The 57,671-nt window shown below is 58.8% G+C and carries 58 protein-coding genes, 1 tRNA gene and 1 pseudogene (1 of these 60 running past the window's edge); 43 read left to right on the top strand and 17 right to left on the bottom strand.

Features of this window, described 5'->3' with window-relative positions; all coding sequences use genetic code 11:
* Positions 1–798, bottom strand: the 5' portion of a protein-coding gene (locus tag IPM27_00300; GenBank protein ID MBK9160008.1) for a pyridoxal phosphate-dependent aminotransferase. It extends 432 nt beyond the left edge of the window; the window shows 798 of its 1,230 coding nt (coding positions 1–798); the start codon lies at positions 796–798; its stop codon lies beyond the left edge, outside the window.
* Positions 799–929: 131 nt separating this feature from the next.
* On the opposite strand from IPM27_00300, the gene IPM27_00295 reads away from it, so the two are divergent.
* The 14 genes from IPM27_00295 to IPM27_00230 all read left to right on the top strand — a co-directional run bounded on the left by IPM27_00295 (position 930) and on the right by IPM27_00230 (position 14,035).
* Positions 930–1,298: an Mth938-like domain-containing protein gene (locus IPM27_00295; protein ID MBK9160007.1), complete on the top strand. Its 369-nt coding sequence runs from the start codon at positions 930–932 to the stop codon at positions 1,296–1,298.
* A gap of 93 nt (positions 1,299–1,391) precedes the next feature.
* Complete coding sequence (locus IPM27_00290; protein ID MBK9160006.1) at positions 1,392–2,309, top strand: AAA family ATPase; 918 nt, start codon at positions 1,392–1,394, stop codon at positions 2,307–2,309.
* Positions 2,310–2,320: 11 nt separating this feature from the next.
* Complete coding sequence (locus tag IPM27_00285; protein ID MBK9160005.1) at positions 2,321–3,277, top strand: DUF58 domain-containing protein; 957 nt, start codon at positions 2,321–2,323, stop codon at positions 3,275–3,277.
* Between the two features lie 154 nt (positions 3,278–3,431).
* Positions 3,432–5,387, top strand: a complete 1,956-nt coding sequence (locus tag IPM27_00280) for a DUF3488 domain-containing transglutaminase family protein (GenBank protein MBK9160004.1) — start codon at positions 3,432–3,434, stop codon at positions 5,385–5,387.
* 276 nt (positions 5,388–5,663) lie between these two features.
* A complete protein-coding gene (gene queD / locus IPM27_00275; GenBank protein ID MBK9160003.1) occupies positions 5,664–6,107 on the top strand; it encodes a 6-carboxytetrahydropterin synthase QueD in 444 nt (147 codons plus the stop codon).
* A gap of 188 nt (positions 6,108–6,295) precedes the next feature.
* Positions 6,296–6,385: transfer RNA gene (locus IPM27_00270), tRNA-Ser, on the top strand.
* Between the two features lie 177 nt (positions 6,386–6,562).
* Positions 6,563–7,807, top strand: a complete 1,245-nt coding sequence (locus tag IPM27_00265; GenBank protein ID MBK9160002.1) for an integrase arm-type DNA-binding domain-containing protein — start codon at positions 6,563–6,565, stop codon at positions 7,805–7,807.
* Positions 7,808–8,107: 300 nt separating this feature from the next.
* A complete protein-coding gene (locus IPM27_00260) occupies positions 8,108–9,376 on the top strand; it encodes an ATP-binding protein (protein MBK9160001.1) in 1,269 nt (422 codons plus the stop codon).
* Between the two features lie 8 nt (positions 9,377–9,384).
* On the top strand, positions 9,385–10,014 hold the full coding sequence (locus IPM27_00255; protein ID MBK9160000.1) for an RloB domain-containing protein: 630 nt from the start codon (positions 9,385–9,387) through the stop codon (positions 10,012–10,014).
* A 141-nt stretch (positions 10,015–10,155) separates the two neighbouring features.
* On the top strand, positions 10,156–10,998 hold the full coding sequence (locus IPM27_00250; GenBank protein MBK9159999.1) for a hypothetical protein: 843 nt from the start codon (positions 10,156–10,158) through the stop codon (positions 10,996–10,998).
* 115 nt (positions 10,999–11,113) lie between these two features.
* Positions 11,114–12,484, top strand: a complete 1,371-nt coding sequence (locus IPM27_00245) for a replication initiation factor (GenBank protein MBK9159998.1) — start codon at positions 11,114–11,116, stop codon at positions 12,482–12,484.
* Entirely contained in the window at positions 12,484–12,699 is a 216-nt protein-coding gene (locus IPM27_00240; GenBank protein ID MBK9159997.1) for an AlpA family phage regulatory protein, read from the top strand. The genes IPM27_00245 and IPM27_00240 overlap by 1 nt, the downstream gene beginning before the upstream one ends.
* Positions 12,700–12,922: 223 nt before the next feature.
* Positions 12,923–13,612, top strand: coding sequence for a Bax inhibitor-1/YccA family protein (locus IPM27_00235; GenBank protein MBK9159996.1), 690 nt, complete (start codon positions 12,923–12,925; stop codon positions 13,610–13,612).
* A gap of 72 nt (positions 13,613–13,684) precedes the next feature.
* Positions 13,685–14,035, top strand: a complete 351-nt coding sequence (locus tag IPM27_00230) for a HopJ type III effector protein (protein ID MBK9159995.1) — start codon at positions 13,685–13,687, stop codon at positions 14,033–14,035.
* Here the strand turns inward: IPM27_00230 and IPM27_00225 are convergent, their stop codons facing one another.
* From IPM27_00225 to IPM27_00195, 7 genes are all read right to left on the bottom strand, one after another.
* Positions 14,036–14,500 carry a rhodanese-like domain-containing protein gene (locus IPM27_00225; GenBank protein ID MBK9159994.1) on the bottom strand — a complete coding sequence of 155 codons (465 nt, stop codon included), beginning with the start codon at positions 14,498–14,500 and terminating at the stop codon, positions 14,036–14,038.
* Complete coding sequence (gene rlmD, locus IPM27_00220; GenBank protein ID MBK9159993.1) at positions 14,497–15,840, bottom strand: 23S rRNA (uracil(1939)-C(5))-methyltransferase RlmD; 1,344 nt, start codon at positions 15,838–15,840, stop codon at positions 14,497–14,499. Before rlmD ends, IPM27_00225 begins: the two co-directional genes overlap by 4 nt.
* A gap of 92 nt (positions 15,841–15,932) precedes the next feature.
* A complete protein-coding gene (locus tag IPM27_00215) occupies positions 15,933–16,721 on the bottom strand; it encodes a 3'-5' exonuclease (GenBank protein MBK9159992.1) in 789 nt (262 codons plus the stop codon).
* A 91-nt stretch (positions 16,722–16,812) separates the two neighbouring features.
* On the bottom strand, positions 16,813–17,226 hold the full coding sequence (locus IPM27_00210) for a YdbL family protein (GenBank protein MBK9159991.1): 414 nt from the start codon (positions 17,224–17,226) through the stop codon (positions 16,813–16,815).
* On the bottom strand, positions 17,226–17,399 hold the full coding sequence (locus IPM27_00205) for a hypothetical protein (protein ID MBK9159990.1): 174 nt from the start codon (positions 17,397–17,399) through the stop codon (positions 17,226–17,228). Before IPM27_00205 ends, IPM27_00210 begins: the two co-directional genes overlap by 1 nt.
* 12 nt (positions 17,400–17,411) lie before the next feature.
* Entirely contained in the window at positions 17,412–19,439 is a 2,028-nt protein-coding gene (locus IPM27_00200; GenBank protein ID MBK9159989.1) for a hypothetical protein, read from the bottom strand.
* Positions 19,440–19,558: 119 nt separating this feature from the next.
* Complete coding sequence (locus IPM27_00195) at positions 19,559–20,143, bottom strand: superoxide dismutase [Fe] (protein MBK9159988.1); 585 nt, start codon at positions 20,141–20,143, stop codon at positions 19,559–19,561.
* A gap of 1,275 nt (positions 20,144–21,418) precedes the next feature.
* Here IPM27_00195 and IPM27_00190 point away from each other — a divergent pair.
* Positions 21,419–23,944, top strand: coding sequence for a PAS domain S-box protein (locus IPM27_00190; GenBank protein ID MBK9159987.1), 2,526 nt, complete (start codon positions 21,419–21,421; stop codon positions 23,942–23,944).
* Positions 23,945–23,951: 7 nt separating this feature from the next.
* Here IPM27_00190 and IPM27_00185 read toward each other — a convergent pair whose 3' ends face one another.
* The 4 genes from IPM27_00185 to IPM27_00170 are packed head-to-tail and all read right to left on the bottom strand — an operon-like array spanning position 23,952 to position 30,918.
* The gene (locus IPM27_00185) at positions 23,952–24,191 is read right to left on the bottom strand and encodes a (2Fe-2S)-binding protein (protein MBK9159986.1); all 240 of its coding nucleotides are present in this window, start codon (positions 24,189–24,191) and stop codon (positions 23,952–23,954) included.
* Positions 24,181–27,780: a UvrD-helicase domain-containing protein gene (locus IPM27_00180; protein MBK9159985.1), complete on the bottom strand. Its 3,600-nt coding sequence runs from the start codon at positions 27,778–27,780 to the stop codon at positions 24,181–24,183. Before IPM27_00180 ends, IPM27_00185 begins: the two co-directional genes overlap by 11 nt.
* Positions 27,773–30,598 (bottom strand): PD-(D/E)XK nuclease family protein, encoded by a 2,826-nt coding sequence (locus IPM27_00175; protein ID MBK9159984.1) that lies wholly within the window; start codon positions 30,596–30,598, stop codon positions 27,773–27,775. The genes IPM27_00180 and IPM27_00175 overlap by 8 nt, the downstream gene beginning before the upstream one ends.
* A complete protein-coding gene (locus tag IPM27_00170; GenBank protein MBK9159983.1) occupies positions 30,595–30,918 on the bottom strand; it encodes a ferredoxin family protein in 324 nt (107 codons plus the stop codon). The genes IPM27_00175 and IPM27_00170 overlap by 4 nt, the downstream gene beginning before the upstream one ends.
* Positions 30,919–31,125: 207 nt before the next feature.
* Between IPM27_00170 and trxA the strand changes: the two genes are divergently transcribed.
* The 7 genes from trxA to IPM27_00135 all read left to right on the top strand — a co-directional run bounded on the left by trxA (position 31,126) and on the right by IPM27_00135 (position 36,530).
* Positions 31,126–31,452, top strand: coding sequence for a thioredoxin TrxA (trxA, locus tag IPM27_00165; protein MBK9159982.1), 327 nt, complete (start codon positions 31,126–31,128; stop codon positions 31,450–31,452).
* Between the two features lie 164 nt (positions 31,453–31,616).
* The gene (rho, locus tag IPM27_00160; protein ID MBK9159981.1) at positions 31,617–32,873 is read left to right on the top strand and encodes a transcription termination factor Rho; all 1,257 of its coding nucleotides are present in this window, start codon (positions 31,617–31,619) and stop codon (positions 32,871–32,873) included.
* Positions 32,874–33,023: 150 nt separating this feature from the next.
* Complete coding sequence (gene rplU, locus IPM27_00155; GenBank protein ID MBK9159980.1) at positions 33,024–33,335, top strand: 50S ribosomal protein L21; 312 nt, start codon at positions 33,024–33,026, stop codon at positions 33,333–33,335.
* A 26-nt stretch (positions 33,336–33,361) separates the two neighbouring features.
* On the top strand, positions 33,362–33,619 hold the full coding sequence (gene rpmA, locus IPM27_00150) for a 50S ribosomal protein L27 (protein ID MBK9159979.1): 258 nt from the start codon (positions 33,362–33,364) through the stop codon (positions 33,617–33,619).
* A gap of 246 nt (positions 33,620–33,865) precedes the next feature.
* Entirely contained in the window at positions 33,866–34,930 is a 1,065-nt protein-coding gene (gene obgE / locus IPM27_00145) for a GTPase ObgE (GenBank protein ID MBK9159978.1), read from the top strand.
* An 8-nt stretch (positions 34,931–34,938) separates the two neighbouring features.
* Positions 34,939–36,057 (top strand): glutamate 5-kinase, encoded by a 1,119-nt coding sequence (locus IPM27_00140; GenBank protein MBK9159977.1) that lies wholly within the window; start codon positions 34,939–34,941, stop codon positions 36,055–36,057.
* Between the two features lie 32 nt (positions 36,058–36,089).
* Entirely contained in the window at positions 36,090–36,530 is a 441-nt protein-coding gene (locus tag IPM27_00135) for a hypothetical protein (GenBank protein ID MBK9159976.1), read from the top strand.
* Between the two features lie 60 nt (positions 36,531–36,590).
* Here the strand turns inward: IPM27_00135 and IPM27_00130 are convergent, their stop codons facing one another.
* On the bottom strand, positions 36,591–38,033 hold the full coding sequence (locus IPM27_00130; GenBank protein ID MBK9159975.1) for a DEAD/DEAH box helicase: 1,443 nt from the start codon (positions 38,031–38,033) through the stop codon (positions 36,591–36,593).
* 242 nt (positions 38,034–38,275) lie between these two features.
* Here IPM27_00130 and IPM27_00125 point away from each other — a divergent pair, with 242 nt between their 5' ends.
* From IPM27_00125 to nadA (IPM27_00095), 7 genes are all read left to right on the top strand, one after another.
* Positions 38,276–38,524, top strand: a complete 249-nt coding sequence (locus IPM27_00125) for a zinc ribbon domain-containing protein (protein ID MBK9159974.1) — start codon at positions 38,276–38,278, stop codon at positions 38,522–38,524.
* Positions 38,525–38,527: 3 nt separating this feature from the next.
* A complete protein-coding gene (locus tag IPM27_00120; GenBank protein ID MBK9159973.1) occupies positions 38,528–39,151 on the top strand; it encodes a DUF502 domain-containing protein in 624 nt (207 codons plus the stop codon).
* 26 nt (positions 39,152–39,177) lie between these two features.
* Complete coding sequence (gene aspS, locus IPM27_00115; GenBank protein MBK9159972.1) at positions 39,178–40,989, top strand: aspartate--tRNA ligase; 1,812 nt, start codon at positions 39,178–39,180, stop codon at positions 40,987–40,989.
* Entirely contained in the window at positions 40,986–41,513 is a 528-nt protein-coding gene (locus IPM27_00110; protein ID MBK9159971.1) for a hypothetical protein, read from the top strand. The genes aspS and IPM27_00110 overlap by 4 nt, the downstream gene beginning before the upstream one ends.
* Entirely contained in the window at positions 41,510–41,908 is a 399-nt protein-coding gene (locus IPM27_00105) for a barstar family protein (GenBank protein MBK9159970.1), read from the top strand. Before IPM27_00110 ends, IPM27_00105 begins: the two co-directional genes overlap by 4 nt.
* A 119-nt stretch (positions 41,909–42,027) precedes the next feature.
* Complete coding sequence (nudB, locus tag IPM27_00100; GenBank protein MBK9159969.1) at positions 42,028–42,480, top strand: dihydroneopterin triphosphate diphosphatase; 453 nt, start codon at positions 42,028–42,030, stop codon at positions 42,478–42,480.
* A 155-nt stretch (positions 42,481–42,635) separates the two neighbouring features.
* Positions 42,636–43,718 carry a quinolinate synthase NadA gene (nadA, locus tag IPM27_00095; GenBank protein ID MBK9159968.1) on the top strand — a complete coding sequence of 361 codons (1,083 nt, stop codon included), beginning with the start codon at positions 42,636–42,638 and terminating at the stop codon, positions 43,716–43,718.
* 64 nt (positions 43,719–43,782) lie between these two features.
* Here the strand turns inward: nadA (IPM27_00095) and IPM27_00090 are convergent, their stop codons facing one another.
* Together IPM27_00090 and IPM27_00085 are read right to left on the bottom strand one after the other, a co-directional pair.
* On the bottom strand, positions 43,783–44,667 hold the full coding sequence (locus tag IPM27_00090) for a universal stress protein (protein ID MBK9159967.1): 885 nt from the start codon (positions 44,665–44,667) through the stop codon (positions 43,783–43,785).
* 165 nt (positions 44,668–44,832) lie between these two features.
* The gene (locus IPM27_00085; protein MBK9159966.1) at positions 44,833–45,372 is read right to left on the bottom strand and encodes a hypothetical protein; all 540 of its coding nucleotides are present in this window, start codon (positions 45,370–45,372) and stop codon (positions 44,833–44,835) included.
* Between the two features lie 85 nt (positions 45,373–45,457).
* On the opposite strand from IPM27_00085, the gene nadA (IPM27_00080) reads away from it, so the two are divergent.
* Positions 45,458–45,706 carry a quinolinate synthase NadA gene (gene nadA / locus IPM27_00080; protein ID MBK9159965.1) on the top strand — a complete coding sequence of 83 codons (249 nt, stop codon included), beginning with the start codon at positions 45,458–45,460 and terminating at the stop codon, positions 45,704–45,706.
* 200 nt (positions 45,707–45,906) lie between these two features.
* Here nadA (IPM27_00080) and IPM27_00075 read toward each other — a convergent pair whose 3' ends face one another.
* Positions 45,907–46,626 carry a hypothetical protein gene (locus tag IPM27_00075; GenBank protein ID MBK9159964.1) on the bottom strand — a complete coding sequence of 240 codons (720 nt, stop codon included), beginning with the start codon at positions 46,624–46,626 and terminating at the stop codon, positions 45,907–45,909.
* A 224-nt stretch (positions 46,627–46,850) separates the two neighbouring features.
* Between IPM27_00075 and IPM27_00070 the strand changes: the two genes are divergently transcribed.
* The 9 genes from IPM27_00070 to IPM27_00030 all read left to right on the top strand — a co-directional run bounded on the left by IPM27_00070 (position 46,851) and on the right by IPM27_00030 (position 53,626).
* Positions 46,851–47,465 carry a tyrosine-type recombinase/integrase gene (locus IPM27_00070; protein ID MBK9159963.1) on the top strand — a complete coding sequence of 205 codons (615 nt, stop codon included), beginning with the start codon at positions 46,851–46,853 and terminating at the stop codon, positions 47,463–47,465.
* Positions 47,466–47,768: 303 nt separating this feature from the next.
* Positions 47,769–48,932, top strand: a complete 1,164-nt coding sequence (locus tag IPM27_00065) for an efflux RND transporter periplasmic adaptor subunit (protein MBK9159962.1) — start codon at positions 47,769–47,771, stop codon at positions 48,930–48,932.
* Positions 48,933–48,935: 3 nt separating this feature from the next.
* Complete coding sequence (locus tag IPM27_00060) at positions 48,936–50,126, top strand: ABC transporter permease (protein ID MBK9159961.1); 1,191 nt, start codon at positions 48,936–48,938, stop codon at positions 50,124–50,126.
* 1 nt (position 50,127) lies between these two features.
* Positions 50,128–50,835 (top strand): ABC transporter ATP-binding protein, encoded by a 708-nt coding sequence (locus tag IPM27_00055; protein MBK9159960.1) that lies wholly within the window; start codon positions 50,128–50,130, stop codon positions 50,833–50,835.
* Positions 50,836–50,859: 24 nt separating this feature from the next.
* Positions 50,860–51,474, top strand: a complete 615-nt coding sequence (locus IPM27_00050; GenBank protein MBK9159959.1) for a TetR/AcrR family transcriptional regulator — start codon at positions 50,860–50,862, stop codon at positions 51,472–51,474.
* 25 nt (positions 51,475–51,499) lie between these two features.
* Positions 51,500–51,937 carry a cytochrome c gene (locus tag IPM27_00045; protein MBK9159958.1) on the top strand — a complete coding sequence of 146 codons (438 nt, stop codon included), beginning with the start codon at positions 51,500–51,502 and terminating at the stop codon, positions 51,935–51,937.
* Positions 51,938–51,976: 39 nt separating this feature from the next.
* Positions 51,977–52,444 carry a hypothetical protein gene (locus IPM27_00040; GenBank protein ID MBK9159957.1) on the top strand — a complete coding sequence of 156 codons (468 nt, stop codon included), beginning with the start codon at positions 51,977–51,979 and terminating at the stop codon, positions 52,442–52,444.
* 54 nt (positions 52,445–52,498) lie between these two features.
* Positions 52,499–52,906, top strand: coding sequence for a hypothetical protein (locus IPM27_00035; protein MBK9159956.1), 408 nt, complete (start codon positions 52,499–52,501; stop codon positions 52,904–52,906).
* A 402-nt stretch (positions 52,907–53,308) separates the two neighbouring features.
* Entirely contained in the window at positions 53,309–53,626 is a 318-nt protein-coding gene (locus IPM27_00030) for a hypothetical protein (protein MBK9159955.1), read from the top strand.
* Between the two features lie 594 nt (positions 53,627–54,220).
* Here the strand turns inward: IPM27_00030 and IPM27_00025 are convergent.
* Positions 54,221–55,003, bottom strand: coding sequence for a dioxygenase (locus IPM27_00025; protein MBK9159954.1), 783 nt, complete (start codon positions 55,001–55,003; stop codon positions 54,221–54,223).
* 73 nt (positions 55,004–55,076) lie between these two features.
* On the opposite strand from IPM27_00025, the pseudogene IPM27_00020 reads away from it, so the two are divergent.
* The 4 genes and pseudogenes from IPM27_00020 to IPM27_00005 form a co-directional block, all read left to right on the top strand.
* Positions 55,077–56,108: pseudogene (locus IPM27_00020) on the top strand (aldo/keto reductase).
* Position 56,109: 1 nt separating this feature from the next.
* A complete protein-coding gene (locus tag IPM27_00015) occupies positions 56,110–56,898 on the top strand; it encodes an arylesterase (protein ID MBK9159953.1) in 789 nt (262 codons plus the stop codon).
* Between the two features lie 140 nt (positions 56,899–57,038).
* The gene (locus IPM27_00010) at positions 57,039–57,308 is read left to right on the top strand and encodes a hypothetical protein (protein MBK9159952.1); all 270 of its coding nucleotides are present in this window, start codon (positions 57,039–57,041) and stop codon (positions 57,306–57,308) included.
* Between the two features lie 122 nt (positions 57,309–57,430).
* The coding region (locus tag IPM27_00005; protein MBK9159951.1) for a serine/threonine protein kinase at positions 57,431–57,671 on the top strand (241 nt) is incomplete at its 3' end.

Genomic DNA, 57,671 nt, shown 5'->3' with positions numbered 1-57,671 from the left:
GTTGATGTAGTCCTGCGCGTGCTTCTTCTCACCGGATAGCACCATCCAGCCGGAACGGTAGCCACAGGCACGGTAGTTCTTGGACAGGCCGTTCAGCGTGACGAACAGCACGTCTTCCGCCAGCGAGGCGATGGACGTGTGCTTCGCGCCGTCGTAGAGCATCTTGTCGTAGATCTCGTCGGCGAAGATCACCAGATGGTGCTCGCGCGCGATCGCGATGATCTCTTTCAGGATGTCGTCCGAATACAGCGCACCGGTCGGATTGTTCGGGTTGATGACGACGATGGCGCGCGTCCTGTCGGTGATCTTGCTGCGCATATCCTCGAGATCGGGATTCCACTCGTTGGCCTCGTCGCACAGGTAATGGCGCGACGTACCGCCGGCCAGCGTCACCGCGGCCGTCCACAACGGATAGTCCGGTGTCGGCACCAGCACTTCGTCGCCGGTGTTGAGCAGGCCCTGCATCGCCATCACGATCAGTTCGGACGCACCGTTGCCGATGTAGATGTCCTCCAGTCCGACGCCCTTGATCTTCTTCGACTGGCAGTAATGCATCACCGCCTTGCGCGCCGCGAACATGCCCTTGGAATCGGAATAGCCGGACGCATTCGGCAGGTTGAGGATCACATCCTGCTGGATCTCCTCGGGCGCTTCGAAGCCGAACGGCGCGAGGTTGCCGATGTTCAGCTTGACGATGCGCTGCCCTTCCTCTTCCATCTGCTTGGCGCGTTCCATCACCGGGCCGCGGATGTCGTAGCACACGTTGGCAAGCTTGGTGGATTTTAAGAGTGGTTTCACAGTCATACGCCCAAATTATTTGAAATGCCGTCCGGGGCCGGAATGATAGAATCGGCACAGAGCAGCGAAGGGCGCGATTTTACCCGCGCAGCCCCCCTGCGGCAAATGCCATACGGCCAAGGAGCAAGCCCGTGAAACTATATCTCGCCGATCCGGGCGACACCAAACTGTTCACCGCACACGGCGACGACCATGTCATGGTCAACGGCGAGCGCTTCGGCAGCAGCGTGGTGGTGCTCGCGGATGCCGTGCACAGCGACTGGGAGGCCCGCAGCTTCGACGATCTGGACGAGGCACATTTCGCCTGCCTCCTTGCGTACGATCCCGACGTGGTACTGCTCGGCACCGGCGCCCGGCAACGCTTCCCGCACCCGCGCCTGTACCGCGCGCTGACCGACGCGCGCATCGGCGTGGAGTGCATGGACACGCCCGCCGCATGCCGCACCTACAATATACTGGTAGCCGAGGGTCGCAGAGTGGTTGCGGCGATATTGATTTAACAAACCGGGAAGTGGTGAGTGGTAAGTGGATAGTGGGAAAACCTGCACTTCCTACCTCCCACTTCCTACTTCCCACTCCCCCAGAAAGGAACCATGACCCAAGCTCTGCACACCGCCATCCGCCAGGTCGAGAGCGCCATCCTCGGCAAGCCGCAGCAGATCCGCTTCGCGCTGGTCTGCCTGCTGGCGCGCGGGCACCTGCTGATCGAGGACCTGCCGGGCGTCGGCAAGACCACGCTGGCCCATGTGCTGGCGCGCACGCTCGGGTTGCAGTTCCAGCGCATCCAGTTCACCAGCGACCTGCTGCCCGCCGACATCCTCGGTTCGTCGGTGTTCCAGCGCGACGCGGGCAAGTTCGAATTCCATGCCGGCCCGATCTTCGCGCAGATGATCCTGGCAGACGAGGTGAACCGCGCCACACCCAAGGCGCAGAGCGCGTTGCTGGAAGCGATGGAAGAACACCAGGTGACCATCGAGGGCGTGACGCGCGCGCTGCCGGCGCCGTTCTTCGTCATCGCGACGCAGAACCCGTCCCACCAGGTCGGCACCTTCCCGCTGCCGGAATCGCAACTCGACCGTTTTCTGATGCGCATCCAGATGGGCTATCCCGACGCCCATGCCGAGCGTGGCCTGCTGTCCGGCGTGGACCGGCGCGAGATCATCGCCAACCTCACCCCGCAAATGGAAAGCGCGGAACTACTGGATTTGCAGAAACGCGTGCGCGGGATATTCGTTTCGCCCGCGCTGCTCGATTATGCGCAGGCCATCCTGCGTCACACGCGCGAGACGGCGCGCTATACGCACGGCCTGTCGCCGCGCGCCGGACTCGCCCTGCTGGCGGCGGCACGTGCCTGGGCGCTGCTGGACGAACGCGACGCGGTCGTTCCGGAAGACGTGCAGGCGATCCTGCCCGGCGTGGTCAGCCATCGCCTGCAACCGGTCGGCGAGCACCGGCAACATGACAGCGACACGCTGGCGCGCGAACTGATCGGGGCGGTGGCGATCCCCTAGGTTTGCCGACCATGCTGGCCGCGCTCCGACAACGCTTCAACACCTGGCTGTTCCGTCCCAGGGTCGAGCACGGCGCCATCCTGCTCACGCAGCGCCGCATCTTCATCCTGCCCACCCGGCAGGGACTGGCGCTCGGTTTCGTGCTGGTGTTGATGCTGCTCGGCGACATCAACTACAACCTCAGCCTCGGTTACGTGCTGACCTTCCTGCTGGCGATGGTGGCGGTCCTGTCCATGCTGCACGCCTTCCGCAACCTGGCGCATCTGGAAGTGCGCGCCGGGCGTGCCGAACCCGTATTCTGCGGCGGGACCGCGCATTTCATCCTGCATTTCCATAATCCCGGCACGCTGGCGCGCCACCAGTTGTGCCTGCGCCACGCCGGTGGCACGACGACCGGCTTCGACGTCCCTGCCGGCGAAGATCGCGAGGTGGCCCTCCCGCTGCCCGCGACGCGGCGCGGCTGGCTGCAGGCCGGGCGACTGACGCTGTATACCGAATTCCCGCTCGGCCTGTTCCATGCCTGGTCGTACCTGCATTTCGACACGCGCTGCCTGGTCTATCCCAGACCGCTGTCCGACGCGCCGCTACCGCCGGGCAACTCGCCGGACGGCGCGGGCAAGCGCACCGTCGCGGGCGACGACGATTTTTCCGGGCTGCGCAACTATGTGCCGGGCGATGCCCTGCCGCGCATCGCGTGGAAAGCCTATGCGCGCGAGCAGGGATTGCAGGTGAAGCAGTTCTCCACGCAACTCGGCGAGGAATTATGGCTGGACCTCGCCGACGCGCCGGATGCCGACATCGAGAACCGGCTGGCGCGCATGACCCGCTGGGTGCTGGATGCCGAGGCGCAGGGACTGCGCTACGGACTGCGCCTGCCTGACGGCGAATTGCCCGCCAACAACGGCTTCGCCCACCGGGATGCATGCCTGGGCCGCATCGCGCTGTTCGGAGTGATTGAAACCAAATGAACCGCTACGCCATGTTATTTCCGTCATTCCCGCGCAGGCGGGAATCCAGCAAGAAAACAAATTCCGGCAAGGCCGGCAATTGTTTGATTTGTCCCGCTACGCGGGGGGCTTGTTCTACCATCTGGATTCCCGCCTACGCGGGAATGACAAACCAATGAACAGGATGTCGACCTACGGGCTGTTGCTGTCCATCCTGATGGTCATCGCGCCGCATGCCGAACACCTGCCGCCGTGGGTCACGGCGCTGTGCGCCAGCCTGCTGGCGTGGCGCGGCTATCTGGCCTGGAGCGGCAACCCGCTGCCGAAACGCTGGCTGCTGCTGACGATCACCCTTGCCTGCACGGGTGGCATCGCCATCGATTTCCACACGCTGTTCGGACGCGAGGTCGGCGTCACGCTGCTGATGCTGCTCGCCACGCTCAAGCTGATGGAACTGCGCACGGCGCGCGATGCGGTGGCACTGGTCTATCTCGCCTGCTTCATCATCATCACCAACTTCTTCTACTCGCAGAGCATCCCCACCGCGCTGTACATGCTCGCCACGCTGGTCGTCATCCTGACCAGCTGGGTACACCTGCATGCGCCGGACATCGCGCTGGGGCCGCGTCTGCGCGTCGCCTCCACCCTGCTGCTGCAGGCCATCCCGCTGACGCTGATCCTGTTCGTGCTGTTCCCGCGCGTGCAGGGACCGCTGTGGGGATTGCCGCAGGACGCCTATGCCAGTAGCGGGCTGTCCGACACCATGTCGCCGGGCAGCCTGAGCAAACTATCCCTGTCGGACGCCGTCGCGTTCCGTGTGACCTTCGACGGCCCGGTGCCGCCGCGCGAGCAGATGTACTGGCGCGGCCCGGTGCTGTGGGACTTCGACGGCACTACCTGGACGCGTGGCCGGAATGCGACCTTGCGCGCGCCCACGCTGGCAGACACGGGTTCGCCGGCGAGCTATACCGTCACGCTGGAACCGCACAACAAGCACTGGCTGTTCGCGCTGGACATGCCGGACAGGCTCTCCATCCCGTCCCTTCTCGCGCCCGACTTTCAGTCGTTGAGCCACAAACCGGTGAATGCGCGTATCCGCTATCGGGCCAGTTCCCTCCTGAGCTATCGCGCCAATCCCGACGAGCCGCCGCAACAGATAAAGCGCGCCCTTGCACTACCGCGCGGGCTGAATCCGGAGTCGCGCCTGCTTGCGAAAAGCTGGCGTGAGCAGTTCCCGCAAGACGATGCCGCCATCGTGCGCGCCGCATTGGCCCACTTCAACCGCGGCGGCTACGAATACACGCTGGAACCGCCGTTGCTCGGCGCCAACAGCGTGGACGATTTCCTGTTCCGCACCCGGCAGGGGTTCTGCGAACACTATGCGGGCAGTTTCGTGTTCCTGATGCGCGCGGCCGGCATCCCGGCGCGCGTGGTCACCGGCTACCAGGGCAGCGAATACAACGAACTGGGCGACTACCACATCCTGCGCCAATCGGATGCGCATGCCTGGGCCGAAGTATGGCTGGGCGAACGCGGCTGGGTGCGCCACGACCCGACCGCCGCCATCGCCCCCGGGCGCATCCAGCGGGGGCTCTCTTCGGCGGTCGCGGACAACGCCGCATTGCCCTTCATGGCGCGCAACCCGCCGCAATGGCTGCTCAAGCTGCGCATGAACTGGGACACGCTCGCCAACCAGTGGAACCAGTGGGTGCTGGGCTACGACAACGAACGCCAGTTCGCCTTCCTGACCCGGCTCGGCATGGAATCGGTCACCTGGCAGAAACTGGCCATGAACCTGGCGGTCGGCCTCGGCCTGGCGATCGCGCTGTTCGCGCTGTTCATGCTGCGCCACCTGTTCACGCGCCGGCACGACGAGGTGCAGGCGGCCTGGCTGAAACTGTGCGGCAGACTGGCAAAAGCCGGCCTGCCGCGCGCGCCACACGAAGGCCCGCAGGACTATGCCGCGCGTATCGCATCGGCACGGCCGGACATCGCGGAAGACATCGCAGACCTCGCCGCGCGCTACAGCGGGCTGCGCTACGGAAAGTCCCAAGACGAACAGGCGCGGCACGAATTCCTGCAACGCGCCACCGCGTTGAAAATCCGGCGCGGTATAATCCGCGCCGCATAGGCTAGGGAATGAATGTGGGCACTCCGGGAAATTCATTATTCGGGATGCAGCGCAAGGCGCACGGCGCGGAGCACACAAGACATATCAACTAGGGATGCGCTGAACAAGTATGGTTTTGTCGTTCCCGCGAAAGCGGGAACCCAGTTAAATCAACAAGCTGGATTCCCGCTTTCGCGGGAATGACGACTTGATCAGCGCATCCCTAGATAGCCGCAGTGGGCGAGCACCGTGCAACACCGCGATGCGCCCGAATAATGAATTTACTGGAGTGTCTGTATGCTCATCACCCGTCGCCTGGAATTCGATGCCGGACATCGCATCCCCAACCACAGCAGCCAGTGCAAACACCTGCACGGGCATCGCTATGCCATCGAGATCACGCTGTCCGGCGACCCGATCACCACCGAAGGCGTGTCCGAACAGGGCATGGTGATGGACTTCTCCGACGTGAAGCGCATCGCAAAGGAAAAACTGGTGGACGCGTGGGACCACGCTTTCCTCGTGTATCGCGGCGACGCGGCGATCTGCGATTTCCTCGCCACCCTGCCGGGCCATAAGACCGTCATCCTCGAGGTCGTGCCGACCGCCGAACACCTCGCGCAAATCGCGTTCGACATCCTGTCCCCGGCCTACCGGGACATCTACGGCAACAACCTGCGGCTGGAACGGGTGCGCCTCTACGAAACGCCGAACAACTGGTCGGATTGCGTGCGCGGCTGACGCCTCCGGGCTGGACACATACCCCCTCTTCGTTCAGAATGCGCGCCTTCCGGAAGCGTGGCCGAGCGGTTGAAGGCACTGGTCTTGACCACACGCCGCGCAGCGGCTTGTGGCGGCGCAGACTAACCTTCAGGTTATGTCGTAGCCAAAACCGCCGTTCGTTGCAGTTCCGGCACTTTATTAAGAATGGAAGCGTGGCCGAGTGGTTGAAGGCACTGGTCTTGAAAACCAGCGAGGGCTTAACCCCTCCGTGAGTTCGAATCTCACCGCTTCCGCCAAGACACTGTAGCACCGAGTCTCACAAAGACTCATAAACCCGCACTGCGCATAGCTTTAGCGGGTTTTTTATTGCCTATCGCGCTCACCCATTCTCACGCAAGCTTGCATCATTTGGGGGCACAAAATACACTTATGCCCCCAGACGTAATAATTTATGCCCCCAGTGAGGTGCAATCATGAGCAAACTAACCGAAGTCGCCATCAAGAAGGCCAAGCCCGAAGTTAAGCCCTACAAAATGTCGGACGGCGGGGGCATGTATCTTGAGGTAATGCCGAACGGTTCAAAATACTGGCGACTCAAGTATCGTTTTGGCGGCAAGGAAAAGCGACTTGCCTTGGGTGTCTATCCTGACACCGGCCTAGCCGATGCCCGCACCCGCCGTGAAGATGCCCGCAGGCTATTGGCTAACGATGCCGACCCCAGCGCTATCAAACAAGCGACGAAACAAGAAAAGCAGAAAGTATTGGAGATTGCCGAAAACAGCTTCCGAAACCTCGCCACCGAATTTCACAAAGTAAAATCCCCGATATGGACAGAAGGCCACGCAAAGCAATGGCTAGGTAATTTGGAAAAATACGCGATGGCAACCATAGGCGACAAACCGATTACCGAAATTGAGCCGATGGACATTATGAAAATAATGCGCGACATGGAGAAACTGGGTATCCATGAAACACGCGACCGCCTATTACAAACGATTAGCACGACATTCAAATACGCAATAGCAACCGGGCGCGCTCGAATCAATCCCGCCGATGTTCGCATCGCTCTGGCAGATCGCCCCAAGACTGAAAGCTTTGCCTGTATCTCCACCGATAAACTGCCTGATTTTTTGAGGGCGGTAACCGCCTATCAAAACTTGGACAAAGTTTCTCCGATTGCCATATCCGCCTTCCGCTTGCTGATGCTGACCGCCACTCGAACCAGTGAGGTGCGCTATTCCAAGTGGGAGGATTTCGATCTCGATGCTGGCTGCTGGATTATTCCGGCGGAACAGGTCGGGCGCAAAGGCAAAGGCGACAAACGCAAAGATCATGCAGTCCCACTATGCGCGCAAGCCGTGAAAATACTGCGTGACCTATACCCCCTTACCGGCCACGGCGAATATGTATTTCCCAACCGAAACCAACAGGGCAAGGTAATCAGCGAAAACACCATATTGAAAATCATCGAAACCATCGGCTACAAAGGCCAGATGACAGGGCACGGCTTTAGAAGTCTGGCTCGTTCAATACTTGGTGAAATGGGCCACCGATGGGAGGTGCTAGAAGCGATGCTATCTCATGCGCTAGTTAATCAAACGGCGGCGGCTTATGTGCGCACTTCGTACTTTGAGGAACGCAAAGGGGTCATGCAGCAGTGGGCCAACTATCTCGACCAAGCTGAAGCGGGTGCGAAAGTGATACCTTTACGCGCATGACAACCCCTACTTATATCTGACATCTATAGACCAGCGCCCCCACTTGCCGCGCCGAACGATTGACTCATAGTTACTTCAGAATTTTCAAAATGCTCTTTTAGTAATATTTATATTCAGCATCCAGTACATATTTCGCACAGCTCTGTCAGATAGCAATCTCTCTGGTTCCCATAAGATGACCATTAACATCTCCGCTGACGCTCGCCGCCTCAAGCTCCCCCAGTTGCAAAAAAAATGCACCAAGATAAAAATATGCGCTATATTTAGCGACATTCCCACAAACAACTGCATTTTTTTTACATGTTAATAGAGTTCTCAGTCAGTAACTATCGCTCAATTCGCGAAAAACAGACCTTTTCAATGGTCGCGGCACCCAGACTGGGCAAAAAAGGAAATGTAATAAAGCCCAAAGTCAAAGGCGAGAAGATTCCAAATCTGCTAAAAGTTGCTGCTATTTATGGCCCTAATGCATCTGGAAAAAGTAATCTAATTAAAGCGTTTGGTATCTTTAAAGCGCTCGAAACGCTTGAAACCTCCGAGCCATTACCTGTCAGTCCATTCCGCTTTGATCCTAAACTGGCATCTGAGCCAAGTCGGTTTGAATTTCATTTTATAGCCCAGAATCAACGTTACGAATTTCGCTTAGCTGCAACTTCTGATCGGATTATTGAGGAAACGCTTATCTCATATCCACTAGGAGTGGAAACGCTATTATTTAGCCGACATTTCACACCATCTTCAGGAGATCGGTATCAATTCGGAGATGCATTAGAAGGCGGAGAGGTCGTACATACAGCATGGAAAAATCTTACTAGCTCAAGACAGTTATTTATCATTCAAGCTACAAACAACAGTAGCGAAGAGCTACAGCAACTAAGAATTCCATTCTCATACCTGAGCAATGGAGTTCGTGTTGTTTCTCGTGATTTAAACCGCTTATCGAGTATTGCTTTAGCTCTAGCAAGAGATGTACCTGCACTAAAGTTTGAAAGTTATATATCGAGTCTTTTAAACGAGCTTGACGTACCTATATCCGATGTAAAGATCGAAAAAATTGGTGATTCCATAGATAGCTTGGACTCCTTGCTCAAGGCGAAGGATAGTGCCGCTGACAGACAAAAGGTTCATTCCTCCATTTTCAAGGACACAAAAACCACTCTCACTCATAAAACCGCTTTGGGCGAAGCTACGTTTGATGTATTTGATGAATCCGACGGCACGGTAAATCTAATTGGTTTCGCTCTCCCTTGGATGCTCATGACAGGAACTGAACTTCTTAAGACTTTAATCGTAGATGAACTCGACAGCAGTCTGCACCCAAAAATCGTGGCTCGTCTTATAGAGAAAATCCTTCGTGAAGATAAGGCCTCCCAGTTGATATTTTCAACACATGACACACATCTAATGGAGACGAAACTGCTCCGCAGAGACCAACTCTGGATCACAGAGCGCAACATGAACGGAGCAACTCGACTTCGCTCTGTGCATGACTTTGAAGGCAGAGAAAGTGAAGATGTAGAAAAACGATATTACGAAGGTAAATATCGCGGCCTTCCATCTCTGCTTTAAGGACTGACATGGCGCGCAACTCAGATTCATTTTTCCGTTCAAAATCACGCTACAAACCTCAGCCATTGGTATTAGCTATTTGCGAAGATAGCAAATCAGGTTTGCAATATTTGAGAGAAGCTGCTCGTCATTTTCGAGCGGATGTAAAAGTAGAAATCTCACACTGCGGTCGAACCGACCCCAAAGGAATAGTTGAGGAAGCATTGTCGCGTCAGAAAAAATTTGATCATGTTTATTGCGTCATTGACCGCGATTCACATGAAAATTTTGATGAGGCTATTGCGTTAGCGAAAGAGTCCGACAAGATTACAGTGATTGACTCCCACCCCTGTTTCGAATTTTGGCTGGTGTTGCACCACAAAAAAACCCGGAGACCTTACGCATCTTCTGGCAAAAATTCATCCGCAGACAACCTAATCAAAGATCTTCGCAGAGAGCCCGAGTTCAATAACTATTGCAAGGGGGCCGCTGAAAATATTTTCAACTCACTTATTGGTGATAAGTTTGCCTTCGCCCGCAAGACCAGTCCCCAGGTACTAAAAGAGGCAGTTGATGATAACAATTTGAATCCCAGCACAAAGGTTCACCTATTAATTGATGCGTTTGAAGAGATGACAGAGCCAAAGCCTCTCGAATGATTCCATATACTCGCTCGTAGAACTATTGTGTGTTGCTCATCTAATTTTTCCGCAACACTTTAATGATGAATTGTTGATAGACAAGTGCTAGCTAAATATCAGTCGGACAGTAGATATACTCCTGCCTCCTAGTAATTTGCTATGAAAATCCCTATCACCCCCAAACTCGCTACTGAGTTGCTAAAGCAGATGGTTCCTCAATATGAGGCATTCATTGCTGATTTGCAGGCAGATAGTGGAATCCTGCCCAGAATTGCCGAGTTTGCGCAGAAGACAGGTTTAAGTGGCTACCCTCAACTCTACCTCGACAAGCAGAACATCATAAAACTGGTGTTAGCTACCCTAATGCCTGTTGAGCAAATCAACGCCCTAAATGATTCTGTTACAACTCTCAGCCTAGAAGATCAGATCGAGTTTGCCAATCAGTCCATCGAGAACTTGGTTAATGAACCTGAGAAACTAGACGCGATTCTCGATCCGCTTATTCCAGATACTCCCGACGGACTAGATTCATCGCAGCTTTCCGATCAGGAAAAAATCGCCCTCACCGCATTCCTTCTGTGCATTCACGACATCATTTCGTTCTTGGTACATGGGCGAAGAATTACCGACCTTGTTCAATGCGCAATAAATGGAGATGACGAAGCATTTTGTCTCGCAGTTCAGACTGATCGCTTGGTTTTATCCATTCCCTCTTTCCGCGAACGTCTACTCAAATCTCTCGATCTCAAGACAGATGATGATGCGCGATTTCTCTACAATCTTTCTTACCGCATTCAAAGTCCCGTGCTGCGGGGAAAGATAAAACATCGGAGCGCTTGGATCGCATTGCTGATGCTCGACATCATGAATCTATTGGACGGCTCGTTAACCCGCACAGAGATTCTCTCAATGTTCGATGAAGCGGGAATCGAAGGCATCAGCAGCGAGGATAATCTTTCTCGAATGCTGCGCACATTTCGCGCCTATCAAAACCAAGTCTGAAAATCAAGGAAGTGAAGTGCGCATTTCACTTCTTCGACCTGCTTTAACTGTGTGATTAGTGTTCGTGTCCGTTGCGGAAAGCATTTGCATGTCCGCCAATGGATAGGAAATTATCATGCAGAAAAAATCATCCGTTGATTGCTCACCTCTTACTGAAAGCAGTGATTCACATTTAGCCGCCGCAGCCGCGTTCACGGATACCGGCGGGGATGCGCGCGCTTGCGCGGGCACCGACGGGAGCCGTGAATGCGGCGAGGGGGACAAGGGTTCGTTGCCTACTAACAGAGAACCCTATAACAGCAATCCTGACTACTTCAAGCTCTTACGGTTTGGGATTGATAGCCTGTATCTCTCCTATCAGGGCGATCTATTCCCAGAGGTTCAGGATCGTTTAACCAAGCTCAAGCAGTTCGCACAACACCCCGAAGCAGACCAACAGGCGTTGGCCCAATACTCCATTGCGGGACATATCTTCGAGGTGAAGGATAAAGGCTCTTCAGTCTTCCCCTTCGTTCTGGAGGATGGCGCATTCCGCATACAACTATCCAGAGCCTCCAAGCGGCTTCCTATGGCCTATGTGAAGCTATCCTCTCGCTATCTGACCAGCACCAGCCCCAAGGATGCAGAAGCCCACCTGCGCGCCATCCTGAACGAGCTTGGAATATTGACGGATTCGGCCCACGTCAGCCGCCTCGATTTGTGCGCAGATTTTGTCTCCAACGAGAACATGGAATCTTGGAGGCGTGAGGCATGGGTAACACGCGGCAAAAATATTGCCGCATACGCCGTTGCCGAGCAGTTCACGGGCTGGACTGTTGGACTGGGTGGGATCGTCGCTTGTCGTCTGTATAACAAGCTGCTGGAAATATTTGAAAGCGGCCGCGCTGACCTCCTCCCCCTATGGGCGGCAGCCGGATGGACATCGAATCAATCCATCTGGCGCGTAGAGTTCCAATTCCGCCGTGAAGCATTAGCCCAGCATGACCTTATCCGACTGGATAGCGTGCTAGCTAACCTGAATGGATTGTGGAGCTATGCCGCCACCGAATGGCTCCGCCTGACCATCCCCAACCCAGACGACAAGACACGCTCCCGCTGGCCCATTCATCCGCTCTGGGCATACCTATCCTCGATTGATTGGGAAACTGACGGTGGCCCCCTTTCAAGGTCATTCAAGGCCACGCGATTACCAGAGGACAAACGGATATTCGCGCTTGGTGCCAGCTCAATTGCTTCCTACATGGCAAAGAATGGCATCACCGATTACGCCGAGGGGATTGATGGCTTCTTGTTCCATCTCTATGGTCATCTGCAAACCAGCGGGGAGTTTTTGGGGCTATCTGCGGAAGATGCTCTCCTTGAGAAAGTCCGGCTGCGTGCAAAGGAGTTCAACACGATCTTGAATATCGACGAGGAAGCGCAAAAACGCATCGCATCGAAACAAACCACTGCCGCATATATCAAGGCATCGAAAGGAGGTCTGTGATGGATAAGCTCGCTCCCAAAAACCAAGAGGTTGACTACCTACTGCCGCGCAAGACTGTTGAACAATTATCGGGCTTAAGCAGAGCGACGATCTACCGGCTAATAAAAGCAGGGAAATTTCCCCGCCCGCTATCCATCAGCACAGGCTCAGTCCGGTGGAGACAATCCGATGTAGTTGCTTGGCAGCAGTCTCTTTGCGCTACCCCGACAAGCTGACAGTTGTGAGGGTAAGCGGTAAATATTCGGGGGCACAATTGGGGGCATCGCCCAATTCTCGAACTGCCAGAACCCAATGATAATGCCGCTTACATGAGGCTTTTCGACTGCCACCGCGCCACCGAATACCCCTGCTGTCCGTACGATTGAAACTTTTCCCGGACTTCGCTAGTCTCATCCCTCAGCTTTACGTGCATCACCCTTAAACTTCAGGAGAGTACACATGCAATACCAGACACAGGCCATCACGCAGACCGGCAGCATCGCGGCAGAGCAGAACAAGGTCCTGCGCAACACCTACATGATGCTGGCGCTGACCATGATCCCGACGGTCATCGGCGCATTCTTCGGCACTTCCATCGAATTCTCGTTCATGGCGGAAAGCCCGATCATGTCCTCGCTGCTGATGTTCGGCGCGATGATAGGCATGATGTTCGCCGTCACCGCTTTGCGCAACAGCGTGTGGGGCATCGTCGCGCTACTCGGCTTCACCTTCGTCGCGGGCGTACTGCTCGGCCCGATCCTGCAATTCGCGCTGCACCTCAAGAACGGCACCGAACTGATCGGACTGGCGGCTGGCGGAACCGGCGTCATCTTCTTCTCGCTGGCGATCGTCGCCACGGTGACGAAGAAGGATTTCAGCTTCATGGGCAAATTCCTGTTCATCGGACTGATCCTGCTGATCGTCGCATCGCTGGCCAATCTGTTCTTCCAGATCCCCGCGCTGTCACTGGCCCTCTCCGCGATCGCCGTGCTGATCTTCTCCGCCTACATCCTGTTCGATGTCAGCCGCATCGTGCATGGCGGCGAGACCAACTACATCATGGCAACGCTGGGCATCTACATGAGCATCTACAACCTGTTCATCAACCTGTTGCAACTGCTGATGGCATTCGCGGGCGATCGCGACTGACATCCCTGATGCGACATGCAAAAAGGCGGCTCAAGCCGCCTTTTTCTTGCACTTTGTTTACCCGGAGCGGATATGGAACCGAGATCATTCCTGCAACACCTGGACGACGCGCCGGAAAGCGTCGCATTCAATGAGACCATTGCGGTCATCGACGCGCTGTACGATTTCGTCCCGAGCGCCTTCGACAACGGCACATTGCGCAACGAAGCCGGGCAGAACAACGGCTCGTGCAAGATATTTTCGTTCGCGAAACTGCAACGACTGACACCGCAGCAGACGCTGCACTGCTTCGGCGACTACTACCGCAAGGACGTGCTCGGCAACCCGGACGGCAGCGACCACCAGAACATCCGCAACTTCTTGCGATCCGGCTGGGAAGGGATTTCTTTCGAGGGCAACGCGCTGACGCCGAAGCGCGCCTGATCACTTCGGTTTGCGCTGCTCCGGTCGCAGCCGCGACACCAGCAGCTCATCACCACGATCGGCATCGACCTCCTCGCCGCGTGCGTTCTCCATCGGCAGCTCCGCGTCGTTCCAGCCGCGGATGCCGAGCTTGAGCGACACCACGTTGGAGAAACCCATCAGCTGCATCACATCCGCCGCCAGCACCGAGCGCTTGCCGGACCGGCAGATCAGCACGATCTCCCGGTCCCGTCCGCGCACCAGTTCCGGCACCGTCTCGTCGTAATCCCACTCGCAGGATTGTTCCAGCACGCCGCGCGGCACGTTGACCGAACCGGGGATGCGCAACAGCGCGAACTCGCCCGGCTCGCGGATGTCGAGCAACAGCGGCACGTCGCCCGCCCTGAAACGCCGCCCGAGATCCCACGGCGTGACCTCTTTCACGCGGACCAACGCCTCATCGATCAGATCGTCGTAGCGTTTCATGGCAGTTCGAACACCGCGATGGATTCGACGTGCGAGGTCTGCGGGAACATGTTCATCACGCCTGCCGCTTTCAGCGCATAACCCTTCACCTGCACCAGCACTTCGGCATCGCGCGCCAGCGTGGCCGGGTTGCAGGATACATAGACGATGCGCGCCGGCGCGGTCTCCGGCGTGATGGATTTCACCAGTTCGATCGCCCCGTCGCGCGGCGGATCGACCAGCCACTTGTCGAAGCGGCCCAACTTCACGAGTTCGGCATCACTCATTTCAAACAAGTTCATTGCCATGAATTCGACGGCCCTCTCCCCCGGCCCCTCTCCCGCAAGCGGGCGAGGGGAGTCCGAGGCCAGGCCGTTATATGCGGCGTTCTGTGCGGCGCGCTTCACCAGCGCGTCGCTGCCCTCGATGCCCAGCACCTGCGCGCCGCTGCGCGCGATCGGCAGCGTGAAGTTGCCCAGACCGCAGAAGAAATCGGCGATGCGCTCGCCCGCCTGCGGATCCAACAGACGCACGGCGCGGCTGACCATCAGGCGGTTCAAATCGCTGTTCACCTGGGTGAACTCGGCCGGCGCGAACGGCATGGTGATGCCGAACTCGGGCAGACTGTAACTCAGCGCCGGCGCGTCCGGCGGGTAGAACGGCTTGACGGTTTCCGGCCCCTTGGTCTGGGTCCAGAACTGCACCTGGTGCGTGTCGGCGAATTCCCGGATCAGTGTTTCATCCGACGGGGTGAGCGCCGCAAGGATGCGCAGCACCAGCACATCGACATGCTCGCCCACCGCGACTTCGATCTGCGGCAGGATGTCGCGGCGGGTGAACTTCTCGTTCAGCTCGCCCAGCAAGGGCAGCAACGCGGCGATCTTCGGCGTCAGTATCTCGCAATGCTGCATGTCGGCCACATACTTGCCGTTCTGCTCGCGGAAGCCGACCAGGGTCTTTTCCTTCTTCAGCACATGGCGCACCGACAGGCGTGCGCGCTGGCGGTAAGCCCAGGGTTGTCCGAAGATCGGCGGCAGCACGACCTCGGGTTTGACCTTGCCGATGCGCTGCAGGTTGTCTTCCAGCACGCGCTGCTTGACAGCCACCTGCGCTTGCGAATCGAGATGCTGCATGGAACAGCCGCCGCATACGCCGAACACCGGGCACTTCGGCTGCACACGCATGAAAGATCGTTCGAGTATCTGCCCGACCTTGGCCTGTTCGTAATTGCTCTTCTTGCGGTACGAGGAATAGGTCACCCGTTCGCCGGTGAGCGCGCCTTCGATGAAGATGACCTTGCCGTCGGCATGCGCGATGCCGCGACCTTCCTGGTCGATGGATTCAACAGTTACTGTATTCATTCAACATCCCGCATCCTAACCGCGAAGAGCACGAAGGCCGCGAAGGTTCTTCGTGCGCTCCGTGCCCTTCGTGGTGATATGTTTGTCCGGATTTATACCGTTTTATCGTCGGGCCACTGCGCGAGGAATTCCTTCCAGTGCGCCCCGTCGGATTTACTCAAAACGGCGCGCACCAGTTCCAGTTCCTGCTCGTAGCGCGCCCTGGTGAACTGGCCGCGCATCAACTGGAAGCGCGCGAACACCAGCCAGGTGTTCACCACGTCGGTCTCGCAATAGTCGCGGATCTCTTTCAGGCGGCCCTGCTGGTACGCTTCCCACACCTTGCTGCCGTCCATGCCCAGCTTGCCGGGAAAGCCGATCAGCTTGGCCAGTTCGTCCAGCGGCGCGTTGGCGCGGCCGGTGTACATCGCCAGCAGGTCCATCAGGTCGAGGTGGCGCGAGTGATAGCGGCTGATGTAGTTGTTCCACTTGAAGTCCTTGTCGTCCTCGCCCTGGTCCCAGTAGCGCGGCGACTGGATGCCGTGGATCAGGCCGCGATAGTGCAACACCGGCAGGTCGAAGCCGCCGCCGTTCCAGCTCACGATCTGCGGCGTGTATTTCTCGATGCCGTCGAAGAAGCGCTGGATGATGGCGCCCTCGTCCTCGTCCGCCTCACCCAGCGTCCACACACGGAAATTGTCGCCCTCGCGCAGCACGCAGGAGATCGCCGCGACGCGGTGCAGGTGGTGCGGCAGGAAATCGCTACCGGTCTTCTGGCGGCGCACCTGGAAGGCCATCTCGGCCACCTCGGCATCGCTCACCGCACTGTCGAGTTGGTACAGCGCGCGCAACCCGGCGATGTCGGGAATGGTTTCGATGTCGAAGACTAGAGTCGGATTCATGGGCATAAAGGATCAGATTGAAACACCCTCTCCCCTTCCCCTCTCCCGCAAGCGGGAGAGGGTGGCGCGCCGGCGCCGGGAGAGGGCAGGATTATTTTTGTGTCCAGCCGCCGCTACCTTGCACCCACCATCCCGGCTGGGCGCGCTGTATCCAGCGTTGCGCGAAGGTGCCGCGTATCTCGGCCTGCCATTCGGGATGGCCGTTGGCGTTGGCGATCTCGGCATACAGCGCGTTGCGGTCGCGGTTCTCGTCGGCCACCAGCGCGTTCACCGACTGGCGCGACGACAGCGGCACGGCGCCCGCGTCGCGCAGCGTGACCATGCCGTCAGAGGTCAGCCCCACTGCGCCGCTGGCGTAATGCCGGGCGAGTTGCGCGTGGCGCGCCTGCATGCTTTGCTTGATCGCATTCACGCCCGGCGTATTGATCTCGAGATCGACCGCGAACGCACTCAGCGCAAAAGTGAAAGCAAACAGCGATACGGCGAACCTGAACATGTTCTTCATCATTTCTGCTCCTTCTCGACGGGTTGTGCCGGCTGGTCTGATCTCGGGGTCTGCCAGACCTCCTCGATGATCTTGTCTGCCGCCTTCTCGGCTGCTGCGGCGGGGAAATAGATGTTGATGGTGACGCAGGCGCTCAACGCCAGCCCTGCGAATGCGATCCAGATACGTTTCATCACGGCTCCTTGTTATTTGACCACGGCCTGCACATTGCCCTGCGTCACGCGCTTCAGGCGCGTGACCAGTTCGCCCCACGACACGGCGCGATTGTAGCCCATCACGGTGATTGCCGGAATGCCGCCGCCCTTGACGATGGCATAAGGCCCGCTGTTGGCGTCCTCCACGCCGCCCATCGTGCACACGCCGTTGCGCAACACGCAGCGCCAGCCGATGCGGTCATAGCCGAAGTTCTCGAAGAAGCGCAGATAGCTGCGCTGGATCGCCGCCGCCGCGCCCGCGCCGCCCAGCGCGGAGATGTTCTGCACCGCCTTCTGGCTGATCTTCTTCGGATAGTTGCCGGCGCTGCTGGCGATGCGCGCATCGAAACGCGCGGGCTGCCAGTCCTGCAACTCCAGGCCGTTCACATCCACGTCGATGCGCCCCTGCATGTTGCCGAACGAAAAGGTGCGCGTCAGCAGGTCGAGATCGAGGTCGCGCATGTTCAGGTTGCCGGACAGGCGCGGCGCGCGCCCGAACGGATTGGCCAGCTCGAGCCGGCTCGCCACCACCGTGCCGTCGAACACCTCGAACAGCAGCGCGCCGTCCGCCCGTATCTTTTCGCCGTCATAACTCACCCGTGGGATGCGTCCGGCCAGCGTGCCGCCCATCCTCGGCCAGCCAGCCGCCTCGCTGAACCGTTCCATCGAGATGCGGCTGAGCGCGGCGGAGAATTGCCAGTGCCACGCATCATCAGGCGGACAATCGTCGCACGGCCCGCCCGCCGGGGCGGCTGCGCGGCGCAGCTTGAAATCCCGCAATTCCAGTTTGCCGTCCATGACCGGCAACACGGCTTGCGCCACGCCGAATTCCAGCCCGCGCATCCGCAGCGTCACCTGCCCGCTGCCCAGCGGCGCGCCGAGCAACGCGCCGCCCGCGAACGCGATGTCCGCGCTGCCGGATGCGTCGGGCCGCCAGTCGAGCGCGGTGTTCACGCCGCGCAAGGCAAAACGGTTGCGCGAATCGGCGATGCCCGCATCGCGCAATACCAGGCGCAACGAGCGGGTCGCGCCGTCGCGATACCGCCAATCCAGGTCGGCGCGGCCGGACAGCGAAGAACTCGCCAGCGCGCCCTTGTCGAAAAAAGGCCGGACATAATCGGCGAACAGCCGTTCCAACCCGAGGTCATCCCCCTGAACCTCGGCTTCCGCCAGCCCGCCCCCGTCCCAGCGCGCCGCGAAGCGCACCTTGCCGATCTGCGGCGACACGACCACGGCCCGTTCGATATCGAGGTATCCCGCGCGGAGGCTGCCGGACGCGTTCAGGCTGCGGCTACCCGTGCCGGCAAGATACAACGGTTGCCAGAACACCTCGCCGGACTGCCATGCGATCGCGGTCTTCCAGTGCCACACGGCGGACTTGCGCAACGCATCCAGCCTGACCGTCCCGCGCAATTTCTCCGCCGCATGCAGGCCGCTGGCATCGCTGAATCCGGCATCCTCCAGGCGCAGGTCGGCATGCACGGCATCCATCCCGGCAGCCGAGCCGCTCGCGGACAGCGTGCCGTCCAGCCTGCCCTGATTCGGCAACGGCATATCGGCGGGCAGCCATGCCGCCAGCCGCTTGGCCTGGGCATGCTCCAGCCGCGCCGAAACCTGCCAGCCCGCCTCACCCAGCTGCCCCGCCACCTGCCAGGATTCACCGCCCGCACCCATCAGCGCAAGCCGGAACTGACGGGTATCGAAGCCGTAGCTGAAATCGAGCAATGCGCCGGGCAAACCGTCCACCCCGGCTTGTCGGCACGACACATCCGCGCCGGACAGCGAAAATCCGGCACAACGGATGCGCACCTTGCGGAACTCGCGCTGCTGCACCCTGAGGCTGGCGACGCGCAGTTCCGCCGAGCCGTCCACCGGAAGGGTCAGCGCGACCCCGCGCGCGGCAAAGGCCGGCGCGACGATGTCCGCTATCTGCAGGGAAAGCTCGGCCGCGCTCGCCGGCACGGCGACGAACGCCATGCCGAGCAAACCACTGCCGAGGATCTTTCTGCAAATAGTCATTGGAGCTGGACACCGGTCATGGAACCGGCAAGGATTGTACAAGGGGCGGCGGATACGATGCCCAAAATAAAAATCCCGGAGGACTCCCCGGGATTCTTGATTCAGAAACGTGCCGAAGCTTACGCGAAGTTCTTCGCGACGAAGTCCCAGTTCACCAGATTGCCGAGGAAAGTCTCGACGAACTTGGGGCGCATGTTGCGGTAGTCGATGTAGTAAGCGTGCTCCCACACATCCACGCACAACAGCGGCTTGTCGGCGGTGGTCAGCGGGGTGCCGGCCGCGCCCATGTTGACGATGTCCAGCGAACCGTCGGCCTTCTTCACCAGCCAGGTCCAGCCGGAACCGAAATTGCCCACGGCAGAAGTCTGGAACGCCTTCTTGAACTCGTCCAGCGAACCCCATTTGGCATTGATCGCATCGGCCAGCGCGCCGGAAGGTGCGCCGCCACCGTTCGGCTTCATGCAGTTCCAGAAGAAGGTGTGGTTGGAGACCTGTGCCGCGTTGTTGTAGATGCCGCCGGCCGGCGCCTTCTTGACGATGGCCTCAAGGTCGAGGTTCTCGTACTCGGTGCCCTTGATCAGGTTGTTCAGATTGGTCACATAGGCCTGATGGTGCTTGCTGTAGTGATAATCGAAGGTCTCGGCGGACATGTGCGGCACGAGCGCGTCCTTGGCATAAGGCAGGGCGGGCAGTTGATGTTCCATGGGGTTTCTCCTGTTCGTTGGTTTCATTGATGCGGTGACGGATTGTAGCCAATTAGCCGGGTGCAGACAATGGTTGAGCGAATCAATCATCTATTCCACCCCTCGCTGTACCGGCGGCATCATGCCCGCGCGCCCGACCACAGACATGCAATGAACAGAATTACATAGATATTCTTATATGTTGACCATCCTGACCTATCGTAATAGGGTACAGGCTATCCACTGTAAGCAATGTGGACGATGCCTGCTTTCCAGCAGGCCGGGCTCCTCCACTATCGCAGGGCAACAGTCATGTTCAAGGTTGCGGAAAATAGGATAGCGCTACGCCTGGTCGGCTGGTACCTGTTGCTGGCTGTCGGCTGGGTAGCGGCCTTCCATGTCCCGACCGCCCTCTCGCAGTCCTCCGCAGTCGTCGGCTTTCCGATAGCCCATCTGGCGCTGGCCATCCTCGTCGCCGTCACCGCCGCGCTGCTCTATCTCGCCATACGCATGCCCTTTGCCGGTGCGAAGGATGAGATACCGGGCACGCCGAAACTTCCGGATCATATCGGGCAGCGCTTACTGCTCACTTTCGCAGTGGTCTCGACGATCATCTTGTCCGGTGGCCTGAGCATCTACGAGGTGTTGAGTGCCAGCGTCAGGCAACAGCAGACGCGGGAACTGGCTGCCGTGGCCGGCCTCAAGGTGAGTATGGTGTCCGACTGGCTGCAGGAAAGGCGGCACGACGCCACCCTGTTCGGCCAGGATCACGACGCTGCGGAACATTACAGCCGCTGGCTGGCGCATCGGGCTACGCCACAGGATATCGAAGCGATGCGCTCCAGACTGGAGAGCATCTGCGAGGCCTACGGCTATGCCAATGCCAGCCTGCTCGACCCTCAGGGCAACCGTCCTTTCCATGCCTATCCAGACCAGGCCCACCCGCGAAGCGAAACCTCGGCGCTGATCGGGCAGGCGATAAAAAACGGCAAGCCGGTCATCTCGCCCTTCTATCGGGATGACGGGAACGACGACATCCATTTCGACATCCTGGCGCCCTTGCTGTCCGGCCATGGAGATGAACACCGACTGGTCGGCGTCATCGTGTTGCACCTCTCGGCCAGGCAGATGCTGTTCCCGCTGCTCCGGGCCTGGCCGATCGAAACGCGCACGGCCGAGACGCTGCTGGTGCGCAGGGAAGGCGACAAGGTGGTGTACCTCAGTCCGCTGCGGCATATCGCCAACAGGCCGCTCGAGTTCACCAGGCCGCTCAGCGAAGAAAGATTGATCACAGCCATGGCCTTGCGCGGCGAAACGGAGGTGCGCGAAGGGGTGGATTACCGTGGCGTACCGGTGCTGGCGGCGACCCGCATGATCCCCGGCACGGACTGGATCATGGAGGCCAAGATCGACCAGGACGAAATCTATGGTGCACTCGCCACGCAGCGCGGGCTGCTTGTCCTGTTTGCGCTGCTGCTGGTCACGACCACCGGAATCACCTTGCGCCTTTACTGGCGCCGTCAGCAGCGCATCCGGCTCGAACAGCAATATCGCGAACTGGCCGAGCGGCAGGCCCTGCGCTCCCATTACGAAACGATACTGGAACATGCCAATGACATCTTCATGCTGGCCGATGACCATGCCCGCATCGTCGATACCAACCAGCGCGCCATAGAGATGACCGGTTACAGCCGCGACGAACTGTTGTCCATGGATATCAGGCAGTTGCGCTCGCCGCGCGCCAGGGAGATGCTGGCAAAGCAGTGGCAATTCGGCACGGAGGGAACGGTTTTCGAAACCGAGTTGCAGCGCAAGGACGGCTCCACCTTCCCGGTCGAGGTCAGCGCCCGCGTCATCGAAGTGGAAGGGGAAAACTTCAGGCAAGGCATCATCCGCGACATCAGCGAGCGCAAGCAGACCGAGGAAGCGATCCGGCATTCGCGCGACCTGTTGCGCTCGGTGGTGGAGAATGCACCCGTCCGCGTCTTCTGGAAGGACAGGGACTTGCGCTATCTGGGCTGCAACACCGCCTTTGCGCAGGATGCCGGCATGACGCATCCGCAGGAACTCTACGGCAAGGACGATTTCCAGATGGGCTGGCGAGATCGGGCCGAACAGTACCGCGCCGACGACCGGCGGGTGATGGAGTCCGGCGAGCCGAAGATCGGTTCCGAAGAGCCCGTGACCATGCCGGACGGCCGCACTATCTGGCTGCGCACCTCCAAGGTGCCGTTGCGTGACACGGAGGGCCGGGTGAGCGGCGTGCTGGGCATCTACGAGGACATCACCGATGAAAAGGTGGCGCGGGATCAACTGGAACAGGAACGGGATTTCTCCAATGGGCTGGTGGAGACCGCGCAGGTCATCATTCTGGTGCTCGATCCGCAAGGCCGCATCGTGCGCATGAATCCGTTCATGGAAGCCCTGTGCGGCTATACATCGCACGAGGTCGAAGGGCGGGACTGGTTCGATATCTTCCTGCCCGAGACCGACAGGGCGCAGATGAAGGCATTGTTCCAGGGAGCCGTCGGCGACATCCAGACACATGGCAACGTCAATACGCTGCTCACCCGGGATGGCCGGCAACGGTTGGTCGAATGGTATGACAAGACGCTGAAGGACGACGCGGGTAATGTGGTCGGACTGTTATCCATCGGACTGGATGTCACCGAACGCAAGCAACACGAGATAGCCCTTCAGCGCGCCAACCGCGCGCTCAAGACGCAGTCGGCGGTCAACCTGGCGCTGGTGCAGGCACAGAGCGAGGAGGACTTGCTGCTGTCAGTCACGAACGTCATCGCGGAACAGGGCGGCTACTTGATAGCCTGGGTGGGCTATGCCGAACATGATGCGCACAGGAGCGTGCGCGTGGTCGGACAATCCGGCTTCGGGGAAATGGATATCGACCCCACCAAGTTCACCTGGGCGGATACGGAAGAGGGACAGGGACCGACCGGCACCGCGATCAGGACCAGCGTCACGGTGATCAATCCGGATTTACTGAACAACCCGGACGGATGCCACTGTCTCGAAGCCGCGATCAAACGCGGCTGCCGCTCGGCCATCGCGATCCCGCTGACCTATACCGGACAGATGATGGGCGCGCTGACCATCTATGCCGCCGAACCCTCCGCGTTCAGCAAAGAGGAAGTGAAGCTGCTGGAGGAACTCGCCGGCGACCTGGTCTACGGCATCACCAATATGCGTACCCGCGCTGCACACGAGCATCATGCATCCCTCCTGCGCAGGAGCCTGGAGCAATCCGTCCAGACCATCGCCAGCACCGTCGAAGCGCGCGACCCCTATACCGCCGGCCACCAGCGGCGCGTCGCCGTACTGGCGGTCGCCATCGCCCGCCAGATGGGCCTGCCCAAGCAACGGATCAAGGGTCTCCATCTTGCGGCCATCGTCCACGACCTGGGCAAGATCCGCATCCCGGCGGAGATCCTCTCCAAACCCGGCAAATTGAGCGACATCGAATTCTCGCTCATCAAGTTCCATCCACAGGCGGGCTACGACATCCTGAAAGATGTGGAATTCCCCTGGCCGATCGCGGACATGGTCCTGCAGCACCACGAGCGGCTGGACGGCTCGGGCTACCCGCAAGGGCTCAAGGGTGATGCCATCCTGCTTGAAGCGCGCATCCTGTGCGTGGCCGACGTGGTCGAGGCGATGTCCTCGCACCGCCCGTATCGCCCGGGGCTGGGCACCGAAGCCGCGCTGGGAGAGATCGAACGCAACAAGGGCAGGCTTTACGATCCGTCGGTGGTGGATGCCTGCATCAAGCTTTTCCGGGAAGGTGGCTTCGAATTCGGCGATTGAACTGCCGTTACGACCCCGTCTGACGATTATTCTTCTGTTCGGCGAGCTCCTTCAGGAACGCCGCGATATCCCATTCGCAGCCACCGCAGCCCGAGAGCGCACCGGTCCATCTGGAGATGGCATCGATATCCATGCCCTGCTCGAACAGGCTCCGGATATAGCCCCGTCTGGTGCCGCTGCAACTGCACATAACTTCTTCGTTCGGGACACCAAGATTTGCATCCGGGGATTCCTTGTCACAACTCATGCAACACCCCGTTCGCAAACAGCAGCGCACACCTGACCGATTTCCCCGCATACACGGCCTGCATCGCGGCACGGTATTCCCGCATCTGCGCGCGGTAGCGATCCGCATCTTCCGGGTCGCCCAGCTTGTAATCCAGCACCCACACCTCGTCGTCGAACTCGACCAGCCGGTCGATGCGTTTCAGTTTGCCCCCGGCATCGACGTAGGGCATCTCGTTGCAGGCACTGCGGTAGTGCGCGGCGTCGAAGAAGCGCGCGAGGCGGGGTGCGGCAAGCAGCGCTTGCGCCTGTTGCCAGAGGGTTTCCATTTCCGGCGCGGGGATGGCCAAGCGTGATTGAAGTTCGGCGCGTTGATTATCAGCCCTCTCCCCTGACCCCTCTCCCGCAAGAATTGAAAGTTGCTTTTCTCGTTCGCTTCCTCTCCCGCTTGCGGGACAAGCAGCGACTTGCCAGCCTGCTGGCTTAGTCGATTGCTTGGTAGTTCCATCAGAGGATTGAGGAGAGGGCATCGGGAGAGGGGCTAGGGGAGAGGGTGTCGTTAAGTGCTGCAACAGCGCATGCAGCCAGATGCCGCGCTGTTGCTGCGCGGTGTTGCGGGCCGCCCGTTTGCCGGTGGGGAGGATGGGGGGAAGTTCAGTCACACTTCCGTCATTCCCGCGCAAGCGGGAATCCAGTGAATCATCATCCCCGCATTGCGGACGACATAACAGATTTGTCTCGCTACGCGAGGCTTGTTCGTCCAACTGGATTCCGGCCTGCGCCGGAATGACGGGCTGGCGGGTTGCTGCCGCGATGCGGTCATACCACGACAAGGCTTTCTTTTTCTCTTCTTTCTCCCCGCCTTTGCTGTTGCCGCTGACGATCAGCGCCTGCTGTGCGCGGGTCATCGCGACGTAGAGCAGGTTCATCTCTTCGCGCGCCTGCTGCGCGGCTTCCTGCTCGAACAACGGCATGCGCTTCCTGCCGCGCGAGGCCTGGTCGGCATACATCGAGAAATGCGATGGGCGTTCTTCGTGGGTCGGCCAGTTGAGCAGCACGTCGTTGCCTTCCCTGTTCTTCTTCTCGGTGTTCGCATCCAGCAGCCAGACGATGGGCGCTTCCAGTCCCTTGGCCTCATGCACGGTGTAGATGCGCACCGCATCGCCCGCCGCGCCGAGCTTGCCTTCGTCCGGCGCGTCGTCGCTGCCGTCGCGCAGTTCGCGCAATTCCTGCAGGAAGCGCGGCAGGCTGGGATAGCGCCCCGAATCTATCTTCAACGCCTGTTCCATGAAGGCGTGCAGATTGGCGGTGACCTTGGCGCGCATCTCCGGCGGCAACACGGCGCGGTAGCGCGCGATCACGTCGCCCTCGAAATAGATGCGGTCGAGCAGGTCGTGCACCGGGAGCTTGTCGGCGAGGGCGAGCCAGCGTTGCAGCAGTCTAGCGGCACGCTGCAATGCGGGAGACGGTTCGGGCAGTTGTTGCAGGCGTTGCCACCATGAGGATTCAGGATTCAGGATTCTGGATTCAGCAATGCCAGCGTCGCGCTCCGCCCCTGAATCCTGAATCCTGAATCCTGACAACTGTAGCAAGTCCCCATCGCCGCACGCGAAGACAGGCGCGCGCAGCACCTGCGCCAGCGCCAGGTCGGCGAACGGTGTGATGAGGAACATCAACAAAGCCTGCACGTCTTCGGCTTCCAGCGTGTCGAGCAACCCGCCGCGCCGCGAACTGATGAACGGGATGTGCTGCGCGCGCAGGGCTTCTTCGTAGATCGCGAGGTGGGTGCGCGCGCGCACCAGCACCATGATGTCGCCGTAATCGGCACGACGAACTTCGCCTCCGTCGTTCACCGACCAGTCGCGGGCGATGGTTCTCAACTGGCCGGCGAATTGCTCGGCTTCCTTGTGGCGCGCGCCTTCTCCGGTTTCGGCGCGCGGGGTGGTGAGGGGGTTGCGGAGTTGCAGTTCCTCTTCAGAGCCCTCTCCCCAGCCCTCTCCCGCAAGCGGGAGAGGGAGTGCCTCAGCCAACGGCAGCACCAGCACATGTCCCGGCAATCCCTTTTGAAGCGTCTGGTGCTCGATGAATTCGAAACCGTCCGGCTGTTCGCGGAACACGGCGTTCACCGCGTCGACGATGGGTTGCGCGTTGCGGCGGGTGAGGCTGTTGCCCAGCGTCGCGGCGTTGAAATGCTCCTGCAGGTATTCCCTTGCCACACCGAACAATCGCGCATCGGCACGGCGGAAGCGGTAGATGGATTGCTTGGGGTCGCCGACGACGAACACGGCGGGTTGCGACTCCACCGCCACGGCCGCATCGAACCACGAGCGCAAGATCTGCCATTGCAGCGGGTTGGTGTCCTGGAACTCGTCGAGCAGCACATGGCGGTAGCGGCTGTCGAGTTTGTACTGCATGGTCTCGGCGTGCTCGCTCTGTTGCAGCAGGCGGCACAACTGCCATTCGAGATCGGAGAAGTCCATCTGCTGCTGCTGCGCCTTGAGTGACTGGTAGCGCTCGAGCAGGGCGACGCCGCAATGCAGCACGGCTTCGTTCAGACGATAGGCCTGCTGCTCGGCGATCTCGTCGCGCACCCGCTGCAGATTCGCCTGAAGGTATGCCAGTGACTTTGCGAATACCGCCTCGTTCTGCTTTTTGGTCGGCTTGAGTTTGCGCGGCTCCCCGGCCTGGGTGAACAGCAGCGGCCAGACCTTGTCGAAGCGCGTTCCCGGCGCATTGTCCGTCCAGGCACGCTCCAGTTCGGCGGCTTTGACCTGTTGCGCCTCGGTGCCGCCGTGCCCCCAATGGTGTGCGAACGCGAACAGCGAGTCTTCGCTGATCCCGCAATGCCCCCATTCGCTGGGGAAATCGGCCTCAAGATCGACGTCGAGGTTGTGGCGTAATTTATTCAGCGCGAACTGAACGGGCGTTCCCTCACCCCAACCCTCTCCCGGAGGGAGAGGGAGTTCGTTCCCCTCGCCCATTGGGAGAGGGGCTAGAGGTGAGGGAAGATGCGAGGTGTAAGCCCACCACTCCGCACGCTTGCCGAGGAAGTTGAACAGAAGCTTGCGCGCATTGAACAGTCCATATTCGGAGAACAGCCACTGCATGTGCCGCGCCTCGGCACTGTCGGGCTGTTTTCGCATCTGTTCCAGCAACTCTTCCCACGCTTCCTCCTGCTCCGCTCCGGCCCGTTCCAGCAGGCTCATGCCCTGCATCACGTCGGCGCTCAGCGGCGCGCGCTGCAACACCTGCATGAACCAGCCGTGGAAGGTGCTGATGGTGATGCCGGGCTGGGCCAGCAACACACCGCCATACAGACTGCGGGCGCGTTGCACCTGCTCGTCGCTCAGTTCCGCGATGCCGCGTTCAGCGAAGAACTGGCGCACGAAGGTTTCATCCTTCATCGCAAGGTCGCGCAGCCACTCCTGCAGGCGCGCCCGCATCTCCTGCGCGGCTTTGCGCGTGAAAGTGATGGCAAGGATCTGCGATGGCGGCGCACCGTCCAGCAACAGGCGAGCGATGCGCGACACCAGCAACCAGGTCTTGCCGCTGCCCGCACAGGCTTCGACGACGACGCTGCGCCTGGGGTCGAGGGCGAGGTGGTTATCCATCCGCCCTCTCCCCTACCCCCTCTCCCGCTAGCGGGAGAGGGGAACTGAATCCCGAATCCTGAATCCTGAATCCTGAAGTCCACTCCCCTTTTCTGCACACCCCGCGCACTTCGCAATAAGCGCACACTGCATCGATGCCGTTCGCGGGCAACCCGGCCCCGCCGCGTATCCCGTTCATCACCCGCACCAGCCGCTCCATATTGAGCGGCGCCAGTTGCGCGATATCGTGTGGTGGCACGACGCTCCTCACCTTGCCGTTCTCGATGCTGACGAAGGCAGCGTCACCCGCGCCTTCGGCATGGGCATAACAGGCAAGCTGCACATCCTCGCCCGGCTCTTTCAGCTTGTTGCGCAGCATCTGTTCGTCCTGCGTCTTGTAGTCCAGCACCCGCTTCCCGCCATCCTTCTTGTCCAGCCGGTCGATGCGGCCACGCAGATTCACGCCATCCAGCTCCAGCGCGAACGTCTTCTCGGCTTCTGCATGGCGCCAGCCTGCCGCCTCGTTCTCCGCCTGCCATTCGAGATAGGCGGGCAGCGACCGGTACCAGCGCGCCAGCCAGGCGCGCGCCGCGAAATCCTGTTCCAGCAGGTCGGCGAACACCGATTCGCTGATACGATGCAAAACGGCCTCCATCTCCGCCGCGTCGTGCCCGCTCACTTGCGGGTATTGCTCGTGGAAGTGCTGCAGGATGGCATGCACGCGTTCGCCGTAATCGCGCTTCTCGATGGCCTCCTGCACTTCGTCGAGTTCGTTGAGTTTCAGGATGTGACGTGCGTAATACTGGTAGGGACAGGCGACCAGCGTGTTGTAGCCGCTGATGGAGATGCCCGCCGGCACGGACGCCATCGATGCGCCGGGAGCCGGTTGTGCCGATGGCGGCAACACCGCCTGATGACGGTCTTCCGCCGCAAGCAAGGCGTGCAGCTCGCGCTCGTCTGACGAAAAACCAGCGGAACGATCCGTTCGCCCCCTCTCCCGCTCGCGGGAGAGGGTTGGGGAGAGGGAATCGACACCATGCGCCTGCTCATTCTCATCTCGCAATAATTGCAGGAACGGACTCAGCAGCCGCGCTTCGCCGTCCTGTTCCTTCTGCCAGGTGACCAGCACGGTGTCGTTCATGGCCAGCAAGGCGCGCAGGTCGTCGTGCTGGCGCGCGGCATGGAAGCCGCGCGTGGGCAGGTCGAGCGCGGCGCGCACCGCATCGTTGAACCAGCGGCCGCCGTCCGCCGCGCTGGGCAGGTGGTCGGCATCGCAACCGAGCAGCAGCACGGCATCGAAGCTGCGCCAGCGCGTGGCCGCGAGGTGGGTGAAACGCACCGGGCTGTCGATGCTGCTGTCGCGGAAGGTCTCGACATCCAGTTGCTGCGCCAGCCAGCGCCGCCATTCGTGGAAGGCGTATCGGCCACTGTCTCCGCGCAATTCCTGTTGCCAGTTTTCCAGTGCGCGCAACAGTTGCTGTCCCGCCTCGTCCTGCTGCAGGCCCTGGTCGATCCCCAGCACGCGCAGGCTCTGCTGCAATGCGGCCAGCCATTCCGCCAGGGTCTTTTTCCTGCCCTGCTCCAGCGATGCCGCCGCCTGACGCAGGCGCGCCAGCGGGGCATGCAATGCCACTTCATGTTCGGCAAGTGCGATGAAATTCCCCAGCCCTTCCACCACGCTGCGCCGGCGCAGCAGTTGCTCCAGTTGATACACGGCCGACTTGCGCTCGCCCGCCGACAGGTCGGCGAAGACGAAAGGCGATTTGAGCAGGTCGAGCAGGTCGTGATGGTAGAAGTCGCTCTGCAATGCGGTGAGCCAGCGGTCGAGCACGGTGCTCACCGACAGCGTGGCGAAGGTCCAGCCGGTCTCGTCCGCCACCAGCACCTCGGCGCGCTCCAGCAGGGCGCGCGTACGCCGCGCCACCACGCGGTCCTGCGCCACGATGGCGATGTCGCGCTTGCCTTCATTCAACCAGCGGCGTACCTGCATGGCTGCGGCACGGGCTTCCTGTTCGAGGGAAGTGGCGGCGAAGAACTTCACCCTCTCCCCTAACCCCTCTCCCGTAAACGGGAGAGGGGAACTGACCTGCCCCCTCTCCCACTTTTGGGAGAGGGTCGGGGAGAGGGCCTGCACCTCCCGCAGCACCCGCAAGGAGTACGCCGGGGGGTGCCCCGCTGCTTCGCAGCGACCCTCCCGCAGGTCGAACACCTTCACGGCCGCACGCTGTTCGTATTCCTCGAGGAAGCGCTGCTCCACCGCATCCCATGCCGAGGCGCGCAGCACATACAGCGGCCGGTCGGCCTGCCGCGCCAGCTTCGCCAGACGTTGCTGGCCGGCACGTGCCGCGTCCAGTTCGTCTCCTGCCTGCATGGCATGCCACAGTTCGAACACCAGCCGCGCTTCCAGTTGCAGCGCATCGTTCTGCCGCGCCTGATACGCCTGCTGCACGGCGGCGGCGAACGCATCCGCATCGCCCGGCAATTCGCGCAGGGAGAGGGTGAGTTCGTCGAACAGTTTGAGCAGTTCCCGCGTCATTCCCCACAGGTCGGCGTTGCCGAACCATCGCTGCTTGCGCAGGTGCTGGTAGAGCAAGGCGCCGCGCTGGCTATCGCTGGCTACGGGCATATCGAGAGGGGTTTTCTGCGCCCAATCGTTCAGGGTGACCATTTCGGGCAACAGGAGGGCAGGCACCCGGGCCGCGCGCATCAACGCCTGCGCCAGCGGCTGGGCCACGTGATAGTTGGGGAGCAGGACGACGATGCCGCGCAGATCGGGCACGTCCTGCGCATGGCAGGACAGGATATGTTCGGCTACCCGGTCAAGGAATTCGGAGTTCAACGCTCGAGAAGGTGCAGCTTGTCCTTTACGTCCTTCCACTCGTCGGCATCGGCAGGCGCCTCCTTCTTTTCCACGATCGGCCGCCAGATCTTCGACAGTTCGGCATTCAACGCAATGAAATGGTGCTGCTCCGCCGGCAGGTCATCCTCGGCATAGATCGCCCCGGCCGGGCATTCCGCCACGCACAGGGTGCAATCGATGCATTCGTCCGGGTCGATCACCAGGAAGTTCGGCCCTTCGCGGAAGCAATCTACCGGGCAGACATCCACGCAGTCGGTATATTTGCACTTGATGCATGCCTCGGATACAACGTAAGTCATGGCGACACCCCGATAATTCGAAAGACGCGCTATTCTAGCAGAGCGATGCCTCCGGCAAGGGAATCGGCGGGTTGTTCGATACGCACTTCACAGTGGCGATTTTTTTGGTTAGGATGCGCCCTGAGATTCGATGATCCATCCCCTATTCCCCCGGAAGCACCCTGATTCAATTCTAAATTCCTTAAATAGAAGAGCGAGAGCCTAACCATGAGCGAACATATACACTACGTTTCCGACGCCACCTTTGACGCCGAAGTGCTGCAATCCCCGCTGCCGGTGCTGGTGGACTACTGGGCAGAATGGTGCGGCCCGTGCCGCATGATCGCCCCCATCCTGGACGAGATCTCCAAGGAATATGAAGGCCGCCTGACCGTCGCCAAGCTGAACGTGGACGAAAACCAGCAGACGCCCCAGAAATTCGGCATTCGCGGCATTCCGACACTGATGCTGTTCAAGAACGGCAACATCGAGGCCACCAAAGTGGGTGCCTTGTCCAAATCCCAATTGACGGCTTTTATTGACAGCCACATTTAAAGCGTTTACTGTCGCACCCGCATCGCCTCCCTGACTGAGTTCGTCCCCGACGACCCATAACAAGAAACGAATACGCGCCAGGCCATGCGGGTGGTCACCTTCCACCCGGACAAAAACCAAACCCTTTCCCCGGCACTTTCCACCATCATCCTTCCCGCATCGCCATGCATTTATCCGACATAAAGACCAAACACATCACCGAACTCGTTGAAATGGCTGCGGCCAACCAGATCGAGAACGCCAACCGAATGCGCAAGCAGGACCTGATGTTTGCGCTGCTGAAAAGCCATGCCAAGAAAGGCGAGAGCATCTTCGGCGACGGTACGCTGGAAATCCTGCCGGACGGCTTCGGCTTCCTGCGTTCACCGGACACCTCGTATCTGGCCGGCCCGGACGACATTTACGTCAGCCCCAGCCAGATCCGCCGCTTCAACCTGCATACCGGAGACTCCATCGAAGGCGAGATCCGCACGCCGAAGGACGGCGAGCGCTATGTCGCACTGGTGAAGGTGGACCGGGTCAACGGCGAACCGCCGGAGAATGCCAAGAACAAGATCCTGTTCGAGAACCTGACCCCGCTGTTCCCGACCGAGGCGCTACGCCTCGAGCGCGACATCAAGGCCGAAGAGAACATCACCGGGCGCATCATCGACATCATCGCGCCAATCGGCAAGGGACAGCGCGGCCTGCTGGTCGCCTCGCCCAAGTCCGGCAAGACCGTGATGCTGCAACACATCGCGCATTCCATCTCGTCGAACAATCCCGACGCGACCCTGATCGTGCTGCTGATCGACGAACGCCCCGAGGAAGTGACCGAGATGAGCCGCACCGTGCGCGGCGAAGTGGTCGCCTCGACCTTCGATGAACCGGCCAGCCGCCATGTGCAGGTCGCCGAGATGGTGCTGGAAAAGGCCAAACGCCTGGTCGAACACAAGAAGGACGTGGTCATCCTGCTCGACTCGATCACCCGTCTGGCGCGCGCCTACAACACCGTCATCCCCTCGTCCGGCAAGGTGCTGACCGGCGGCGTGGACGCCAACGCGCTGCACCGCCCCAAGCGTTTCTTCGGCGCGGCCCGCAATATCGAGGAAGGCGGCTCGCTGACCATCATCGCCACCGCACTGGTCGATACCGGCAGCCGCATGGACGACGTGATCTACGAGGAATTCAAGGGCACCGGCAACATGGAGATCCATCTGGACCGCCGCATGGCCGAAAAGCGCATCTACCCCGCGATCAACGTCAACCGTTCCGGAACGCGCAAGGAAGAACTGCTGATCAAGCAGGACATCCTGCAAAGGATCTGGCTGCTGCGCAAGCTGCTCTATCCGATGGACGAACTGGAAGCGATGGAATTCCTGCTCGACAAGATCAAGGCGACCAAGAACAACGCGGAGTTCTTCGACTCCATGCGCCGCTGATCCACGGCCCCCCCCCGCCGGGCCAAGCTTCCCGGACCCCGGACGCAGGCGGGGACCAGGCCTTCTACCACACAAAAAATGGTTTTGACGGGGCGGGATATTTATGTATAATCCGCGCCTTCGCAAAAACCGCAATCAATCGAGGTTGTTATGTACGCAGTCATTAAAACCGGTGGTAAGCAATATCGCGTTTCCTCCGGTGAAACCCTGAAAATCGAAACCATCCCCGGCGACGTGGGTAGCGCCATCGTGCTGGACAAAGTGCTGATGGTAGCCGACGGCGACAAGCTGTCCGTGGGCAAGCCGCTGTTGACCGGTGCATCGGTGCAGGCGACCATCGTTGCACATGGTCGTGGCGACAAGGTCAGCATCTTCAAGATGCGCCGCCGCAAGCACTACCGCAAATCGCAGGGTCATCGTCAAAACTACACCGAGATCCGCATCGACGGAATCTCCGCGTAAACGTATATCTGTAAGGAGCATAGAACATGGCATCGAAAAAAGGCGGCGGCAGTACCAGTAACGGTCGCGACTCGCATTCGAAACGACTCGGCGTAAAAAGCTACGGCGGAGAATTGATCAGTGCGGGCAGCATCATCGTGCGTCAGCGCGGCACTCAGGTCCACGCGGGCGACAACGTCGGCATGGGCAAGGATCACACCTTGTTCGCCAAGATCACCGGCAAGGTGGTTTTCGCCACCAAGGGTGCGCTGAAGCGCAAGACGGTCAGCATCGTCGCTGCGTAAGCACGCAAAGCAGTTAGAATGAGCCCTATCGCAAGGTAGGGCTTTTTTTATTCGTACCGAAAGTTGATTGAACCAAAGAATATTGTCCACGAAAGGCACGAAAAGCACGAAGAATTAAAAAAACTCCATGCTGTAAACCGATACCCAATGGGTAAATTGCCGAGTTGATAAAATCTCTTGTTTCATTTCTTGCCTTTCGTGTTTTTCGTGGACGGATTTAGTTTTCAGGTTGAATAGACACACAATATGAAATTCATCGACGAAACCAGGATCGAAGTGTTCGCGGGCAAGGGCGGCAACGGCATCGCCAGCTTCCGCCGCGAGAAATACATCGACAAGGGCGGCCCGGACGGCGGCGACGGCGGGCGCGGCGGCAGCATCTACGCGCTGGCCGACCGCAACATCAACACCCTGATCGACTATCGCTTCACGCGCATGCACCGCGCCAGGAACGGCGAGTCGGGACGCGGCTCCGATTGCTACGGCAAGGGAGCCGACGACATCATCCTGCGCATGCCGATCGGAACGGTCATCACCGACATCAACAGCGGCGAGGTCATCGCCGACCTGACGCACGACGGCGAAAAGGCCCTGCTGGCCCAGGGCGGCAAGGGCGGGCTGGGCAACATCCACTTCAAATCCAGCACCAACCGCGCGCCGCGCCAGTGCACCCCCGGTGAACCGGGCGAAGAGCGCGAACTGCAGCTCGAATTGAAAGTACTGGCCGATGTCGGCCTGCTCGGCATGCCGAATGCGGGCAAGTCCACCTTTATCCGCTCGGTCTCGGCCGCCAAACCCAAAGTGGCCGATTATCCGTTCACCACACTGCATCCGAATCTGGGCGTGGTGCGCGTATCGCATGAGAAGAGCTTCGTGATCGCCGACATCCCCGGCCTGATCGAAGGCGCGGCGGAAGGCGCCGGTCTGGGGCACCAGTTCCTGCGCCACCTGGCGCGCACCCGCCTGTTGCTGCACCTGGTGGATATCGCCCCGCTGCATGAAGGTACCGACCCGGTCGCCGAGGCTCGCGCGATCCTGAACGAACTGAAGAAGTACGACCAGTCACTTTATGAAAAACCGCGCTGGCTGGTACTGAACAAGCTGGATCTGCTGGAAAACGGCGCCGAGAAGGTCGAAGCGTTCCTCAGGGAATTCACCGACTTCGACCGCCACTTCGCCATCTCGGCGATCAATGGCGAAGGTTGCAAGGAATTGACCTACTCCATCATGGAACACTTACAATCCATGCACGATCTGGAACAGCAGGCAGCGGCACGCAGCGCGCAGGAAACCGACGCGGATACGATCTGAGACCGAATATGAAAACCGTTCTAACCCGGTGCAAGCGCATCGTCGTCAAAGTGGGCAGCAGTCTGGTGACGAACCAGGGCGCCGGGCTCGACCTTGGCGCGCTCGGCAACTGGGCCCGGCAGATCACCGCGCTCAGCGAGAGCGGCCATGAAGTGGTGCTGGTTTCTTCCGGCGCGATCGCCGAAGGCATGCAGCGGCTCGGCTGGCGCACCCGCCCCCATTCGATCCACGACCTGCAGGCCGCGGCTGCCGTCGGACAGATGGGGCTGGTGCAGGCCTACGAAAGCTGTTTCCGCAAACACGACCTGCATGCCGCCCAGGTATTGCTCACCCACGCCGACCTGGCCGACCGCGAGCGCTACCTGAATGCGCGCGCCACGCTGACCACGCTGCTCTCCCTGCGCGTCATCCCCATCATCAACGAGAACGACACCGTGGTGACCGACGAGATCAAGTTCGGCGACAACGATACGCTGGCGGCACTGGTCACCAACCTGATCGAAGCCGATGCGCTGTTCATCCTCACCGACCAGAGCGGGCTGTACACGGCCGATCCGCGCCAGGATCCTGCTGCGGTACTGGTCGGCGAGGCACAGGCCGGGGACGAGCAACTGGAGCGCATGGCGGGTGGGGCCGGCAGCCACATCGGACGCGGCGGGATGATCACCAAGATACTCGCCGCCAAACGTGCGGCACGCAGCGGCGCGCATACCGTCATCGCATCCGGACACGAACGTGACGTGCTGTTGCGGCTGATGGCCGGAGAAGCCATCGGCACGCTGCTGACCGCCCCCACCCCCACCCTCGCGGCCCGCAAGCAATGGCTGGCCGATCATCTGCAAGTGGCCGGGAAACTGGTGCTGGATGCGGGCGCAGCCAAGGCATTGCGCAGCGACGGCAAGAGCCTGTTGCCCATCGGCGTGATCCGGGTGATCGGAGATTTCAAGCGCGGCGCAGCGGTCGCCTGCATCGGCGAGGACGGCAAGGACATCGCCCGCGGGCTAACCAACTACAGCGCCGAAGAAGCGCGGCGCATCGCACGCCATGCCAGCCGCGAGATCGAAACCATCCTCGGCTATGGCGGAGACGCCGAGATCATCCACCGGGACAATCTCGTCCTGTTGTAAAACAACAGGACGAGATTGCGGCGCAGGCTAACTTGCGTAGCAAGTTATGTCGTAGCCACAATCATTTCACAGCAAAACAACAGGACGAGATTGCGGCGCAGGCTAACTTGCGTAGCAAGTTATGTCGTAGCCACAATCATTTCACAGCAAAACAACAGGACGAGATTGCGGCGCAGGCTAACTTGCGTAGCAAGTTATGTCGTAGCCACAATCATTTCACAGCAAAACAACAGGACGAGATTGCGGCGCAGGCTAACTTGCGTAGCAAGTTATGTCGTAGCCACAACCCTGCTCAGAAATACAGGAATACCAGGTTGCGGTGCAGGCTATTGATCCGGCATCAATATAGCAACGTCATGCCCGCGAATGCGGGCATCCAGTGGCGCGCAAATCGCGCCAATATTTATTATCGCTGGATTCCGGGTCAAGCCCGGAATGACGAAGCCGATACTGTTTACATGCCGGATCAATAGTCTGCGCAACAAGCTGTGTCGTAGCCACACCCCATTCGTCACGAAACCGAATCAATACCCCTATTTCCCGCGTCGCGCCGACGGCTTGGGCGAGAACAACGCGGGTTGTGGCATGGCCTGATGGCGCGCCGCCTCGGACAGGTGTTTCTGCGTGGCCGGCTGCTGTTGCGCCGGACGCGGCTTGGCTGGCTGCTGCTTTCCGGCATGCCCTTGCGGGTCGCGCTGCTGAGGATTGCGCGGTGGTTTCCGGTTCTGTCCATCGCGCGCCGCAGGGGTCCTGGCCGTCGTGTTGCCATGGCGCCGTTGTCCGTGTTGCGGACGCGGCGGGCGCGGCGCGTCTGCCGGAACATGGGCCGGCGGCACGAAGGAGTCCACCACCACTTTCGGGATCTCGCGCTTGATCAAGCGCTCGATGCTTTTCAGATACGCCAGCTCTTCGCTGTCCACCAGCGAGATCGCCGCGCCGTTGCTGCCCGCGCGACCGGTGCGACCGATGCGGTGCACATAGTCTTCCGGCACGTTGGGCAACTCGAAATTCACCACATGCGGGAGCATGTCGATATCCAGCCCGCGTGCGGCGATGTCGGTGGCGACCAGCACCGGCAGCGAGCCGTCCTTGAATTGCGCCAGCGCCTTGGTGCGCGCCGACTGGCTCTTGTTGCCGTGGATCGCCATCGCGGGGATGTCGTCCTTGCACAGTTTCTCGGCCAGGCGGTTCGCGCCGTGCTTGGTGCGGGTGAACACCAGCACCTGCTTCCAGTCGTTGTGCCTGATCAGGTGGGCGAGCAGATAACTCTTCATCTTTTGCGGCACCAGATGGACGCTTTGTTCGACCAGTTCGGAGGTCGTGTTGCGGCGCGCCACCTCGACATAACCGGGATCGTGCAGCAGTCCGTCAGCCAGCGTCTTGATCTCGTCGGAATAGGTCGCCGAGAACAGCAGGTTCTGGCGCTGTTTCGGCAGCAGCGCGAGGATCTTGCGGATATCGCGGATGAAACCCATGTCCAGCATGCGGTCGGCCTCGTCCAGCACCAGGATCTCCACGGCGGACAGGTCCAGCGTCTTCTGCCCGACGTGGTCGAGCAGGCGCCCGGGTGTCGCCACCAGGATGTCCACCTTGCCGCGCAGCGCGCTGATCTGCGGATTGATGTTGACGCCGCCGAACATCACCATGGATTTCAGCGACAGGTATTTGCCGTAGGTCTGTACCGATTCCTCGACCTGCGCCGCAAGTTCGCGCGTCGGGACGAGGATCAGGCAGCGCGGCCTGCCGGGACGCTGGTTCGCGGCCGGCTTTCCGGTCAGGAGTTGCAGGATCGGCAACGTGAAACCGGCGGTCTTGCCGGTGCCGGTCTGCGCGCCCGCCAGCAGGTCGCCGCCCGCCAGCACCAGCGGGATAGCCTGAGCCTGCACCGGGGTGGGGCTGGTGTAGCCTGCGTCGGCGATGGCACGCAACAAGGGTTCGGCCAGATTCAGGCCGGTAAAAGTGATTTCATTGGACAAAACAATACTCCTGCGACGGCCTGCAACCCGTAACGGGCGACACCAATCGAGGCAGACGGATCAAGTGATCGAAATGATCGGGAGTGGATCAAGGGAGCCGGCGATGATTGGTTGTGCGCCGGGCGGCGCGCATTATACCCATAGCTGGACGACAACGGGGAAACATGCCGGGAATCCCCTACTCCGGCCGGCGCCCTAATGTATAATGCGCGCCTTTGAAAATTCCCCGACAGGAGAATGAAATGCCTATTTATGCCTATGCATGTTCCAGTTGCGGCCTGCAAAAGGACGTGATGCAGAAACTGAGCGATGCCCCGCTCGCCATCTGCCCGGAATGCGGCAAGGAAACCTTTTCGAAACAACTGACTGCAGCCGGATTCCAGCTGAAGGGCAGCGGTTATTACGCCACCGATTTCAAAGACAAGCCCAAGTCCGAGTGCGCGCCCTGCGCGGCGGCCGGATCCTGCCCGATGGCCGGCGGCAACAGCTGATCAATGAAAAAATATCTCATCACCGGGCTGCTGGTCTGGATCCCGCTGGGTATCACCATCTGGGTGCTGAACCTGACCATCGGCACGATGGACCAGACGCTGCTGCTGCTGCCGCAACATTGGCATCCCGATGAGGTGCTGGGCATCCATATCCCCGGACTGGGCATCATCCTGACCTTCGGCGTGGTGCTGCTGACCGGCCTGCTGATCCGCAACGTGTTCGGCCAGCGCCTGTGGGATCATTCCGAAAAGGCGATGCTGCATGTGCCGTTCGTCGGCAGCATCTACAAGGGCGTGAAGCAGGTCAGCGACACGTTGCTGACCGGCAGCGGCAATTCGTTCCGCAAGGTGCTGCTGGTGCATTATCCGCATCCGCATGCATGGTCGCTGGCGTTCCAGACCAACGTGCCGGGCGAAGTGAGCAGCCGTTTCGACGAGGAATACGTGGCGGTATTCATCCCCACCACACCCAGCCCGGTGAACGGTTTCTATTTCTATGTGCGCAAGGCCGACACCATCGAGCTGGACATGACCGTGGACGAAGCTCTGCGCACCATCGTCTCGATGGGCGTGGTCGCCACACCCGAACCTGCCCATGCGCCCGTCCCGGTCGCCATGCAGGACTAACCCCGTTTTTTACAAGAAGCCGAATCATGCGAACTCATTACTGCGGATCATTGAATACCGACCAACTCGACCAGACCGTCAGCCTGTGCGGCTGGGCGCACCGCCGCCGCGACCACGGCGGGGTGATCTTCATCGACCTGCGCGACCGCGAAGGCCTGGCACAGGTGGTGTGCGACCCGGACCGCCCTGAGATGTTCGGGATCGCCGAATCGGTGCGCAATGAATTCGTGCTGCGCATCACCGGCAAGGTGCGCCGCCGCCCCGAAGGAACGACCAATCCCAACATCGGCAGCGGCGAGATCGAGGTGCTGTGCCACGAGATCGAGGTGCTGAACACGTCGGTCACGCCGCCGTTCCAGCTGGACGACGAGAACCTGTCCGAGACCGTGCGCCTGACCCATCGCGTGGTCGACCTGCGCCGCCCGCAGATGCAGAAGAACATGATGCTGCGCTACAAGGTGACGATGGCGTTCCGCCGTTTCCTCGACAGCCACGGCTTCATCGACATCGAGACGCCGATGCTGACCAAGTCCACGCCGGAAGGCGCGCGCGACTATCTGGTGCCGTCGCGCGTGCATCCGGGCGAGTTCTTCGCGCTGCCGCAATCGCCGCAACTGTTCAAGCAGATGCTGATGGTGGCCGGCTTCGACCGCTACTACCAGATCACCAAGTGTTTCCGCGACGAGGATCTGCGCGCCGACCGCCAGCCTGAATTCACCCAGGTCGATATCGAGACCTCGTTCCTCACCGAGCAGCAGATCACCGCGCTGATGGAAGAACTGATGCGCACCGTATTCAAGGAAGCGCTGGACATCGAGCTGCCCAACCCGTTCCCGCGCATGACCCATGCGGAAGCGATGCGCCGTTTCGGTTCCGACAAGCCCGACCTGCGCGTGACGCTGGAACTGACCGAAGTCACCGACGTGGTCCGGGATGTCGCGTTCAAGGTGTTCTCCGGCCCGGCCACTTCCGGCGGCCGCGTCGCGGCCCTGCGCATCCCCGGCGGCGCCTCGTTCAGCCGGGGCGAGATCGACGGCTACACGGAATTCGTCAAGATCTACGGCGCCAGGGGGCTCGCCTACATCAAGGTCAACGACATCACGCAGTTGAACGAGACCGGCCTGCAATCGCCCATCGTCAAGAACCTCCACGAGGAAGCGCTGAAGGCCATCGTCGAGCGCACCGGCGCGCAGAACGGCGACCTGATCTTCTTCGGCGCCGACAAGACCAAGGTCGTCAACGATGCGCTGGGCGCGTTGCGCGGCAAGATCGGCCACGAGAAGGGTTACACCAATGGCAAGGCATGGGAACCGCTGTGGGTGGTGGACTTCCCGATGTTCGAATACGACGACGAAAGCAAGCGCTGGGTCGCCTGCCACCATCCGTTCACCTCGCCCAAGGACGAGCATCTCCAGTACCTGGAAACCGACCCCGGCCTCTGCCTGGCCAAGGCCTACGACCTGGCGCTGAACGGCTGGGAACTGGGCGGCGGCTCGGTGCGTATCCACAAGGAAGAAGTGCAGAGCCAGGTGTTCCGCGCGCTGAACATCGACGCGGAAGAAGCACAACTCAAGTTCGGCTTCCTGCTCGACGCGTTGCAATACGGCGCACCGCCGCATGGCGGACTGGCGTTCGGCCTGGACCGCATCGTCACCATGATGACCGGCGCCGAGTCGATCCGCGACGTGATCGCCTTCCCCAAGACCCAGCGCGCGCAATGCCTGCTGACCCATGCGCCGAGCGCAGTGGACGAGCACCAGTTGCGCGACCTGCATATCCGTTTGCGCCAGCAGGTGCAGACCGTCGCGGAGGTCTCCGCAGAGGTTCACAAAGGTTGAGCGGCCTGCTGCGCGCGCTGCGATTCGGGCCGGTCGCGCTGGCTGCCCTGCTGTGGCTGCCTGCCGCGCAGGCCGGCCCGGCAGCACCGCGTGAACTGGCGGTCATCGCGGTATCGGAACTGCCCGCGGAAGCGCACGACACGCTGCGCACGATCAAGCGGGGCGGGCCGTTCCCCTACTCGCGCGACGGCTCGACATTCGGCAACCATGAACGGATCCTGCCGAGACAGCCGCGCGTCTATTACCGCGAATACACGGTCAAGACACCCGGCGTACGCCATCGCGGCAAGCGGCGCATCGTGTGCGGCCCGCTGCCGGAAGGAAACTCAGGAAAAGGTCGCGAGCGGGATGAAGCGCAAGGCGCACGGAGCGGAGCGACCGAGACATACCGTAATGGTAGGCAAGATAGCGAGCACCGCGCAACGCAGCGATTCGCCCGCGCAGCAACTTTAACCGAGTTTCCAGAGTGCTATTACACTGCCGACCACTATCAAACCTTCAGTCGCATCAGGGAGCAGCCATGAACACACTGGCACAGCAACTTAACGACACGGACAGGACCGGCCCCTATACGCTGGCCTGCGATCTCGACGCGCTGCGCGCCGCCGCCCGCGAGGCCGGCTTCGCGCTACTCGAGGCCGACCTCAAGGGCATCAAGGGCAAACAGAAACTGCTCGACGCGCTGGCGCGCGCGGCGGCTTTCCCGTCCGGGTTCGGCGCGAACTGGGACGCGCTGGCCGACGATCTGTGCGACCTGTCGTGGCACGGCAGCGTGGCGGGCTATGTGCTGCTGTTGCGCAATGCCAGCGACACCCTCGGCCTGTCCGCCCACGACCGCGAGATCGCGCAGGACATCTTTGCGGATACCGCGCTGTATTGGCGGCAACGCAACAAGCCGTTCTGGATATTCTTCTCCTGACTTCACTTCATCGGCGATACTGTGCTGGCTTCCTCATCCGCTCCTGACCGTACCAAGCGCGCTGACCGCGTCGCCCAATCGTCTCCACCTTGTCTCTCCTTCGAACTGAAGCCGGGAATATGACGAACTACAAACAGCCCGTCTCGGTCCTCGTGGTGATCTACACCGCAGACCTGAAAGTGCTGTTGCTGGAGCGTGCCGACCACCCCGGCTACTGGCAGTCCGTCACCGGCAGTTGCGAGCCGGACGAGCCGTTGCGTGACACGGTGCTGCGCGAGGTGCGCGAAGAGACCGGGCTGGACGCAAACCTGCATGAACTGGCCGACTGGCAATCGCGGAACGTCTACGAGATCTACCCGCACTGGCGGCACCGTTACGCGCCAGGCGTCACCCATAACACCGAACATGTATTCGGGCTGCGGCTTCCCGGCGCTGCCCCCGTCCGGCTTGCATCGCGTGAACACTTGAACTTCCAGTGGCTGGCGTGGCAGGATGCGGCAGACAAAGTATTTTCCCCCAGCAATCGCGCGGCGATACTGGAACTACCAAATCACGCACAGAGGATATCTTGATGAAGCACCCGGGAAATATTGTCATTCCCGCGCAAGCGGGAATCCAGTCCAATTAAAGAACTCCCTCGCAACGCGAGGGACAAGGCCAAAAGGCTTATTTGATAAAACCAATGGATTCCCGCTTGCGCGGGAATGACGAACTTATCGAGGCACCTATGAGTGAACAGGGTATTCCCTTTTCTTATGAACATCCCGGCTCTCCAACAGCGGTGGCGTGGGCAAAAGTACCGCACGAACCCGATCCCGCCGGGAAAGCCGAACTGGTCGCGCGCATCAAGCGCATGCTGAAGGAACAGGACGCGGTGCTGGTGGCTCATTACTACGTGCATCCCGACCTGCAGGACCTGGCCGAAGCCACCGGCGGCATCGTCTCCGATTCACTCGACATGGCCAACTTCGGCCACCGCCATCCGGCCAGGACCATCGTCGTCGCCGGCGTACGCTTCATGGGCGAGACCGCCAAGATACTCAATCCCGAGAAGCGCGTACTGATGCCCGACCTCGAAGCGGAATGTTCGCTCGACCTCGGCTGCCAGGCGGACGAGTTCGCCGCGTTCTGCGATGCGCATCCCGACCGTGTGGTGGTGGTCTATGCCAACACCAGCGCGGCGGTGAAGGCGCGCGCCGACTGGATGGTGACCAGCTCCATCGCGCTGCCGGTGGTGAAGCACCTGCATGAGCAGGGCAAGAAGATACTGTGGGCGCCGGATCGCCACCTCGGTGCTTATGTGCAGGAACAGACCGGCGCGGACATGCTGCTATGGCAGGGTTCGTGCATCGTGCACGACGAATACAAGGCGAAGGAACTGCAGGAACTCAAGGCGCGGCACCCCGGCGCACGGGTACTGGTGCATCCCGAATCACCGCGCGCGGTGGTGCAACTCGCCGACGTGGTCGGCTCCACCTCCCAGCTCATCAAGGCCGCGCAAGATTCGGCAGCGAAGGAATTCATCGTCGCCACCGACAACGGAATCTTGCACAAGATGCGCACCCTGTGCCCGGACAAGCTCTTCCTCGAAGCGCCCACCGCCGGACCGGGTGCGAACTGCCGGAGTTGCAGCCACTGCCCGTGGATGGCGATGAACGGCCTGCTCAACCTGGCCGAAGTGCTGGAGCGCGGGCACAACGAGATCCACGTCGATCCCGCCATCATCCCGCGCGCCGTGCAGCCGATCAAACGCATGCTGGACTTCGCCAGGCAGATCGATCTGCCCACGCGCGGCATCGGCAACGCGTAAAGCGCCTGCTTGTGCCATGACCAGTCGCGCACTGAAATGCGTTATCCGATTTGAGCCAATTGGCTTAGGGACTTATGAGCACATCGCAGTCAGAATGGTAAAGCACGTTCTGGGTGACACTGCCCAGCAATAGTTGTTCGGCGTTTCCTCCGCCATGCTTACCAATGGCAATAAGATCAATTTTCAAGTTCTGCACTTGCTCAAATATCACGGATGAGGGAGAACCGAACAATACGAGCTTGGACAGCTTTTCGGCAGGCAAATGTTTGCCGTCAGTCGCAAAGGCTTCGAGATTACGGACGGCTCTGAGATATTCCTGTTCGCGATACTGCTGAATTCTCTCCTCCTTTACTCTGGTCATGCGCATACTTGACTCAAAGGGTACATGATAGGCGTGAATCAAGTGATGCCACGCATCCGGAAACATTTCCAAGGCCATGAGGGAAGCGCGGCGCGCATTCGCCGAAAAATCAGTGGCAATTGCAATATTCTGGTAGTGGCCGATGGCACGACCCTTCACTAGCAGGATAGGCGTATGTGCAGACTCGAGCAGCTTGAGTGCGGTCCCTCCCACTATCGCATCACGGATCCAATTCTCTCCGTGTTTTCCGACGACCACCAACCCCGCATCTCGCGATATGACAATTTTTTGAATTTCCTTTGAGGCACGACCATGCAGGATCTGTGTATCAGCGGTTATGCCGAAATCGTGTTTTAGTTGGGCACAAATCTCAACAAGTCTTTTTTGTGCGCTCTGAACTGGATCGAAAGCCTCCCAGCGATTTATATCGTAGATTCCACTTATGCTTGACCATACGCTATCGTTAAATACATGAATGAGGGTCAATGAGGCTCCCCATTCCTTAGCCAGTTTCGCAGCCCGTTCTACAGCCTGCTGAGCATTTTCGGAAAAATCTGTTGCCGCTATGATGGACCGATGCCTGAACATGGTGACCTTCTATCTGGATAAATCCGTTACAACAAAAAAACCAGTTCGCAGAAAAACTGAAATTACCGAACCAGATGTCTTGTTCAATCCATTAATGATTCAGGACGAACCTTCTCGGAATCAGTGGCAGCGCATAACGCAGCCTGGACGAGAGCGCATTATTGTTCAATAACCCTTGCGAAAGGTTGTACCGTTACATGACGGGCAGAAAAGTATGACCGATGTTTTGTTATAGTGAATCTTATGACCGCATGTAGAGCACGTAAGAGTGCAAGCCATGGTAATTTCGCCAGTTTTATATTCCAAAGCATCTTCAGTTCGTTCCGAAAGCCTAGTCAGCACTCCGCCGGAGGCATGCAGTAATTTTGCAAGTGATGATAGGGCACCCGCACCCAGTCGCGCGGGATTAACACCATCCTTAAGATCCACCCCCAACTGGTGCGCGTCAGCCATCGTATGATCGAGGTCGCGACGAAGATAGTTCTTGAACGCCTCGCCCTGCTCATTGGTGAATGAGCCCGCTTCCGCCATTTGCTGTTTTGCGGATTCCATCGATTTTTCACATGCCTCAAGGCTTATTTCTTTTCCGAGTTCAAAGAGTTCGTGAGATTTCTCAACAAATTGGTCATACAGAGCGACCAGCATGGAATCGCTGTCTGCTTTCGATATCTGACTTGGCTGTTCCGATTTTGTATCATCATTCATGATTAATCTCCCAGGTTAGTTAATACCAAGCACCGCTGTTTCAAGTATAAACCTGACTTACTCAACAAACTAGGTACCTGACACCGTGACACCAGAAGCGCCCACCGCCGGACCGGGTGCGAACTGCCGGAGTTGCAGCCACTGTCCGTGGATGGCGATGAACGGCCTGCTCAACCTTGCCGAAGTGCTGGAGCGCGGGCATAACGAGATCCATGTCGATCCCGCCATCATCCCGCGCGCCGTGCAGCCAATCAATCGCATTGGACTTCGCCAGGCAGATCAATCTGCCCACGCGCGGCATCGGCAACGCATAAAGCGCCTGCTTGTGCCATGAACTGCCAGTCGGTGCATCAATCTGAAATGCCCGTTGCTCGGCCTTTGCTGCCAGTGGCAGCCAGAGCAGCGAACGACCGGTATGGAATGGTCACCGGCCATAAGCGAGGGATAATCCTGAACGGCCGCTTCCTAGATACGTGATTGAGTACTCTCGACACGTTGCGGAAGTTCAACGCAGATAGGGATGAGCCACTGAAATTATTTGGGCTCCGTCCCCATTTCGTGATTAAAGTGGCAGCAAGCATGGACTTCTGATAGCGGAAGCTGCAAGTCCAGATACTCGGGCGCATCTTTAGCATCGGTCAAGAATAAAAAGCGGTATTCGGCCTCTACCGCGTAGTTGAGTGTCTTCTTGAAATATTCTGCGACATCTACGCTGTGGATTGTATTGGGCAGCTTGGCAGCCTGCGGCATCGTATAAGTGCGTGACTTTTGTCTGACGTATGTCACTTTGTCGAAGGCTACAATTTCTATTTTTATCTGCTTATAAATCTCGCGGGCCAATATTGTCAGAAAGAGTTCAACGTTTGTAATCGTAAAGTAGTCGTTCACGCCGAAGCGATTCAACAGGTGCGTTCCACGGGTTGCAGAGGTGCTCACCATATATGCGGGCGGCAAGGACAGCTTATGTTGAAAACGCATGAGCCCTCCATCGTTGACTGTGACTGAGTGAACATTGAAGCCAAGGATGGCCTTAGCCTGTGGGCCAGTAAAGTAGCCAGGACCTTGGATGAAAGTCGACTTGGTTCCTTCTGTTGAATCTTGCCGTATATCTCCAATTGTTTGATAGCTATGCTGTTTCTTGACTCTTAAGCGGCCTTCTTCCTGAAGGGTGAGTACATGTATCCCCTCCAAGTAGCGGAAAAGCTGACGTTCACGCCACGAGGGGTCGGCAGGAAAATAGTACTTCGGTGACATGGGAACGCAATCTATCGGCAAAAACCCTCAGGCACAAGCGGAAAAAAGTCTATGCATTTTTAGTGCTGGTTCTGGTACGAACTGGGGAGCCAATCAGAACCAGAAGCTGTACTTCCGCAATTGGCACACAGCACTCATAGCGGCATGTTACTCCATAGCGGACACCGACAGTAGCGAAGCGAAACCGCAGAATCAGACTCCGTTCAATCAATAAGGAGTCTGAAATGGAAACCTCTCAATCCCGCGAACCCTGGAATAAAGGCAAATTGATCGGGCAGAAGCCACCGCTGAAGCTGAAGGACATCTGGGCTATTCGTATTCACCTGCAACTCGGCAAACGTATCCGTGATCTGGCAATGTTTAACCTAGCCATCGACAGCAAGCTTCGAGGTTGTGATCTGGTCAACCTACGGGTTCGAGACGTTGCTCACGGCAACCAGATACTGACGCGGGCGATAGTAATTCAACGAAAGACTCAGAGGCCCGTGCAGTTTGAGCTGACGGAAGATACAAGAAATGCGGTCGCCGCATGGATTGCCAAGGCCAATCTGAAGCCGGAACAGCACTTGTTTCCAAGTCGGCTCCAAAGCTCTCTGCATGTTTCAACTAGGCAATACGCTAGGATTGTTCATCGATGGGTTGCAGATATTGGCCTTGATCCTACCGCATATGGCACCCATACGATGCGCCGAACTAAGGCTACTTTGATTTACCGACGAACCAAAAACCTGCGGGCAGTGCAACTATTGCTGGGCCACTCGAAGCTAGAAAGCACCGTGCGGTACCTGGGGATTGAAGTTGACGATGCACTGGAGATATCCGAACAAACCGAAATATAACCAATTGGTTAGCGGCTGACCTTCCGGTCAGTCGCTCTCTCGATCCATGGGTCAGGCGGCAATGGCCGCTTTGGAGTAGCATGGTGCTATGAGTGCTCCGTGCCATGACCCGCCCGTCAAGGTTGCAAATACGCAGCAAGAAAGCCGTCATTCGTGGTGCGCAGCAATGTGGATGCAGCGGTCATTGATATGAGGCGGCTATAGGATAGCCTAAGTCTTTCCTATATCCACATTTCTAGCATTGTTGCGTTATTCGGTATACCTCGCTAAGATAGCAATCAATTACTATCTTGGTGTTATGTCGTGTCTGCTCAGAAAATCAAAATACTACTGGTTGGGGTTGCGCTAGCAATCCTTTTTGCCTGGGTTGTCCTTACACAAGGACCGCTGGCCCCTGTCAAAGTCACAGTCGAGAAAGTCCAGGTCAGCAACCTTGCCAATAGCGTGTTTGGCATCGGTATCTTGAACGCCAGGCACAGTTACAACCTAGCCCCCACCATAACAAGCCGAGTGAAAAGCGTGCTTGTCGATCAGGGTGATAGTGTTGTCACTGGACAAGTACTGGCCGAAATGGATCCAATTGATCTGGATGACAAGTTGGCGGGCAGTCAGCGTGTGGTTCAGAAAACGGCCAATGCGATCTTGGCGGCGGAAGCGCAAGTAAGCGAAGCACAAAGTCGTTTCAAAACCTTCTCTGCAACCGCGACCCGATATCAGGAGTTGCGTGAACGCGGCTTCGTTAGCCAAGAGATGTACGATGCAAAACAGCACGAAAAGAATGCGGCCGAGGCCGCCTTGGCAGCATCTTCGGCAAATCTCGCCATCGCTCGCGATGAGCATGCCAGATCACAAATCGACGCGCGCGGCATCGGCAAGGCGCGCGCACAAACGCGACTGGTAAGTCCGATCGATGGCGTGGTCGCGGCCAGGTCGGTTGAGTCAGGGAGCACGCTCGTTGGCGGGCAGGTCGCGCTTCAGGTAATCGATCCAAACAGCCTATGGGTTGAAACGCGCATCGCACAACAACAAGCGGGTTTGGTTCGTGTCGGGCAAGTGGCAGAAATCATGTTGCGTTCACAACCTCATGTTCCACTTATGGGTAAGGTCGCACGCATCGATATAGTGAGCGATGCGGTGACTGAAGAGCGCATCGTCAACGTTTCGCTACATGGCGCACAAGCCAGCATCGGCGAATATGCGGAAGTCACACTCAAACTACCCGCGCTGAATGACACGCGCAGCATCCCCAGCGCAGCCCTTAAACGCGTGGATAACCAGAATGGGGTATGGGTCTTGCAGGATAGCAAGGTGGCGTTCAAGTCCGTCAAAATCGGCCTCTCCACGATGGATGGACGTACCCAAATATTAGATGGATTGGTCGATGGTGATGAGGTGATTGTGTATAGCCAGCAAGCTTTGCGCGAGGGTCTAAAAGTTAAAGTAGTGTCCGCGCTGGTTAAAGGCTAATTCATGATCAATTTGGCGAGCCGCGACATTCTGCATGGCTGGGGGAAATTCGTTTTCACCGGCGTGGGTCTTGGCTTGCTGATCGGTGTGACGCTGACCATGGCAGGCGTCTATCGCGGCATGGTGGATGATGCACGCGTGCTGATCGAGAATGCGGGGGCCGATCTGTGGGTGGTGCAGCAGGACACCTTGGGGCCGTATGCCGAACCCTCCAGCGTGCATGATGATGTAGCCAAAGACTTGCTGGGCATGCCGGGCATACTTGAAGCGGGCAATGTTACCTACCTGACCATGCAGATACGCCACAACAACAAAGACATCCGCGTGATGTTGGTGGGTTTTGAGGCGGGCAAGCCGGGTGAACCGGCTTATCTTGTTGCGGGTCGTCCAATCACACGTTCGCACTATGAAGCACTGGTCGACATCAAGACCGGTCTTGCCGTAGGTGACACGGTCACCATCCGCCGCCACGAATACACCGTGGTTGGGCTCACACGCCGCATGGTCTCATCAGGTGGCGATCCGATGATCTTCATTCCGCTTAAGGATGCGCAGGAAGTACAATTCCTTAAAGACAACGATGCGCTCGTGAACGAACGTGCGCGCACTGCTGCGAACCCGGCCTTCAATCGTCCGGGGGTCCCCGGATTGTTGGAAGCGATACAAGCCAGCCAGACATCGAGTCGATTCGTGAATGCCGTGTTGGTGCGCACTGTGCAGGGTAGCGAGGCCACAGTATCTGAGCAGATCGTGCGCTGGAAACACTTGCAAGCTTATTCCAAAGATCAGATGGATGAGATTCTGGTGGCGCGCCTGATCGCCACTTCATCCAAACAGATATTCATGTTCCTTGTGATTCTCGCCATCGTCAGTGCGGCCATCGTCGCCTTCATTATTTTCACGATGACCATGAACAAGGTACGCGAGATTGCGGTGCTCAAGTTGATCGGGGCGACCAACAGGACCATCAGCGGCATGATTCTGCAACAAGCCTTAAGCCTGGGTTTGATCGGGTTCCTAGTGGGCAAGTTGTCGGCAACGTTGTGGGCACCTATGTTCCCCAAATATGTGTTGCTAGTGTCGGGCGATGCCGTTTTGGGATTCCTTCTGGTGATGCTCATGTGTGCACTTGCCAGTGTCTTCGCTATTCGCGCTGCACTACGAATCGACCCAGCAACTGCGATTGGCGGCTGAGATGAGTGAACCTGCCATTCACATCGAGAACTTGAAGAAGCGCTACGGCGAGGGCGATACCGCCGTGGATGCGCTCAAAGGCGTGGACATGACTATCTGGCCGGGAGAGGTGGTGGGGTTGGTTGGCCCCAGCGGTTCCGGAAAGAGCACGCTACTCAAATGCTTGGGGGCAGTCATTGAACCCACTGCTGGCCGCATGACGTTGGGCGGGCAAGCAATCTATGACGAGGCATGGAAAATCGACGATTTGCGCACCCTGCGCCGTGATCGCATCGGTTTCATCTTCCAAGCGCCTTACTTGATTCCGTTCTTGGATGTCACCGATAACGTCGCCTTGCTGCCGATGTTGGCTGGCATCTCGAATGCTGACTCTCGTATTCGGGCACAAGAATTGTTAACAGCACTGGATGTAGGTCACCGCTCCAAGGCGGCTGTTTCACAACTCTCGGGGGGAGAACAGCAACGTGTCTCCATTGCCCGTGCGTTGGCCAATCATCCGCCGGTCATTCTGGCTGATGAGCCGACCGCGCCGCTGGATAGCGAACGTGCGCTCAACGTGGTGCGCATCCTGAATCAGATGGCGGAGCAATATCAAACTGCCATCATCGTCGTGACCCATGACGAGAAGATCATCCCCACGTTCAAGCGCATCTATCATATTCGTGATGGGCGTACGTATGAGGAAGCTGGCGAAGGTAGACACGTTTAACGATTTATTCAAAGGAGAGCGATATTGAATCAAGAAACTGTAAAGAAACGGATGAGTTCGGAGGAGCGCCAAAGCGAAATTATTCGTGTGGCGGTGGAGCTGGCTGCCGACAAAGGCGTGGACAGCGTCACCACACAAGATATGGCAGATGCCATGAACCTTACACAAGGCGCCATCTTTAGACACTTTGCGACCAAGGACGACATCTGGTTTGCCGTAATCGTATGGGTGCGCGAACGCCTGATGAAAGTATTGGAGAAGGCCGCCGCCGATTCGACTGATCCCTTGAATGCCATCGAGCGTATGTTCTTTGCGCACATCACGTTCATCAGCAAACATCCTGCTATTCCCCGTTTGCTGTTCACTGAATTGCTACATAAAAAGAACGGTAAGTTGCGTCAACTTATTGAAGGGATTATTTCTGGTTATGAGACCAAGATTGCAGGTTTGTTGGAAGAAGCAAAATCACAGTCTTTGGCATCAAATGAACTCGACAGCCAAAGTGCGGCTGTGCTCTACATCGGCATGATTCAAGGGTTGGTAATGCAGTCATCTGTATTTGGTGGAAAGCATGCACTCCAGCGTCAAGCAGAAAAAACATTCCCGATCTTTTTACACGGCGTGAAAACACGCAATTAGTTTGTTACCCACACTAGGAGTCTCCATGAAGAAGCAAACAATCTTAGCTGTATCCCTTATCACCTTCGCATTATCTGTATCTCATGCACAAGCCGCAGAACCACTTGAGTTACAAAAAGTGATGAAGGAGTTGGGCAAGAACATGCAAGCTATCACTGACGGCATCGCGCGCGAAGATTGGGAACTGGTCGCCAAGACGGCTCCACACATTGCCGCGCATCCACAACCGCCGATGGCCGAAAAAATGCGCATCATGAGTTTCATGGGGTCTGAGATGTCCAAGTTCAAAGCGCTCGACGCTGAGACGCATAAGGCCGCACATGGTCTTGAACATGCCGCACATGAGAAGGACGGGCAGAAAGTCATCGCCGCTTTTCAGCAAGTGCAAACCACTTGTTTGAATTGCCACCAAACCTTTCGGAGCAAGTTCGTTGACCACTTCTATGGCACGCCAAGCAAGTAAATCAGCTATTGATAAATCATTATTTAGGGGGAAGGCAATATGAAGAATTGCAAATTGAGTTGGATTATGGTTGCCGTTCTGGCCGTTATCATTTCAGCATTGGGGTACAAATTCACGGTAGGTAATGTGCAGCCGTCTGATGATGGGCGTCAGGCAGTCATGCTAAGTAAAGATGAACGCAACGCCTTGCTGCTGGAGATGCGTATGTGGCTGAAAAGCTCCCAAGGAATATTGGAAGCGGCTTCGGCGAAAGATTTCGATGCGGTCATCAAATCAGCCAAAGCATCTGGAATGGGTGCCGAGGCAGATACTCCTGGCTCGCTGTTCAGGAAGCTTCCAGTTGAGATGAAGGCGCTGGGTTTTGATACGCGAGGAAAATTTGACGATATCGCAGTCGAAGCTGCAAAGTCAAAAGACAGCAATCTGGTAGTTGCCAAGCTGAGTGCGGCCATGAATAACTGCATTGCTTGCCACGAAATTTATCGCTTCGTAGAAGAAACCAAATAAACAAAGTCGAACCGTTCGGGTCTGGCACTTATCTCAAAGAAAGGTGGCATCAGTATGACTACACTTAAACATCCTCGAGGCTGGCTAATAACGTCACTCTCGATCGTGGCAATCCTCTTTGGTTTAATGACGATCAAGGAGGGAGGGGCAGTGTTGCTGGGCAACGAGGCGGCAGTTTCTGCGGCTGGAAACTATGTGCCATTCGTGCTTTGGTTTAATTTCTTATCGGGATTTGCCTATATCGCTGCTGGCGTTGGATTTTGGTTGCAGAAACGTTGGGCGGTTTGGCTGGCCATTGTAATTGCCGCAGGGATTGCGCTCGCATTTGCCGCTTTCGGCATGCACATCAACTTCGGTGGCGCCTATGAACAACGCACGATTATTGCGATGGGTATGCGTACTGCGGTGTGGTTTGTGATTGCGAGTGTGACGACTCATCTGATGTTTCGCAACCGTTTTTGAAGGTGCTTATGAAATGTGAGCTACTTCATGTCTCTTGATCTGAATAAATTGGCGCGTGAACCCGCTACTGAATAGGTTGTTAGCATGAACGGCAGGCCTAATCGTGCAAAGATCTGCTGTTCGTTAACGAAGAAAAGCATATGACGGGCAATCCGTTACACCAGAAATATTTTGTTACTAAAAACAGTTATCGCCTGTGACAAAAGTCACATAGATCCTTGCGAATTCCAGTGATACTGCAATCGCACCAACAAGCAAGTTTGTAATTTATCAATTAGATTTCGTTGACGTTGTGAAAATAATCAATTAATTTTTCGGAGGCTTAAAATGAAAAACCTGACAGCATTGAAAGTAATCACTGTGGCAGCACTTATTGGAAGTGGAGTTGCGATTGCAGATGAGGTGACTACAACGCCTGTTCAAGCTCAAACGCAAAATCGACAAGTGCTTGGCAAAGAAATGATGAGCCAAGAAGAACGTGATGAACAGCGGAACAAGATGCGTAATGCTACGACAGCCGAAGAACGCGAAACAATCCGTTCAGAACAACACGAAGAAATGAAGGCGCGTGCATCTGAGTTGGGTAAATCTATTTCTGATACTCCATCGACGCGTCGTCAAGGTGGTGGTCAGGGTAAAGGCAGTGGTATGGGCAGTGGTATGGGCGGTGGTATGGGCGGTGGACAAGGCGGCATGGGTAGTGGTCGCGGAGGTCGATAGGATTAATTAGCAACACATCCTCGCCTTCCCGAAACTCCAGACCGGTTGCTACAACTGACGATCACGGGAATTCGAGGATCAGGTGCCAAACCAGGCTTATGGCTCTGTTGTGCTGAGCCTTGAGCTCTAAAAACGCATTGAGCACCTGAAGCTTAACTAGTTCTCAGCCATAAACAGTTGCCAGCTCGCAATGATGAACTGGCACAACGTGTAGGACAAAGCCGGTCGCCAGCATCAGCTATCAATGATTTGAACAAATTGGCGCTGGTGCCCACCTCTGAATAGGCTGTTCGAATGAGTGTTAGGCCAAATCGTGCCATTTGGTGATGGTCAAGGTGTTAAATACACTGCAAGAAAGCCGACGCTCGTGACCAGCAACAACGGGTCGTTTGTACGCATTCGCCGAAGTTGGAAGCGGCCATTCAGCGGCATTTCAAGCCAATGGCCGGTGTACGTTGCATAGCTGACCTAGATGGGACAGTACGCCACCGGCAGCATTGGCCGAACAGCAGGCACTAATCCGATCAACATAGAGCGTCAGCACCTGATACAAAACCAAACTTCAACAGTTCTACATTGGAACAGTCAAAACCCTCAGCCATCGAACTGCCACATGTCCATCGCCAGCATGCCGTAGGTCATCACGCGGTTCAGGCGCTGTGATTTTCTGATGTCGTGTGCAGCGCCGAGCGCGACGAACAGCGGCAACAGGTGTTCGTCGGTGGGATGGTTCTGCACGGCATGCGGCGCGCGGCTGCGATATTCGACTAGCGCTTCCAGGTCGCCCGCTTCGATCTTTTCCGCGATCCAGTCGCAGAACCCCGTCACCCATTCCGGCGAGGGTTCGCCTTGCGGGTGGTTGAACAGGGCGCGCAGGTTGTGGGTGATGGAACCACTGCCGACGATCAGCACGCCCTGCTCGCGCAGCGGGCGCAGCGCGCGGCCCACCGCGATATGCCAGGCCGGATCGCGCTCCGGCTGCAACGAGAGTTGCGCGACCGGGATGTCCGCTTCGGGGAACATGAGCCGCAGCGGCACCCATGCGCCGTGATCCAGCCCGCGCGTCGCGTCCCGTTGCACCGCTATCCCGGCCTGTTGCAACGCATCGACCACCGCTTGCGCCAGCGCCGGTGCACCGGGTGCGAAATAATGCAGTTCGTAAAGTTCGGCGGGGAAGCCGTAGAAGTCGTGGATGGTTTCCGGTTCGACCGCGCTGCTGACGGTCGGGACTGGCGTCTCCCAGTGCGCGGAGATCACCAGGATCGCCGATGGCCGGGGCAATCGTTCGCCCAGTTGCCGCCAGGCCGCGCCCGTTTCGCCGGAATCGAGCGACAGGGTCGGGGCACCGTGTGAGACGAACAGGACAGGCAGGGTCATGCGCGGATGCTAGCACGATGAAGCCGCGCTGTATCTGGACTAGAATGTCAGCGTCAATCCATGGAGGACTCAGATGGAACTCAGACAACTGGGCACAAGCGATTTGCGCGTTTCCGCGCTATGTCTCGGTACGATGACGTTCGGCGAACAGAACAGCGAAACGGATGCGCACGCGCAACTCGATTACGCGGTGTCGCGCGGCGTGAATTTCATCGATACCGCGGAGATGTACCCGGTGCCGCCGCGCGAGACGGTGCATCGTACCGAGAGCTATATCGGCACCTGGCTGAAGCACCAGCAGCGCGACAGGTTGGTCATCGCGACCAAGATCGCCGGCCCCGTCGCGCGGCTTCGGCTGGATACGCAACGGCCCGCGCATCAACCGCGAACACATCAATGCCGCGATCGACGCCAGCCTGAAGCGCTTGCAGACCGACTACGTCGATCTTTACCAGATCCATTGGCCGGACCGCTATGTGCCGATGTTCGGCGGCACAAGTTACGACATCGCGCAGGAACACGACAGTACGCCGATCATCGGGCGGTTGCAGGTGCTGGCGGAATTAGTACGGGCCGGCAAGGTGCGCCACATCGGTCTGTCCAACGAGACGCCGTGGGGCGTGGCGGAGTTCGTGCGCTGCGCTGCACAGGCGGGATTACCGAAGATCGTCTCGATCCAGAATGCCTACCACCTGATGAACCGCACCTACGAGAACGGCCTCGCGGAAGTCTGCCGCCATGCGAACGTCGGCCTGCTCGCCTACAGTCCGCTGGCGTTCGGCTGGCTCACCGGGAAATACCTGGATGCCCCGGAGGCCAAAGGACGCGTCACGCTGTTCCCCGGTTTCGGCCAGCGCTACAACAAGCCCAACGTCCCGGTCGCCAGCAGGGAGTACGTGCGCATCGCCCGCGAGGCCGGGATGAGCCCTGCGACGATGGCGCTGGCTTTGCGCGCACGCGCTGGTTCACCGCCAGTGTGATACTCGGCGCGACGAGCCTGGATCAGTTGAAGGAGAATCTGGACAGTGCGGAAGTGATGCTGTCGGCGGAAATGATGGAAAAGATCGAGGCCGTGCATCAACGGTATCCGAACCCGGCACCCTGATATGCATAAGGATGCGCTGATTAAGTCGTCATTCCCGCGAAAGCGGGAATCCACCTTGTTGATTCGACTGGGTTCCCGCTTTGCGAGCAGCCGCTACGCGACTTGCCTGCTTACCCCTTTGCGCGGGAACGACAAAAACAGACTTGTTCAGCGTTCCCATAAGTCGACATGGCAGCGGTTCCTGTTGGCCGCCCTTGCCCTGCTGGCGGTTGCCTGCGGCGAGAAGGCGGGCGAGACCGCGCTCCCTGCCGGCAGCACGGTCCTGGCGCTGGGTGACAGCCTGACCGCCGGGGCCGGCGTGTCTGCCGAAGAGGCATGGCCCGCCCTGCTGGCGAGCCGGACGGGATGGGACATCATCAACGGCGGGATCAACGGCAACACGAGCAGCGATGCCTTGAAGCGCCTGCCGGGGCTGCTCGACCAGCACGACCCCGCGTTGGTATTGGTGACACTGGGCGGGAACGACATGCTGCGCCATCTGCCCGAGGAAGAGACCGTCGCCAACCTGGAACAGATCATCGGGCTTGTCCGGCAGCACGGGGCGAAGCCGGTACTGCTGGCCACGCCGAAGCCCAGTCTCGCGGGCGCCGTTTTCCAGAATCTGTCGCCGCCCGATTTCTACCGGCAAGTGGCCGATGCGCAGCATGTTCCGCTGATCGAGGATGCCGTCGCCGAGGTGCTGTCCGATCCGAAAATGAAGGGCGACCCGCTGCACCCGAATGCCGAAGGCCATGTACTGTTGTCCGGAAAACTGTTCGACGCCCTGCAGTCGATCGGGTATGCCCGGTAATCGCGCCTTCCCGCGTCATCTGGAATCGCCAGCGCACTCGCAAAATCCGCGGATATGCGCAACAATGTAGCCCCTTTTGCACCGCTGGCAATGCAAACCGCCTCCATACCGGAATTGCCACTTGTTACGCTCCGACGAACATGAACCCTACAGCAACCATCGGCAAATATCAGGTCATCCGCAAACTCCGGACGGGGGCGACCAGCACGGTCTACCTGGCGCACGATCCCTTTGCGGAAAGGAATGTTGCCATCAAGGTGCTGGACCAGAAGATTCTGAACGATCCGCGCGCCGGGAAAGTCTACCGGCACCAGCTGAATACCGAGGCATCGCTGGCGGGGCGGCTGTCCCATCCGCATATCGTCGCGATCTATGATGCGGTGATCGACGATGAATCCGCTATATCGTGATGGAATACGTCGAGGCGGAACACTCGAGAAGCACGCCGAACCGAAAGGGTTGCTGGATATCGCGCGCGTCGTCAGGGTCATCTTCAAATGTTGCCGCGCCCTGAACTACGCGCAATTCAAGGGTGATCCACCGCGACATCAAGCCGGCCAATATCCTTCCGGCCCGTCCGGAAGAGATCAAGGTGTCCGATCTGGAGCGCCGCGATCGTTCCGAGCATGGATCGAACCCAGATCCGGCAACATCAGGTCTCCCGGATACATATCGCCCGAACAGATCAACGCAGCGAAACATTGACGCACCAGACCGACATCTTTTTCGCCTCGGCGTGGTGATGTACCGGCTGCTGACCGGACGATCACCTT

The organism is Nitrosomonadales bacterium (assembly GCA_016716325.1).
GTDB lineage: Bacteria > Pseudomonadota > Gammaproteobacteria > Burkholderiales > Gallionellaceae > Gallionella.
Note: the sequence above shows the minus strand (reverse complement) of the source record. Positions and strands in the feature narration are given on the sequence as shown.

Coding starts and splice junctions, on each gene's coding strand:
- IPM27_00180 (MBK9159985.1), bottom strand. CDS start 27,780: ATGGATAACCACCTCGCCCTCGACCCCAGGCGCAGCGTCGTCGTCGAA.
- IPM27_00025 (MBK9159954.1), bottom strand. CDS start 55,003: ATGACCCTGCCTGTCCTGTTCGTCTCACACGGTGCCCCGACCCTGTCG.
- rho (MBK9159981.1), top strand. CDS start 31,617: ATGCATTTATCCGACATAAAGACCAAACACATCACCGAACTCGTTGAA.
- IPM27_00035 (MBK9159956.1), top strand. CDS start 52,499: ATGACTACACTTAAACATCCTCGAGGCTGGCTAATAACGTCACTCTCG.
- IPM27_00200 (MBK9159989.1), bottom strand. CDS start 19,439: ATGACTATTTGCAGAAAGATCCTCGGCAGTGGTTTGCTCGGCATGGCG.
- IPM27_00205 (MBK9159990.1), bottom strand. CDS start 17,399: ATGAAACGTATCTGGATCGCATTCGCAGGGCTGGCGTTGAGCGCCTGC.
- IPM27_00265 (MBK9160002.1), top strand. CDS start 6,563: ATGAGCAAACTAACCGAAGTCGCCATCAAGAAGGCCAAGCCCGAAGTT.
- aspS (MBK9159972.1), top strand. CDS start 39,178: ATGCGAACTCATTACTGCGGATCATTGAATACCGACCAACTCGACCAG.
- IPM27_00075 (MBK9159964.1), bottom strand. CDS start 46,626: ATGTCACCGAAGTACTATTTTCCTGCCGACCCCTCGTGGCGTGAACGT.
- IPM27_00255 (MBK9160000.1), top strand. CDS start 9,385: ATGGCGCGCAACTCAGATTCATTTTTCCGTTCAAAATCACGCTACAAA.
- nadA (MBK9159968.1), top strand. CDS start 42,636: ATGAGTGAACAGGGTATTCCCTTTTCTTATGAACATCCCGGCTCTCCA.
- nudB (MBK9159969.1), top strand. CDS start 42,028: ATGACGAACTACAAACAGCCCGTCTCGGTCCTCGTGGTGATCTACACC.
- IPM27_00045 (MBK9159958.1), top strand. CDS start 51,500: ATGAAGAAGCAAACAATCTTAGCTGTATCCCTTATCACCTTCGCATTA.
- IPM27_00015 (MBK9159953.1), top strand. CDS start 56,110: ATGCATAAGGATGCGCTGATTAAGTCGTCATTCCCGCGAAAGCGGGAA.
- IPM27_00245 (MBK9159998.1), top strand. CDS start 11,114: ATGCAGAAAAAATCATCCGTTGATTGCTCACCTCTTACTGAAAGCAGT.
- IPM27_00190 (MBK9159987.1), top strand. CDS start 21,419: ATGGCCTTGCGCGGCGAAACGGAGGTGCGCGAAGGGGTGGATTACCGT.
- IPM27_00260 (MBK9160001.1), top strand. CDS start 8,108: ATGTTAATAGAGTTCTCAGTCAGTAACTATCGCTCAATTCGCGAAAAA.
- IPM27_00290 (MBK9160006.1), top strand. CDS start 1,392: ATGACCCAAGCTCTGCACACCGCCATCCGCCAGGTCGAGAGCGCCATC.
- IPM27_00070 (MBK9159963.1), top strand. CDS start 46,851: ATGGAAACCTCTCAATCCCGCGAACCCTGGAATAAAGGCAAATTGATC.
- IPM27_00235 (MBK9159996.1), top strand. CDS start 12,923: ATGCAATACCAGACACAGGCCATCACGCAGACCGGCAGCATCGCGGCA.
- IPM27_00225 (MBK9159994.1), bottom strand. CDS start 14,500: ATGAAACGCTACGACGATCTGATCGATGAGGCGTTGGTCCGCGTGAAA.
- rplU (MBK9159980.1), top strand. CDS start 33,024: ATGTACGCAGTCATTAAAACCGGTGGTAAGCAATATCGCGTTTCCTCC.
- IPM27_00210 (MBK9159991.1), bottom strand. CDS start 17,226: ATGAAGAACATGTTCAGGTTCGCCGTATCGCTGTTTGCTTTCACTTTT.
- IPM27_00060 (MBK9159961.1), top strand. CDS start 48,936: ATGATCAATTTGGCGAGCCGCGACATTCTGCATGGCTGGGGGAAATTC.
- IPM27_00285 (MBK9160005.1), top strand. CDS start 2,321: ATGCTGGCCGCGCTCCGACAACGCTTCAACACCTGGCTGTTCCGTCCC.
- IPM27_00185 (MBK9159986.1), bottom strand. CDS start 24,191: ATGAGTTGTGACAAGGAATCCCCGGATGCAAATCTTGGTGTCCCGAAC.
- IPM27_00280 (MBK9160004.1), top strand. CDS start 3,432: ATGAACAGGATGTCGACCTACGGGCTGTTGCTGTCCATCCTGATGGTC.
- IPM27_00105 (MBK9159970.1), top strand. CDS start 41,510: ATGAACACACTGGCACAGCAACTTAACGACACGGACAGGACCGGCCCC.
- obgE (MBK9159978.1), top strand. CDS start 33,866: ATGAAATTCATCGACGAAACCAGGATCGAAGTGTTCGCGGGCAAGGGC.
- IPM27_00170 (MBK9159983.1), bottom strand. CDS start 30,918: ATGACTTACGTTGTATCCGAGGCATGCATCAAGTGCAAATATACCGAC.
- IPM27_00195 (MBK9159988.1), bottom strand. CDS start 20,143: ATGGAACATCAACTGCCCGCCCTGCCTTATGCCAAGGACGCGCTCGTG.
- IPM27_00230 (MBK9159995.1), top strand. CDS start 13,685: ATGGAACCGAGATCATTCCTGCAACACCTGGACGACGCGCCGGAAAGC.
- IPM27_00120 (MBK9159973.1), top strand. CDS start 38,528: ATGAAAAAATATCTCATCACCGGGCTGCTGGTCTGGATCCCGCTGGGT.
- IPM27_00055 (MBK9159960.1), top strand. CDS start 50,128: ATGAGTGAACCTGCCATTCACATCGAGAACTTGAAGAAGCGCTACGGC.
- queD (MBK9160003.1), top strand. CDS start 5,664: ATGCTCATCACCCGTCGCCTGGAATTCGATGCCGGACATCGCATCCCC.
- rlmD (MBK9159993.1), bottom strand. CDS start 15,840: ATGAATACAGTAACTGTTGAATCCATCGACCAGGAAGGTCGCGGCATC.
- IPM27_00040 (MBK9159957.1), top strand. CDS start 51,977: ATGAAGAATTGCAAATTGAGTTGGATTATGGTTGCCGTTCTGGCCGTT.
- IPM27_00250 (MBK9159999.1), top strand. CDS start 10,156: ATGAAAATCCCTATCACCCCCAAACTCGCTACTGAGTTGCTAAAGCAG.
- IPM27_00240 (MBK9159997.1), top strand. CDS start 12,484: ATGGATAAGCTCGCTCCCAAAAACCAAGAGGTTGACTACCTACTGCCG.
- IPM27_00215 (MBK9159992.1), bottom strand. CDS start 16,721: ATGAATCCGACTCTAGTCTTCGACATCGAAACCATTCCCGACATCGCC.
- IPM27_00010 (MBK9159952.1), top strand. CDS start 57,039: ATGAACCCTACAGCAACCATCGGCAAATATCAGGTCATCCGCAAACTC.
- IPM27_00125 (MBK9159974.1), top strand. CDS start 38,276: ATGCCTATTTATGCCTATGCATGTTCCAGTTGCGGCCTGCAAAAGGAC.
- IPM27_00090 (MBK9159967.1), bottom strand. CDS start 44,667: ATGTTCAGGCATCGGTCCATCATAGCGGCAACAGATTTTTCCGAAAAT.
- rpmA (MBK9159979.1), top strand. CDS start 33,362: ATGGCATCGAAAAAAGGCGGCGGCAGTACCAGTAACGGTCGCGACTCG.
- trxA (MBK9159982.1), top strand. CDS start 31,126: ATGAGCGAACATATACACTACGTTTCCGACGCCACCTTTGACGCCGAA.
- IPM27_00140 (MBK9159977.1), top strand. CDS start 34,939: ATGAAAACCGTTCTAACCCGGTGCAAGCGCATCGTCGTCAAAGTGGGC.
- IPM27_00085 (MBK9159966.1), bottom strand. CDS start 45,372: ATGAATGATGATACAAAATCGGAACAGCCAAGTCAGATATCGAAAGCA.